This window comes from Clostridium sp. HMP27 (assembly GCF_000765165.1).
Lineage (GTDB): Bacteria > Bacillota > Clostridia > Clostridiales > Clostridiaceae > Clostridium_AK.
Genome location: NZ_JMFY01000026.1, coordinates 1 through 42675, shown reverse-complemented (window position 1 = coordinate 42675; position 42675 = coordinate 1). Strand labels below are relative to the sequence as shown.

The following is a 42675-nucleotide window of genomic DNA, read 5'->3' as shown; positions in this document are numbered from 1 at the left end:
TGCCGCCCTAAGCGACTTTTATATCTTATCAAATTCATTCAAGCTTGTCAACTAGTAATTTGTTACCAAAACTTGTTGATTTTCTTAAATGTTTTTGCTGTTTCTTGTTCGCCGCTCATCTCAGCGACGAAGACTATCTTACCACGGGTTAATGTATATACAATTATCAATAATTGTCATTAATCAAACTTATCAATATCATTCTTCCTTATTCCACGTTTTCCTTTAAGTTTCATATATTGATACGCCAGATAAGGTTTAAGCTATTTACTATGATATTTCAACCTCTTAACTAATAAATAATGTAGATAAATTCGTATAAACTCAAATCCATCTACATTATTTATGCTATATTTATATTACTTGATACTTTTTTGTGTAAAAATATTGAATGAAATTATAACCTTTTAAAAAAACACATCGCAAAAATATACAACTAAAACTGCACTCATTGCAACTTTTAATAATCCTTTTTCATAGTATGCTAAGACAAGCGCAACTATAGTACCAATTATTGAAAAATATAAGTTTGAAGTAGAATATAATATACTTGGAAAGGTCATTGCCCCTAGTACTGCAAATGGTACATAATATAAGAAAGATTTAAATAGTTTTGACTGTATTTTTTTCTTAAAGATTGCTATAGGAAAAACTCTTATAAGATATGTAACAACTGCCATTACTAGCACCGAAATTAATACTTTATTCAAGTTCATCATCCTCTCTTGGAAATAGTACTGCTCCTGCAGTTGCTGCTATAATAGTAGCAATAATAATACTCCATCCTCCAGATATTTTATTTATGTATGGCACCCATTTAAATAATGAGCTTATAAAAATTGCTACAATTATAACCACTAAAGCTGATTTTGATTTTTTTGCCGCTGGAACGATAAGTGCTAAAAACATTGCATATAATGCTATTCCCAGAGAACTTTGTAGAGATTTAGGCAGCATGGAAGTTGTTACCGCTCCTAGTACTGTACCTATTGCCCATCCAAAGTAAGGACATGTAATAAGCCCCATCATATATGGAAAGCTAATTTCTTCTTTTTCTAAAGAAGCCACTGTAAAAGTTTCATCTGTTATACCAAAAGCCATAATACATCTTTGGAGTAATGGCATCTGAGATATTATCTTCTGAGAAAGTGATAATGACATTAGCATATATCTAATGTTTATTACAAATGTGGTTAATGTAATTTCAAAAATTGAGGCATTAGCTATTATTAAAGCTGTTCCTGCAAATTGCCCAGCTGATGTGAGATTTGTTAATGATATTAAAATAGCAATCCAAATAGGCATTCCACCATTAACCGCCATCATTCCAAATGTAAATGATACAGGAATGTATCCTACTGCAATAGGTATACCCTGACTAATTCCTTTACGGAATTCATATATACTTCCCTTTTTATCATAAATAATTTCATCTTCTGTCTGCGTGTATAAATTGTTCAAAACTTCACCTTCTTGTCTTAAATTTATTTCTAACTCTTTTCTTGCTAATGCCCCTTTTAGCTTGTACATACAATAATTCATTTATTGTCATAATCACTAGAAATAATTATACCTCATCCACTTATTTTAAAACCATTTTAGCAGTTTTATGTGTGGTTGACAATGACTGGGAATCTAAAAGGGACAGCTAACAACTATTCATGCATTTTATGCTGAAAGTTGAAAACTGTCCCAATATGAGTGATTGTATAATAACTAATTCTTTTTAATTACCTTAATATATCTTCTTAAAAGAAGTTTTATATCTGTATGAAGAATCTATATCTCAAGATTAAATCTTCATAAGACCATTTATTAAGTTTACCATGTTTCATAATGAACTTTGTTATCATCATATCTATCTATAAATTTATTTTCTTCCTCTGGATATCCCACTGGAATAACTGAGTACGGAATAATGTTTTCTGGTAGATTAAATATTTCTCTAATATAATTCATCCTATCTTCAAATGGTGCAACCGCCATCCATACTCCACCTAAATCAAGTTCCACTGCTTCAAGCAAAAGATTTTCGGTGGCTGCTCCCAAATCTTGCTGCCAGCATTCTGGTACTGTCATCTTATCTTTGTTACCTAAGACAATAATTGTTACAGGTGACTTTTCAATAGATTTTGAATACTCACTCATCCCTGAAAGCTTTTTTAATGTCTCCTTATTTTCAACAACTATAAATTCCCATGCTTGTTGATTGAACGCAGAAGGCGCTTGCATAGCTGCTCTTAAAAGTTTTCTTATCTTTTCGTTTTCTACTTTTATTTCCTTGTATGTTCTAGTACTTCTTCTAATATTTATTATTTCCATAACATTAACACCTCATCTTAATTATTTTTTCTGATTTAAAACACATCTTTTACCATAAAGTTTATAACATTGATTGCATGATACACATTTAGGCACTTTGTAATCGCCCTTTACCCATATATTTATCAAATCAGGTTCACTAATTAGTGGGCGACCTAAAGCAAAGTAAGCTATACTAGTGCTTCCTAGAATCTCATCCATGACTTCCATATGTCTGTTTCCACCAGTGAGAATAATTGGAATAGACACGGCTTGTGTAAGTCGCATTGCATGTTCTCTAAAATAAGACTCCCTGTCTTTTGAAAGCACTACTTTTATCCTTGCTGGTCCTAAGTTGTTTTCAAGAACACCTGGTGCTGATTCATTACCCCCGCTAACCTCAATTCCACCAATTCCTGCCTCTTCAAGCATCTTAGATACAATAATGCTTTCTTCATTAGTCAATCCATCCTCTATAAAGTCCTCAGAATTAATTTTTATAAATACGGGAAAATCATCTCCTACTGTCTTTCTAATTTCATCATAGATTTCAAGAATGATTCTAGCACGATTTTCAATACTTCCACCATATTCATCTGTACGAGTATTGTAATGCGGACATAAAAATTGACTAAGCAAATACCCATGTGCTGCATGAAGCTCTACACCATCAAAACCTGCCTGCTTAACTCTTGCCGCTGCCTTTCCATAAGACTTAATCAAATAGGCAATATCCTCTTTACTCATCTCTACTGGTACAATCCCAGTTAGTTCATTTTTAATAGCAGAAGGTCCCCAAATAACAGGACTTGGTGGTACTAGATGAGTCATTGAACCTCCATATACAATTTGCATAATAATATTAGCTTGGTAGCTATGAGCCATATTTGTGAGTTTTTTATATTCAGGAATAAAACTATCATCATAAATGCCCATCATGCGTGGATTGGGCTGTTCATTCTTTTCAACATAGGCATATCCCGTAAATATTGTACCTACTCCACCCTTAGCAATTTCCTCATAAACTTTAAATAATTCTTCTGTCATATGTCCATCTTCTGTAGCAAGTTCTTCCCATACAGCTGCTTTAAAAAATCTATTTTTTAATTTCATATTTTTAATAGTTGTATATTCAAATAAGTTTTTCATATCATTACCTCTCCATGTTGTATTTTTTATGTCCCTATTGTATAATCAAGCAAAACAAAAAGAAAGTATGCACTTTTGGGGTAGATACTATCTAAAAGGAGAGTATTAAATGATTAATAATAATAGTAATAATATTGTAGATATTAAGCCATTTTCATACGCCATGTCATTAATCGATGGCAAGTGGAAAATGCATATTTTATTTTGGTTATGGAAATCAAATGTTTTGAGATATGGCCAATTAAAAAAAGCTTTGGGTAATATTACACATAAAATGTTAAGCAATCAGTTAAAGGAATTAGAGGCAGATGGATTAATTATTCGCAAGGAATATCCTCAAGTTCCTCCAAAGGTGGAATATAGTTTGTCAGAAAAGGGCCTATCCCTTATGCCTGTTATGCAATCACTTTGTATTTGGGGACATGACCATATTGAAGAAAATTAGTGTACCTAACTAAAATAAGCACCTGCAGTATTGCAGATGCTTTCCTACTTCCACTTGCCACTTGCCATGTGGGTGGCACTATAAAAACATACTCATTATCATATATATAACTGCAGCTAATGCCGCTGATATTGGAAGTGTAATAAACCAGGTTATTATCATTCTTTTTCCTGTATCCCATTTTACTGCTCTTACTCTGTAGGATGTACCTACTCCCATTATGGAAGATGATATAACATGGGTTGTACTAACTGGAAGACCAATTTTAGATGCTCCAAATATTACTAAAGCTGATGACAAATCTGCTGCTACACCGTTAACAGGTTTTATTTTCATAATTTGTGTTCCAACGGTTTTAATTATTCTCCACCCTCCAACGGAAGTACCCAGTGCCATTGCTGTGGCACAGGCTAACTGTACCCAAAGTGGAATATCTCCAGATTTTATCAAATTGTTGCTTACAAGTGCCATTGTTATTATTCCCATAGATTTTTGAGCATCATTTGTACCATGAGCAAAAGCCTGAATTGCTGCTGTAATGGCCTGAACCCTTCTAAATCCTATATTAGTTCTAGAAAGATTTAGGTTTTTAAATACGTTCTTAAAAATAGTAAACACAATGTAACCTACTAAGAAAGCAAGTATTGGTGATACTAAAAGCGACTTAATTATTGATGTAAATCCTTTAAAGTTTATAGAGCTTACCCCTGCTGCTGCTATAGCTGCACCTGCAATTGAGCCTATAAGTGCGTGGGATGAACTACTTGGTATTCCAAAATACCATGTAATAAGATTCCAAGCTATGGCAGAAACAAGTGCCGCAAGTATAACTACCGATCCGTTTGCTATAGAGTCCAAGTTTACTATATCCTTTGCAATGGTTTTTGCAACTCCAGTGAAAGCTATAGCTCCTATAAAATTCATTAATGATGCCATTATAATTGCACGTCTTGGACTTAATGCCTTTGTGGATACAGCTGTTGCAATTGCATTTGCAGTATCATGAAAACCATTAATAAAGTCAAAAGCTAATGCAAGAACAACGGTTAAACCGATTATAATATATGCTGTACTCATCTTATTTCTCCTTACGCATTCTTCATTACTACTGTCTCAAGGGCTTTACTAACCTTTTTGCATTCATCCGCAGTATTTTCAAGAAGTTCATATATCTCCTTATATTGAATGAGTTTAATTGCATCCTTTTCTTTTTCGAAAAGCTCTTTTATTGCCTTTCTTTCAAGAATATCACATTTGTGTTCAAATTCTTTTATTTTAACTGAATGTTGTCTAATTTCTGTAAGCTTTTTGTGTGAAAGCAATTCTACAGCGTTATGTATTTCAATTATGCATTTGTTTAATAGCTCACTAAATTCAATCATATAATCGTGTATTTGATATATGTTAAACATATAAAAGCGAGCTGCACAATGCTCAAGACCATCAAGAACTTTATCCATGTGAACTGCAAGTTCCAAAGCATCTTCACGCTCAATTGGAGTAATAAAGCTATTGTTTAACTCCTTTATTATTTCATCAACTATGTTATCACCCTTATGTTCATAGTCTTTCATTTGCTTTTGAAATTCATCCAAATGCCTTTCTTCCTTTATCTTAAAATCAACAAAATATTGTCCTCCCTCTTTTAAGTTGGCAGAACTGTCTAAAAGCATTGAAAATAGTTTATCTTTCTTTCCTTTGTTGAAATTCATGATTATTTCTCCCTTCCCTGTACTATATAAAATAATAGACCATAAGTATTTTATCACTTTTTGTCGCATTTTTAAACATCAAAATAACAAACATGTAACATTAAATTAACACCCTATTCATATTTTATCGAAATTTCTTTACTATTTCCAAGGCTGATAGCACCACTTATCTTTCTAGCTACTTATCAATTCCAATTTTAACCAGGGGTCTAACTCCAAAAATATATTGCATGTTTATCCACCCCATGTTATAATTATCACAATTTAATACGAGTAGATAGAGGTGGGCCTGACAAGAGTAAATAAGATGAGGTATAAGAGATATCGTTGATTCTTATTGAAAGGGGATGGCCCCGAAGGGTGAATTTTCTCTTAAATTCATACCTGGTTTACGTATTAACAGTACGTGGACTGTCACCTATTTGGTGGAGAGCTATCGTTTTGTGAGTGTATATTGTTTTTTTGTCGAACAAGGCGGTTGGTTATCCAATTGCCTTTTTTATTTTTAGCATTATTTAAGGAGGAAATTATGAAAAAAATTGTTGTAGTTGGAGGCGGATGGGCTGGTTGTGCAGCAGCCATTAGTGCAAGAAAAGCAGGTGCAGAGGTAACAGTTTTAGAAAGAACAGATATGCTTCTTGGCACAGGACTTGTTGGCGGTATTATGAGAAACAATGGTAGATATACTGCTACAGAAGAAATTATAGCTATGGGCGGTGGCGATTTATTTGAAATATGTGATAAATGCTCAAGGCATACTAATATAGAATTCCCTGGTCACAAACATGCAAATCTTTATGATATTGCCAAAACTCATGGGGAAGTTTTAAGACATATGATAAACCTAGGTATAAAGGTAGTATTTAAAGCAAGAATAACTAAGCTTCACATTGCTCATGAACGCATATTAGATGTTCAAGATGGAAATGGTAATGTATTTGAAGCCGATGTATTTATCGATACAACTGGTACAGCAGGACCAATGAATAACTGCTCAAAGTATGGTAATGGATGTGCAATGTGTATATTACGTTGTCCAAGCTTTGGTGGAAGAGTAAGTATCACAGGGCTTGCTAATATAAAAGAATCTATGGGTAAAAAAGCTGATGGATCCATCGGAGCTATGAGCGGTTCTTGTAAACTTTATAAAGAATCACTTTCAGAAGAAATTCAAAAGACCCTTAATGAAGAAGGCGTAGCAGTTATCCCTCTTCCTAAGGAGCTTATTGAAGATCACCTTGATGTTAAGGCTTGTCAGCAATATGCCCTTCCTCAATTTAAAGACAACATAATACTTTTAGATACTGGTCATGCAAAGCTTATGACACCATATTATGATCTTGAAACATTAAGAAAGATACCTGGTTTTGAAGATGCCAGATATGAAGATCCTTATACTGGTGGAAAAGGCAACTCTATGAGATACTTTGCAATGGCTCCAAGAGATAATTATCTAAAGGTTGAAGGAGCAGAAAATTTATTCTGCGCTGGTGAAAAAGCAGGTCTTTTAGTTGGACATACTGAAGCAATTGTAACCGGAACTCTTGCAGGCCTTAATAGTGTAAGACATTCCTTAGGAATGGAATTGCTTGAACTACCTGATTGTCTTGCTACTGGGAATGCTATTTCCTATGTTAAAGAAAAAATGTCTACACCTGAAGGAATGTCAAAGAAATATACATTCTCAGGATCAGTGTACTTTGAAAGAATGAAAGAACTTGGTATATATATAACAGATTCCGCTGAAATAGCTAAAAGAGTTGAAGAATGCGGCGTTAAAAATATATTTGCTGCTAAGTTATGCTAATAAATCGTGCAAATAATCATAAATCGGAGGAATAATTAATTATGATTTCATTGGGGCTACTTCATTATATTTATATTGCTATGGTTTTGGTAATCATCATAACCATGGGTTTTAAGAAAGATACAGTACTTCCTTGCATAATAGGGCTATTTATAATAGGATATGTTTCTTCTGGAAGCATCGTTAAGGCTGTACAAGTTATATTTAATTCTCTTATAGCTTCGGGAAAAGAATTTTGGAGCATAATCACTATTATATCTCTCGTTGTTGCAATGTCTAGGGCTCTTCGCGATATAGGGGCAGATGAACTTATGATGAGTCCTATAAAAAAACTCATGATAAATAAAAATGTTGCCTTTTGGAGTTTAGGTGTTGTAATGACAGTTGTTTCTTTAATTATATGGCCTTCACCTGCTGTGGCGCTGGTTGGTGCGATAATGCTTCCAGCTGCTCTAAAGGTTGGACTTCCTGCAGTTTGGGCCGCTTCTGCCATGAATTTATTTGGCCATGGCATTGCATTATCTGGGGACTATTTTATTCAAGGAGCACCTTCTATAACTGCAAAGGCAGCAGGCCTTAAAAATGCCAGTTCAGTAATTAGTGCAAGTATACCTCTTTGGATAACCATGAGTATAGTAACAACATTAACTGCATTTTTTATGATGAGAAGAGACTTAAAAAACTGTCCAGAAATAGCTGCTACTCTTGAAGTTACTACAAATAAAACTTTAGATGCTTCTTTTGGTACAACTTTTGTGGCATTTGCTACTCCATTAGCTTTCTTACTAGATGCATATTTAATGTTTAAGTACGAGCTTCGTGGAGGGGACTCTACTGCGCTTATTGGTGGTACTGCAGTTATTATAATGTCAGTGGTTGCTGTAATTGAACATAAATTCTCAGATTCCTTTGAAAAAGTTACTGATTACATAAGAGATGGTTTTACATTTGGAATAAAAATATTTGCTCCAGTAGTGGTAATAGGGGCTTTCTTCTTTCTTGGAAGTGAAGGAATGGCAAAGGAAGTTTTAGGACCTAATGCTACAGGTCTTTTAACAGATATAGGATCATATCTTGCTCAGAAAGCACCACTTTCAAAGTTTCCTGTGGTGTTAATACAAGCATTTGTCGGTGCAATCATTGGTCTTGATGGTTCAGGTTTTGCTGGTCTTCCACTGGTAGGTTCTTTAGCGCAGACTTTTTCTCAAGCTATAAGCATAAATAAAGAAGGTCTTGCAGCTCTTGGACAAATATCTACTGTATGGGTAGGCGGAGGAACAATAATCCCTTGGGGAGTTATTCCTGTAGCTGCAATATGCGGTGTTGAACCTCTAGATTTAGTGAGAAAAAATATGATACCTGTAATGGTAGGATTTGCTGCAACTATTATTGTTGCAATGATTATATTATAGATACTAAGTAAAATATGATAATCTCCTAAAAAGTAAGCATGTGCTATAAAGCCATGCTTATTTTTATAATTATATATTTCACTTGCCACTTGCCATGTGGGTGGCACTTTCTAGTATCTCTAGAAACTTTTTTGAAGCTGGAGAAAGAGATGCATTTTTTGAAAAACAAACACCTATACTTCTTTTAGGTATTTCTTCAACTGTTTCAACTTCATATAAAATACCACTTTTTAAATATTCCTGTGAAAACTCTTTAATAACACAAGCTAAGCCTAAATTTATTTTTGCAAACTCTAATAATAAATCATGAGATCCAAGTTCAATTTCCGAGGAAATTTCAATGCCCTTTGATAGGATATACTTTTCCACATATCTTCTTGAATTTGATTTATTGTCAAGTAATATCAATGGTAATTTTGATAACTCCTCAAAACTTAAAGGCATGGATAGTGTATCCTTGAACTTATCCCCGCAAACAAAAACGTCCTGTACATCCATGCATTTTTTTGTTACTAAAGAATGGTCTTCAATTGGGAAATTACATATTGCAATATCAATTTCTCCTGACTTGAGCATTGCACAAAGTTCTAAAGTTGTTCTATTTACAATCTTTAGCTTTATGCTTGGATAGTCACTATGAAATTTATCTAAAAAGGTTGGCAGGAAATATCGTGAAATAGCATCCCCCACCCCTATTTTTAACTCCCCCAGCATTATATTTTTTGATTCTAATAGTTTTTCTTCCCCTATATTAATTAAATTTATAGCAGAATTTGCATACTCAAATAGAAGCTTTCCCTCATTAGTAAGAACTACCCCTTTAGGTGTTCTAGTAAAAAGTCGCACCTCAAGGCCTTCTTCCAGTTGCATAATGGCTTGGCTCACAGCAGGTTGAGTCATATACAGTGCTTTTGCACCTTTAGAAAAACTTTCATGCTTTGCCACTTCACAAAAGACCTTATATAAATCTAATTTACTGATCATATAACCGCTCCTTATATACCACATTATATATATTTATTTTACTTATACCACAAATGTGTTGTATAGTACAAGTATGAGTGTTAAATAATAATTTTTACATAAATACACAAAATTTAAGGAGAAATGAAAATGGAAAGAATTGTTGGAACTGTAGTTAGAGGCCTTCGTGCCCCAATCATCAAAACAGGAGACGATATTGCAGAAATAGTTGTAAACACTGTATTAAAGGCTTCAGAAGTAGAAGGCTACTCTATTAATGATAAGGATATTGTTACTGTAACAGAATCAATAGTAGCTCGTGCTCAAGGGAACTATGCAACTATAGATAACATTGCTCAGGATGTAAAAGCAAAGTTTGGTGACGACACAATAGGTGTAATATTCCCAATTTTAAGCCGTAACCGTTTTGCTATCTGCCTTCGTGGTATTGCAAAGGGAGCTAAGAAAATCGTTTTAATGCTTAGCTATCCATCTGATGAAGTAGGTAATCACTTAGTAGATATAGACGAGCTTGATGAAAAAGGAGTTAATCCTTGGACAGATGTTTTAACTGAAGAAGAATTCCGTGGTCATTTCGGATATAAGAAACATACTTTTACTGGTGTTGATTATATTGATTATTATAAATCTTTAATTGAAGAGTACGGTACTGAATGTGAAGTTATCTTCTCAAACAACCCAAAAACTATTTTAAATTACACAAAAAATGTTCTTACTTGTGATATTCACTCAAGATTTAGAACTAAAAAGATATTAAAAGCAAATGGTGGAGATAAGATTTACAGCCTAGACAATATTTTATCAGCATCAATAGATGGCAGTGGTTATAACGATGCTTATGGTCTTTTAGGTTCAAATAAATCAACAGAAGAAAGCGTTAAGCTTTTCCCACGTAATTGTCAGCCTATAGTTGATAAAATACAAGCAGTTCTTAAAGAAAAGACAGGTAAAACTGTAGAAGTTATGGTTTATGGTGATGGAGCTTTCAAAGATCCAGTAGGTAAGATTTGGGAACTTGCTGACCCAGTTGTATCACCAGCTTATACATCAGGACTTGAAGGTACACCTAGCGAAGTTAAATTAAAATACCTTGCTGATAATAACTTTGCTCACTTAGAAGGAGAAGAACTTAAAAAAGCTATTTCAGAATACATTATAAATAAAGAATCAGACCTTGTTGGTAACATGGTATCCCAGGGTACTACACCAAGACAACTTACTGATCTTATAGGATCACTTTCTGACTTGACTTCAGGAAGCGGAGATAAAGGTACTCCTATAATATTCATTCAAGGTTACTTTGATAATTATACAAAATAATATAAAGTGCCACCCACGTGGCAAGTGGCAAGTAGGTAACACTTGCCACTTGCCATGTGGGTGGCACTTAATTTTTCACTGGTAATCTAACCTCAAATATAGTTGTACTATCATCACTGTAAGCAGATATACTCCCTTGATGCAGCTCTATAATATTTTTTGTTATGGCTAGACCTAGCCCAGATCCCCCTATATCTCTATTTCTTGATTTTTCTACTCTATAAAATCTATCAAATATATATGGTAAGTCTATTGATGATATTGATTGCCCATAGTTTATAACTTGAACTACTGCTATTTTCCCTTGAAGTTTTGTTGTTATATCCACATAATGACCATCTTGACCATACTTAATTGCGTTTGACAGCAAGTTTTCAAATGCTCTAACTAATTTTCTTCCATCTGCATTCACTATTAGCTTATCCTCTGAAAAATTAATTCTAGATTTCATATTGGCATTTTTAAATTGATACTCAAAATAAGCAACCACCTGACCTAACAATTCAACCAAATTAATATCAGACTTATCTAAATTAATAGTGTTATTTTGCATTTTAGTAAGTTCAAACAAATCATTTATAAGCAAATTTAAATCCTTTGCCTTTTGATATGCAATATTTGCATAATACCTTAGCCTTAGTTCATCTTTATATTGATCTGTATCAATGATTTCTAGATATCCTATTATCGAAGTTAATGGAGTTCTTAAATCATGTGAGACATTGGTTATTAAATCATTTTTAGTTTGCTGGGCTCTTCTTTCTTCAATTGTTATGTCTTTGAGCTGCTTTGATATATCATTTATATTATTCATTAAATTTTTGATGTCGCCTCTTGCCGTAACTTTTATTAACCTATCTAAATCTCCTTTAGCCATTATTTCAGTTTGGTCCATGATAGCTGCAAGGCTTTTAGTTTTTCTATAGGTTATAAGTAAGTAAAACACAATAAAAAAGGATATTATAATAATTGTATAAATCCTGCCTCCAAAGATTTCATCTCTAAGGATACGCCAGAACTTAAAAAAATAATTAATGAGTTGAATCTTAGTGTTTATATATAAATAAACTAATATCTTACTACCTACAATCAGTGTGATATAGGTTAACAATAAAGCCAATGTTATATCCCATAATGATAATATCCAATGTTTATACAATCTTTTATTTTTCAATTTTATATCCAACTCCCCATACAGTGTGAATTATCTTATTTCCTTTCATATGCTGCTCAATTTTATCTCTAATTCTGCTCATATGCACCATAACAGTATTATTGGATTGATAGTATCTTTCTTTCCATACCTTTTCAAAAATTTCTTCTGCACTAAAAACCCTTCCTCTGTTTGTAGCTAATAAATATAAAATATCAAATTCTCTTGCTGTTAAATCTACTTCATTATCATCTACTGTTACCTTGTGTTTACTCTTATCTATAACCATCGACTCAATTCTTAATACGTCATCTGAAACCTGCATTTTAGTATTTAAAAAATACGCCCTTCTAAGTAATGCTCTTATTCTAACTGTAAGTTCTAATTGGTTAAAGGGCTTGCATACATAATCATCTGCCCCAGTCATAATGCCCTGTATCTTATCCATGTCCTCTGCTTTTGCACTTAACATAAGAATTGGAATGCTGTACTTTTCTCTTGCCCTTCTACAAACTTCCAGTCCATCCATACCTGGCATCATTATATCTAAAACTATTAAATGAATTTCTTCTCTATCTAATATCTCTAAAGCTTCTTCTCCACAGCTTGCCTTAAAAACAGTATATCCTTCGTTTATAAGGTTTATTTCTAATAAGTTTCTTATTTCCTTTTCATCATCCACCACAAGAATATTGTTGTTCATTTACTCCTCCAAATATATAATTATTTGCCTAAGTATTCCTCTAATGTAATTCCATTATCATGAATATACTTGGCCGCTTCTTTTCCAACATATCTAATATGCCAAGGTTCATATTCTATACCTGTTATATTTTTCTTTCCATAAGGATATCTTATAATAAAACCAAATCTATAGCAATTTTCTGCAAGCCAATCTGCTTCCTTTGTTCCTTTTACAAAGTATTTACCTTCATTGGTAATATCAATACATAACCCTGTTTGATGTTCACTAAATCCAGGCTTTGCTACATATGCATCTGCAAGCTTCTTTCCTTCTGATTTCACTCTACTAGTATAAGTATTATTTTGTGATTTATATGATCTATAGCCTGAATTCCCAAGTAATATTACCCCTTCTTCTTTAGCTGTACTAACTAAATCTTCTAGAGGCTTTACAATAATTCCTGCTACATGCCTTTCTTCCTTACTTACTCCACTAGCAAATGATATATTTGGTATAGTTAACTTTTTAGGTTTGTAATCTTTATCTAAACCATATTGTCCATTTACCAGTATCATTTGTGTATTTATATTAGTATTATTTACATTGCTTAATTTATCTTTTTCATTGAAAAAATCATATTTTTTATCTAGGTTACTTTCGCTTGCTTTAAAATTCATTCGGCTTAATTCTATCCCTGCATCCTCTGCCATATACCAAAATCCACAAGCTATCATAATAATAAATATCAAAATCTTTCTTAGTCCATTTTTCATATTTTTTACTTCCCTTCTAATGTGATAATTTCATTTTAGAAGGGAAACTTTACGACACTTATAAAAATTTCTTAAGAAATCTTAAGTTTTATAAAACCTTAGATAATGTAAATGGATTCATTAAATTATTTTATATGCTTTCTATCCATTATCATTGTAATACCATATAACACCAATATCGGTGTTAGCAATAATGAAGTACTTGCTATACCAATACTTACAGAAATTTTTGTAGCTATTACTCCTATAATTGGTCCACCTAAAATTTGCCCTAAAGCATTTATTTGTCCGTTTATAGAAAGCACAGTTGCTCTTGCTCTGTCATCTATATGACCATTTAACCATGCATTAAATATAGGTTCGTTTATAGTTCTAAACATATTTGTTGTTAAATAAGCTATTAGCATTAAACTAAAGTTTCTTGTAAGTGCAAATACTAACATAAAGGATATATAAAATATATTCGTAGCTAATAATACTTTTCCACTTTGAAGCTTGTTTCTTTCTTCTAGATTCTTTGCTATAAACTGCATTACTACAGCACTTAATATCATTCCCGCAATTCCAAAAATACCAAACCAAGTTACTGGTTGAAGACTTCCAATCTTAGGAAGGGTAGTATCTTGAAGAAAATGTGCACTGGAAAGCCTATCATAACCCTCACTGGATAAACCGTAAAATAAAGTTACAGAAAGTAAAATCATTATTATAAGTTTACTTTTTATAAACTTAAGACCAGATTTAAATGTGTACCCCATCTTTTTAAAGGTATTTAAATCTTCAGGAGCAGATGGATTAAAATTGTTTTCTGGCATATACACCGCTAAGAACAATGCGAAAATTATAAATAGACATCCACTAAATATAATGGGCAGTCTAATAGATAAATTTCCTATTATTGTACTTAGTATTATTCCTATAACTGTACCAATTTGTCCTGCCTGCGCTCCTCTTATATATATTTGATCTAAGTCTTTAGTTTTTTCTTCTTCAGCAATCCATGCCTCAACAGCTCCGCTAACAAAGGTAGATCCTAATCCCCATACTATTTGTGCTGCAAGTACAAATATGAAACTAGAAATAGAACCTTCTAAAATAAATCCTAACCCTGTCAAAGCTGTGCCAATAATAATAGATAATTTACGGCTGTATATATCCGCAACTATGCCTGTAGGAATCTCAAATAAAAAGCATGCCGCTTCTAAAGTAGTTCCCACAAGTATAAGTTGAAGCGGATTCAAATGCACCTTTTCAATGTGGTACAATATCATAACTGTAGCTGCCATTGAAAAGCACATTGCTGTAATAGCGGAAAATAATAAATAAATTTTATATGCTGAAAATTTTTTAATCATTAATTATTCACCATCCTTGTATTTATGAAAAATTTTAGTTGTATCTTTTAATGTAAATATTTTAAATATATAAACCATCATAGTAATCTCCTCAAATAAAAAAGGCCGTAAATGAACATAAATTCACTTACAGCCTCTTAATTATATAACCCAAATATAAACATAGACTTAAAACTTTAATTTATACAGATTATTACTAGGATATATAAATTAAAATTTCATATCATATCTATAAATGCAGCAAAAATAGGCGTAAAAATACCGTGTTTAGAACACGGCTTTCCTATTATGCAAATAAGGTGTAACATGCTCATTATAATAATGATTATTTTAGAAGTACACAAATAAACATGGCAGCAATCAATATTTTAATAATTACTTCCACTACAAATAAACCTTGAATAATTCAAGACTTTTTCAATGTACTTTCTAAAATTAATCCCTATTCAGTTAGTTTAATTAAAAACTACCTCTTTTTGCATATTTACAACACCTTTACATTTATATTTTTTCATGTTTATATTTGAGTCTATTTATATTATACATAAATTTGGAATTTTTTCAACACATTAAACCTGTAGATAAACTTTTCACAGGCTTACTAAGTATTTTACCAAAACCATGCTCAGTTGTTAACAACCCTTTTAGGCGAGATATTAAATGCTATTTTCCACAGCACAAAATTCACTATAAATGATAAAAATAAATATACGTACACTCCATAAGTTATGTTTGCTATTTTATAATGAATTACTCCCAAAATACCAAGTACTATGGTTAGCATCAAATTTATAAATCCATTTGTTTGCTGTGCTGATCCAAAAGCCTGCGAAAATGGCAAGGATCTTTTAGATGCCATAAAACATAACGTATTAAATATCATCATATTTAGAAATGCTACTAATATATCAGGTACTATTCTAACTCCAAATATAGCAATAAAAATTATAGATTGAAATAAAAATATAGGAAAAAATAGCTTTACTATAAAGGCCTTTATCGTTCCTTTGAATACATTTGAAACATTATCAATTGGTAAAGCCTTATAAATCCATGCTCCTTTATATCTTTCAGAATATCTAATCATAAGCATAATAGTAGATAACATCATGCCAGAAAAGTATATAAAAAAGTATGACTTGCCTTGAGAAACTTCTTTTATACTAGATATTGCAAACTGCTGAAACAAAAATATAAAAGGAAACACTATAGAAAATCCTAATGAGGGATATACTTTAAGCTTAAATTCTCTTTCGTTTTTCATCATATCATAAGCAAACCTAAAAAATATTCTTTCCTCTTTACTTCTGCATAACATTTTTGAAAGCAATTCACCTGGTTTTCTTTTATCTTTTTTATTATTTTCATAGTTATTATTCAACTTTTGAAGATTCTTTTCAAAAACACTCATTAGCTTTGTATAAACTACAATTGATATAATAGGAATTACAATAGCCATAATGGTGAATGTTACATAATAGCTATTTACTTCTGATTTCTTAATTATTTGAAATGGCGCTGAAAACCAGATTGGCGCTATAAAATACTGCCACCACTTTGGGGTGAATTGAATTTTCAAGTCCACTATACTAAATAATCTTCCTAGTAATTGATATCCTATTGAAATTACTATTGTTAAAATTATTTGGATGTAATTTATTATATCTTTAAGCTTTTCTCCATCAAAAAATCTTAGAATTAAAAAATAAACCAATGATGTTAGCACTATAATAAACATATTCAGTAGTATTATAGAGATAAGAAAAAGAATAAAGAATTCTATCCCTTGAGAATATAAACTCACTAAAAGTGCTGGTCCTACTAAAGCAGCTGTTAAATAAAACATATATATAGAAATATGAATAGTCTTTGCAAGTCTTAAAGATTTTGGATCTACGGGTTTTGTCCCTATTATATTTTTATCTCTGATGTCTAAAAGTACAGAAGAAAAATCTGAAATCAAAGATGTCATAACAAAAAACATAATTATAACAAATACAATGCTCATTTGATATATATAATTATTTTTCATAATTACAAATGGAATTAATATCAATCCCATTAAAATATATATCCATAAAGATTTTAAAAATTTATTACCATCATCATCTTTATTCTTATTATTACCAGCAAAAACTGTTGGAGCTCTTCTTCCATCCATTAATAATTTCATTTGAAGAATTTTTCTCATTATCCTATAGTCAACGCCTATCTTTTCAAATACAGGCTTTAACTTATCTAGAAATCTCAAAATCTTAAAATCTTTCATCAAACTACACCTCTTCAACTATTGATACAAATTCTTCTGCTATAGCCTCGTATTGGCTAAACCCTGTAATTTGATTAAATATTTGTTCCAAAGATCCTTCTTTTGAGCTTTCTTTAAGCTCTTGAAAGCTGCCATCTGCCACAACTTCTCCGTTATTCAATAACACTATCCTATTACTTATTTTTTCAACTACGTCCATTATATGAGATGAATAAAATATGGTTTTACCCTGCTTTGCCAGCTGAGCAAGAATTTCCTTTACAACCATTACACTATTTGCATCCAATCCGCTCAAAGGTTCATCCCAGAACAATATATCTGGGTTATGAAGTAAACTTGATATAATTAAAACCTTTTGCTTCATCCCTTTAGAATAAGAGCTGATTCTTGAATTATAAGAATCTCCTATACCAAATATGCCCATAAGTTTTTCAGCTTTTTCATCTACAATTTCACTGCTCATTCCATACAGTTCTCCTATAAAAGTAAGATACTCTCTTGCAGTGAGATTGTCGTATATTTCAGCAACCTCAGGTACATATCCAATTTTTCTTTTATATTCTAATTTATCGTTGGATATATCCTGCCCTAGAACCTTAACCTCTCCTGTGTACCCTTCAACAATACCTAATATTATTTTAATTGTTGTACTCTTACCAGCTCCATTAGTACCTATATAGCCTATAACCTCACCTTTATGCACTTCCAAATTTATTCCCTTTAAAACTTCCTTATCTCCATAACTCATGCGAAGGTCTTTTATTTCAACAGTCACATCATTTTCCATATAACTCTCCCCCTTAACTGAAAAACTCTCAAATATTTCTTTAAAATAATAAATGCTTACCAAAAAGCAATCCCATCTATTATACCATAACTATGTAAAAATATAAAAATTGTTCCAAATAAGTATCTCCTATGGAAAACAGAAAATAGCAGCCTTCTAAATAAATAGTTAGCTGCTATTTTCAGATATCTAGTTACTTCATTGATACTATAATGCTGTCAGCAAGAGCATCCATTGAATCCTCATCACTTTCTTTCAATGCTGAGGTCACTGTCATCTCATTATCTAAAATAGTCATTTCTTTCATCTCATCTATAAGTTCATGCATTAATTTACCTGATTGAGGAGCCCATGAACCATTTTCTATAAGGGCAAAAGTACGTTTTTGAAGATTTAATGCCTTCATATCCATAATGTAATTAAGCATTGGTGGATAAATCTTCAAATTATAGGTTACAGAAGCAAGAACTATATGGCTATATTTAAATGATTCCGAAATCAAATATGACACATGAGTTTTTGAAACATCATACATAACTACATTTGTCATTCCTTTTTCAACTAACCTTGTTGCTAAATCAGTGGCAGCAGCTTCTGTATTTCCATACATTGTTGCATAAACAATCATTATACCCTTTTCTTCAGGTTCATAGCTGCTCCACTTGCTGTACTTATCTAAAAAGTACCCCAAATCATTACGCCATACTGGTCCATGCAGAGGGCATATAATCTTAATGTCAATAGTACTAGCTTTCTTTAAAAGAGCCTGAACATGAGGTCCATATTTCCCTACAATATTTGTGTAATACCTTCTAGCATCATCAATCCAATCGCGGTCAAAGTTCATCTCATCATTAAAGAGCTTCCCATCTAAAGCACCAAAGGAACCAAAGGCATCAGCTGAAAACAATACACCATCGGTAGTATCATAGGTTACCATAGCTTCTGGCCAATGTACCATTGGAGCTGATACAAATACAACATTATGCTTTCCAAAAGACATAGTGTCTCCTTCTTTAACTTGTGTTATGTCATTATCAATTTGAAAACCAAACTGATGCATGAACATAAAAGCTTTTTCAGTACATATAATCTTTACATCTGGATAACGAAGAACAATTTCTTCAATGCAAGCTGCGTGATCTGGCTCCATATGATTGATTACCATATAATCTAAAGTTCGATTCCCTAAGACTCCTTTAATATTTTCAAGAAACTGACGGCAAATTGACCAGTCCACTGTATCAAACAGCACTGTTTTCTCATCTAAAAGTAAATATGAATTATATGAAACCCCTCTTGGAATGGGGTGGACATTTTCAAATAAAGCAAGGCGATGATCATTACCACCAACCCAATAAAGATCCTCAGTTATTTTTCTAACACAATACATTATTAATCCTCCTTTACACCAAAACATATTATCGTGTTTACTTATAGGAGCTACACTTCTATAAACATATTCTTTTCTTCACCGCAAGCAGGACAAGTCCAATCTTCTGGTATATTTTCGAATAGAGTTCCTGTAGCTATTTCTCCCTCTGGATCACCAACACCAGGATCGTATTCATAACCACATCCATTACATACATAATGCTTCCAAGTTGGAACAACTTTCTTAGGAATAGCTCTCTTCATCTTCTTCATTGGTGGAGCTTCCTTCTTTGTTTCTCCATTATCTAAAGCCTTAGTAAGCACCGGCAATACTTCCATTAAATCGCCAACAATACCGTAGTCTGCGTTTTTAAATATCTTAGCATTTGGGTCAATATTTATAGCAACAATTGTAGTAGCATCCTTTATACCCTTCAAATGCTGACCTGCACCAGAAATACCGCATGCAATATAAAGATTTCCATTAAATTTTTGACCTGACATACCAACATAGCGATTAAGTGGTACATATTTAAGAGTCTCAGCTACTGGACGTGAAGAACCTATAGCAGCACCAGCTTGTACTGCTAAATCTTCAATTAGCTTCATATTTTCCTTTTCTCCTATGCCTAGACCTGCACTTACTACCCTTTCTGCCTTGGTTATAGGAGTATCTAAAGGAATTCCAACTGTGAAATCATAGCCATCTGTCTTAAGTGCTTCCACAAGAGAATTAACTCTTTCTTCAAGAGTTCCATCCTTATAAACTACTTTCTTACGATACCCTGTAGAAGGTTCACGGGAAGTCTTTCCTGCATACTCAGTCTTAGGCATCTTGCCAATGATGTTGGCAGCAATAACAACACGTTGAATTTCGTTAGTTCCTTCATAAATTGTACAAATCTTAGCATCTCTATATGCACGTTCAACTTCCATACCTTTAAGATAACCACTTCCGCCAAATATCTGAACAGCGTCGTTAACAATCTCAAGGCAAACATCGGAAGCATATTGTTTTGCCATAGCAGCTTCCATAGCATAATGCTCGTGATTTTGCTTAAGTTCTGCTGCACTATAAATAAGCATCCTAGCTGCTCTAAGCTTTGTAGCCATATCAGCTAACTTAAAAGCAATGACTTGCTGCTGGCATATAGGTTTGCCAAATTGAACTCTTTCTTTTGAATATTCCAATGCATTCTCATAAGCACCTTGTGCTATACCTAGAGCTTGAGCTGCAATACCAATACGTCCGCCATCCAACGTGGACATAGCAATCTTAAAGCCTTCACCTTCCTTACCTAATAAATTTTCCTTAGGTACCTTTACATTATTAAAAATCAACTCAGCAGTTGCAGAAGAACGAATACCCATCTTATCGTAGTGCTTACCAAAGCTAAAGCCTTCCCAGCCTTTTTCTACGATAAACGCACTAATGCCGCGAGTGCCTATATTTGGCGTAGTAACTGCAAAGACAATATAAATATCAGCCTCTCCACCGTTGGTAATGAAGATCTTTTCACCATTTAAAATATAATAATCACCTTCTAGAACAGCAGTAGTTTCAGTACCACCAGCGTCACTACCGGCATTCTCCTCGGTAAGTCCAAATGCACCAAGCTTTTCCCCCTTTGCAAGTGGGATTAAATACTTTTGTTTTTGTTCTTCTGTTCCATAGGCAGCAATTGGATATGTCCCTAGTGATGTATGCGCAGAAAGAATTACACCTGTACCTCCATCCACTCTTGACAATTCTTCAACGGCAATTGCATAACTTATAACATCTAAACCTGCCCCACCGTACTCTTTTGCATATGGGATTCCCATTACGCCCATATCAGCTAATCCGCTAACAACTTCTGAAGGAAATTTATTTTCCTGATCCAACATAAATGCAATTGGCTTGACTTGCTCTTCAGCAAATTGCCTAATTTTTAATCTAAAATCTTCGTGTTGTTCTGTAGTCTTAAAAAACATACATATACCTCCTCATAATTAAAACAATTTCATATAATGTAATTCTTTAATTAACTGCAGCAATTAAAATTTACCTAATTACTGCCCTTTCTATTGTCTACCATATCTAGAATAATATTTATCATTTACATATAATAACTATATAATTTATTGTACTACTTAATAATAATTATTACAAATCACTCAAGTGATTTTACATTATTAATTTATACCATTTCGGGTGATTATCCACCATATTCTACTTAAAACAATAATTTACTTCGTTTTTCTGTAGGTAAATTTTCAGTATTATTTTGCATATTATCCTAGATAGTCTTTTTAGCCCTAGCATTATTTATGAATTTCTTCTAAAATTTATGCATAGAAAAAATCCCCGGCACTTCTGCCAAGGACTTCATTACTCAAGGTAATCTATTCAAATATTTACACAGATAATTTATTTTAAAACTAACACAAATTTCACAAAATACATATATTACAATATAGAACTAAATCTGGAGGATTAAGAATTGGCAATCTTCAAATCTTTTTCTGGCACTATTACTATGATTGAAGACTTTTGGACAGCAACTGATGAAAGAACAGGATGTTATAAGTTAATGTCTGTAGAAAATAAAGATGGAAATATAGTTAATTTTGTGGTATCACCAGGTACTTACTTTGTTGACCACGTAACAGTCGTTCTAGGAGACAGGGTAACTGGATTTTATGATGCAAATGCACCCGTACCTTTAATTTACCCACCACAGCTTCGTGCAATTGTTATGGCAAAAGATACAGTACTTCAAAATGTAAAAGTATCCTATTTTAACTCAGCGCTTGTAAGTAGTGACGGTACCTTAAAATTAAATATTTCACCATACACTAAGATAGTACTTAGAAATGATCAACTTTTTACTGAAAGCCCTGCAAATAGAAATCTAATTGTTGTCTATGGTGCTACCACAAGAAGTATACCAGCCCAAACTACACCATATAAAATTATTGTTATTTGCTAGAAATTAAAAATAAAAAGGAACTGAAATAAAAATAGCATTATTAATATATGCGAGATATTAATAATGCTATTAACCTACTTCTATCTAATTAAAAAGTATAAAAGCACAATGATTCCAAGAACAATTCTATACCATCCAAATACTTTAAAGTCGTGTTTTTTTATGTACTGCATTAAAAACTTTATTACTATAACTGATACTATAAAAGCAGTAACCATTCCTGTTGTTAAAATCAAAAGTTCCATTTGATTAAAGGCTAGTCCAAATTTCACAAGTTTAAGCAAGCTTGCTCCAAACATTACCGGTATTGCCATAAAAAAAGTAAACTCTGCTGCAATAGTTCTACTCATGTTAATTAGTATACCACCAAGTATAGTTGATCCTGAACGTGAAGTTCCTGGAAACACTGCTGCAATTAGCTGAAACATTCCAATAATAAAAGCTGCTTTAAATGTTATTTCAGAAATTGCATTAATTTTAGTTTCTTTACCTTTATTATTATTTTCTACAATTATGAATAAAACTCCAAATAAGATAAGCATTATAGCTACAGTTTTATAATTATAAAATAGCGCTTCAATTTTATCGTCCCAAAGCAATCCAACTACTGCCGCAGGAATGCATGCCACGATAATCTTCATCCACATTACAAAAACGTCTTTTTTAATAAATTCTTTACTATTTAGAGAAAATGGCATTATTTTCTTCCAATAAGTTACTACCACAGCTAAAATAGCTCCGAGCTGTATTACAACTAAAAACATTTCTTTAAAAACCGCAGATACATTGAGCTTTACAAATTCGTCAAGTAAGATCATATGCCCTGTACTGCTTACTGGAAGCCACTCCGTTATCCCCTCAATAATACCAAATAAAATTGCCTTTAATATTTCTAACATATCTATTATTCCTTTCTATTGTTCATCTTATTTTTCTAAGTATAAAATACCCGTTATGACAACATTATGCTTTTGCTCCATAAACAATTATACTAAAGAGTATAAGCATATGCAAATTGCCCCGAATGTTATAATGAAAAGTGCTTCCCTTAAAGTAACAGATTTTTATTTTTTCATCTATATACCTTAAGGGAAGCATACTATTTTACTAAGAATGATATTTTTATATTTTACAGATTATCCCAAGGGCCTGGCCCCGTCTAAAATTTGGGCATTTGGATTACAGCCTTAAACAAATCTCCATCTATTTCAATATTAAATTTCCCATTTTGAATATCAATAAGACTTTTAGCTATGGATAATCCAAGTCCGCTTCCTTGGCTGCTTCTTGATTCATCTCCCCTTTTGAAACGCTCCATTAACTCATCTGCAGAGATGTTTAATTCATAAGCAGAAATATTTTTAATTACTATCCTAACTTCGCTTTCGAGGTTGTCAATGTGTACATACACCCTTGAACCTGAAAGTGCATATTTAAATATGTTAGACAATAAGTTTTCTATAACTCTCCAAAACAATTTCCCATCTGCTTTAATATAAACTTTATCTTTAGGATGATTTAACTTAAATTCTAACCCTAGTTCTTCAATTTTATCATTAAGTTCCCCAAGTCCCTGAGTTATTAAGGAGACAACATCTATCTTTTCATACTCTACTGGAATGCTTCCACTAGATGCTTTTGCAGCTTGAAATAAATCTTCTGTTAACACTTTCAGTCTTTGAGACTTTTGTTCTAGTATTTCTATATATTCCTCTGACTTTGATTTATCTGTTTCTTTTTTTAGTAAATCTACATAGGTGATAATTGAAGTTAGGGGAGTTCTGATATCGTGAGATACGTTTGTAATTAATTCAGTTTTTAAACGTTCACTTTTGACCTCATTTTCAACTGCCTTACTTAATCCTTCTGTTATGCTATTGATATTTGAGGCAAGTTTTCCGAGTTCCCCTTTACTTTCTAAGTTTATTTTATGGTTCAGCTCACCTTTTTTTACCCTCTCTACCCCATCTTTTATTAATTGAAATTCTTTTGTTTTCTTAAATGTAATCCATACTGCTGCTCCAATTGTTATTGGGAACATAAAGAAAGTTAATGCAACAAGTATTGGATAACCTATTGTTATTAAAGCAATTTTTACAGCAAAACTTCCGTTATTATATATTTCTTTTACAAATTTAAATATCCTATTGAATATCTTGTAAACTAATGTATGTTTTATAAATGTCCTATTTTTAATGTGTTTAATCAATGTCAATACAAAAATTAATCCTAATGAAGCTATAAAAGCTGTCAGTGGAATTACAATGTTATTTAAATTATGAATGTCAATACCTAGAGAGACCACCGGTGCAATCCATAAGCCTATTAAAAGAAAACATACTATTATATTTATATCATTGTATAATTTATCAAAGGAATTTAAATGAACCTCTTTATCGCCAAAGAATTTTCTACCTGTGACTATTACTAGACATATAAATGATATCAGTAATCCTAGTAAAAAACCTGATATTTCATGAAGGCTGCTATTAATAATTACTCTGCTTTGTTTCCATTCTTCAATTGCTGGATTTAAATACTCATTTGTAAATCCAACATATATAACAGAATCATGCTGATGTAATTCATTAATATTTGATAAAATCCAATGATAATTTCTATTATTCAATATTTCCTTTGGATATACCTTTTCCTGAGCCTTGTCATATATTATATAAGAAGGAAAAGACTCAAAATATCCTATGCTAGTATTGGTGCTGTTTGTAAATACATTTGTACCATCACTTGTATAATATATAACTCCCTTAACGTCCTTTAATCTTTGAATATTGGCGTTATAATCTCTTAACTCTTTCTTTATCAAATCATTCTTTATTTCAGAAATTTTATCAGCATAAACCTCTTTAAACTTATTATAATTTTCTTCATAACTTAAATTTGGATTAAAAAGTTTAGATTTAGACTCAAACTCCCAATACAAATTAGTATTGTTTACTTCATTTTGAATTCTATCTTCTGTTATAGAACCACCCTTTAAAACATTTTCCTGATTTTTGTATTTAACTGTTATTTCCGTTAATGCATCAATGACACTGCTGCTATCTTCTATAAACTTCGAACTTTGATAATAATTATCTTCAAATATTATTCCAAAATCATCATTATTAGTGCTTACTAAATTCATTAAAGTTTTTATTACACCAGTAAAGGATGCAATTACAATTATAAAAAGGATTATCTTAGCTACTAATGAATGACTATATTTTTTCCACCTTGTATCCAATTCCCCACACCACCTTTAAATATTTCGGCTCTTTCGGATTTATTTCAATCTTTTCTCTTATTTTTCTTATGTGAACTGCTACAGTATTTTCTGGATTAAAAGCAACTTCATGCCATACCTTTTCGTATATATCATCTATAGAAAATACTCTCCCTGCATTTGCAGTCAATAGCTTTAATATCTTATATTGTACTGGAGTAAGTTTAACTTCTTCTCCATCTACAGTTATAATCTTACTTTCGTCATCTATTACAAGTCCCCCAGTTTTAAAAACATTACTTTTTGTTTCAAGACTTCCAAGTGTTGTGTATCTCCTCAGCTGAGACTTAACTCTTGCAATTAACTCCAATGGATTAAATGGCTTAGTTATATAATCATCAGCTCCCATGTTTAACCCCATGATTTTATCCGTATCCTCGACCTTTGCTGATAGCATTATTACTGGTATATTATTGTTTTCTCTTATCTTCATTGTAGCTCTGAGTCCGTCCATTTTAGGCATCATGATGTCCATTATAATAAGATGTATTTCCTTTTCTTCAATTATTTCTAGTGCTTCTATTCCATTAGAAGCTTTAAATATTGTATATCCCTCATTTGTCAAATAAATTTTTATGGCATCTAATATTTCCTTATCATCATCACAAACTAATATATTCAATCCCATTCACCTCAACACGTTAATTTATCCATATTATAACACACTCCTTACTGCTATCTATAAAGTAATGGTATCAACTAAATCTTAATAAGTGCCCAACATAAATCTTAAGAATTTCTTAATGTACCCCTTTTTAGTGCCACCCAAGTGGCAAGTGGCAAGTTGAATAAATAGAGGGAGGGGTAACAACTTTTAAAAATTGTTATCCCTCCCTGCATCTTTACTTTTAAAGGATATCTCTATTACTTCATCTATTTAAGTCTTTCTTCCACCATATCTAATATAGCCTGTAGCGCTGGAGATATCCATTTATCCTTATGATATATAACTTGAGCTGAAGTATAAAATTTAGGCCCGTTGTATTTTATTTCAACTAATTGTCCGTTTTCTATTTCCTTTTCAACAGCAATACGCGGTAAAAAAGCTATGCCAAAACCACTGGCAGCATATTGTTTTATAGCCTCTATGCTTTCTAATTCAAAAATAGAGCTTGGAGCTACATCAACACTTGATAAAAACTCCTCAAAACTAGCTCTATAACTGCAACCCCTTTGAGTAAGCACTAAATTTTTTCCCTCAAATTCAGGCATCTCAACCACATCCTTTTGAGTCAAAGGTTCAGTATTGCTGGCTACTACAATTAAAGGTTCATGAAACAAAGTCCTTGATATTATATCTGGATAAACTCTTTCATTGTCCAAAACAAAGCCAATATCTATTTTATTTTTTCTAATCATATCTGGAAAGTCTTCGCAATTACCGATTTTTAGTCTAACATTCACGTCTGGATAGAGGCTGCAGTATTCTTTGAATAAATCTGGTAATCGAAATACACAAAGAGTTTCAGCAGTAGCAATAGTTAAAGATCCCATTGGAATTTTCCCACTTATGATACTATCCTTTGCCTCATCATGTAAACTTAAAATTTTTTCAGCGTAAGGTAATAATTTATTTCCTTGCTCAGTTAAACAAATATTTCTACCTAGGCGTTCAAATAATTTGCAACCAAATTCCTCTTCTAAAGATCGAATTTGATCCGATATGCTTGATTGAGCAAAATTTAAAATTTCTGCAGTCTTGCTAAAACTAAGAGTTTCGGCAGCTACTATAAAAGATTTCAATTGTTTAAGTTCCATAATAACACTCCTTATAGCATATATCGGTATATCCGATTATACTTATAAAAACAATTCGTTTGCCTGATATTACAATCCATGTTAACATAAAACTAAGCTTTTGAGTAGTAATTTAAACCATAAAATTAAGCTCTTCACTAAAATATAAATACTTATTTTTAACGAAAGGAGAACCTATTATGGATATTATCGTAAGCATGTTAGTTGCATTTTATGTATTGATTTTTTCTGCTTATAAAGGAATATTTGTAGGCTATTCATTACTACTCGCCTTATGTATTTTTTCTTTTATTTCGTGGAGAAGAGGATTCTTATTATCAGATATTATCAAAATGTCAATTAATGGAGGAAAAAAATCCTTTGTTGTCCTAAAAATATTTTTCTTGATTGGATGTATTACGGGCATATGGATGGCTTCAGGAACAGTTCCCGCAATTATATATTATGGAATAAAATACATGAATCCCAATTTCTTTATTCTATATGCTTTTATAATAAGCTGTGTTGTATCTTTTCTATTGGGTACATCATTAGGTACGGTAAGCACTGTAGGAGTAGCATTAATCTTGATGGCCAAAGCTGGAAATATTAATTTAAATATGGCTTCTGGTGCTATAATTGCAGGTGCATATTTTGGTGACAGGTGCTCGCCAATGTCCTCTAGTGCAAATTTAGTTGCAAATTTAACCCGCACAAATCTTTATACTAATATACGTAATATGTTTAAAACCTCAATACTTCCATTTATTTTATCTATAATTATTTATCTAATTTTTTCACTACAAGAGCCTCTAAGCTTTACTCAAAACAATATGAATACTGAAATATCAAATATTTTTAAGATTAATTTAATTACCCTATTACCGGCAGCAGTAATTTTAATTTTTTCGTTGTTTAAAATAGATGTTAAATTGTCCATGCTTTTTAGCATTATGTCAGCTTCCGCTATTGCTATAATACTTCAGCAATATAGTATAGTAGAAGTATTAAGATTTATAATCTTAGGCTTTCAGCTAGATTCATCTAGTCATTTACAAAATGTGCTCAAAGGCGGCGGACTTATTTCTATGTGGAAACCATCCTTAGTTATTTTTATATCTTGTGCCTTATCCGGTATATTTGAGGGAACAAATATGCTAAAAAATATAGAGCTTATCTTGTTAAAGGCCAAAACACGATATACATTATTTATTTATACAATTATCACTAGTATCATTACTGCAGCCTTTGGATGTAATCAATCCATTTCTACAGTTTTAACACACCACCTTATGAGTAAGAGCTATGAAGATAAGAATATTGATAAATATGAATTAGCTATAGATTTGGAAAATACGGGAGTAGTACTAGCTGCACTTATTCCTTGGAATGTAGCAGCTCTTGTTCCTACCATGACAATGGGAGTAAGCAGCACAGGATTTATACCTTATGCTTTTTATCTATATCTCATTCCAATAATTAATGCACTATATTTTAAAATTTTAGAGATTAAAAATAAATAATTTTATATAGAATGAGTATAATTTTAACTAAAGAAGGGAGAATTTATCATGGAAAAAGTTTATTCAAAGAAAGAAAACTGTTCAGGTTGCAGTGCATGTTTTAACGCTTGCCCTACAAAAGCAATTCATATGGAACCAGATCAAGAGGGATTTTTATATCCTGTTATAGACCAGGCACTATGTGTAGATTGCCGCAAATGCGTAAATATTTGTCCTATAATTTGTGAAGGGAATTATAAGCAACAATCCGAGCCAGAATTTTTAGTTGCTAAACATAAATCAGAAGATGTTCTTATGAGTTCTACATCTGGTGGAGCCTTTACAGCACTTTCCGATGCAGTACTTAAAGAAGGTGGGATTATTTATGGTGTTGACTATGATGACGAATTCCGTGTATTGCACAAGAGAACTGAAACTATTGAAGGCAGAAATCGAATGAGAGTATCTAAGTATGTACAGAGCAATATGGGAAATATTTTTCAGCAAATAGAAAAGGATTTACTTAATAAAAGAACAGTATTGTTTACTGGAACACCTTGTCAAACTGCAGGACTTAGAGCATATATGCGTTATTCATCACTAACTGAAAATCTATATATATGCGATTTGATTTGCCACAGTATTCCTAGTCCCTTAGTTTGGGAGGACTATAAAAAATTATTAGAAAAAGAGCATGGTGGAAAACTAACAGATATTCAATTTAGATCTAAGATAATTGACTGGAGTAGAGAAAATAGCAATAAAACATTTCTATATAAAACTTCAACCAGTGAGGAAGTCCATAACGATGAAAGGTTTTATAAGCTTTTCTTTGGGGCAAAGACCATTACACGTCCTTCTTGCTCAGAGTGTCGATTTACAGATATACATCGTACCTCAGATATTACAATTGCAGACTACTGGGGAATTGAAAAGTATGCTCCTGAATGGATGGATACAAAAGGAGTTTCTGTAATCTTAGTTAATAATGAAAAAGGTGCCAAGCTTCTTGAAAAATGCAGCGATGCCTTAAAATATGAAAAGCGTCCAAAGGAAGAATCTCTTACAGAACAACAGCGTTTAAGTGAACCTGTACAATTTCCTGAAGACCGTCATAAATTCTGGGAAGATTATAGAGAACATGGCTTTGGATATATAATAGAACAATTACCTAAATAATATTTATATAAAAGTTAAAATAACTAGAGGTCTTTTTATAAGTTCTCTAGTTATTTTATTCTTTACAACATGGATATCATCATTTATTTAACCTCTTCCATCTTAACCCAGGGACTTTGCCCCTATTTTAAAAATGCATCCAATATAGATTTCATGTCTTCAATTGTTTGTTCAACTAAATTATAACTGCCTTCATGAAGACACCAATCATAAACAGCTCCTCTACTCATCTTTACTAAAAGTTCTGTAAGTTTCTCAGCACTTGGATAATGTATTTCCCCATTATTTATTGCCTCAGTAACTTCTATTAATAATTGTCTATAAAAATATCTCTCCCTACTTAAAATATACTTTTCTTTGTTTGATAATTGATTTTTAAAATAACATGTAGTATAAATATACCCCTTACTATTAATAACGTTAAGCTGATAATCCATTAAGAATAAAATTGCCTCACACCTTGTATTAAATGTCCTACTTTGCATCAGTTCTTCAGTTTTAATATCAAATGCTCTATATGCTTCATTAATAATGTCCTCTTTAGAGCCAAAGTAATGATAAAATCCACCTACAGATACTCCTGCTGATTTACAGATATCTTTTATTTTTACATCCTCATACTCCATATTAGTAAATAACTTATCTGCACATTCAACTATTCTATTTTTTATAGCTATTGAACGAATATTTCTAAATGTTAATTCTTTCATTTTAACTCCTTTAAATACTTACTTTATATAAAATATGATATCTTATTTATATATTTATGCATCCTTTATAATTTTTATGAACAGTGTATATTCACAATGTTATCCATGAAATACAAGTATAACGAATTAAGGTAACTTACGAGGCTTAGATGAATACTTAATTCTTGTAAAAATTAGAGGCTGCTCTGCGCTATTTGCGGAGCAGCCTCTTTGATTTTTAGTTTTAGAGAGGACTATTATTAATAAATTATATTAATACTTTTAGGCTACTTGCCACTTGTCATGTGGGTGGCACTTTATATTCTTCTTGCAGCATGGAAGCCTTCATGTACAGCTTGCATGATTTTTCTTGGTCTATTTACATCTCCAACTGGGATAATTTCTATACCTTCACACTGTGATCTTAATTCACCGACTAATGCTTTTTCTGATTTTAATCCAAGTGCACATATTACTGAATCTCCAGCATATTCAATTTCTTCTCCATTAACTTGGCATTTCACATACTTTCCAGTAATTTCATCAATTTTATGGTTTATCTTAACCTTTATTCCAAGCTCAGCAAGCTTTGAATTTAAAACCCACTTTGTATATATAGGTAGATCTGGTGCTGCTTCTGCTGCCATATCAACCATAGTTACATCTTTACCATTTTCAGCTAAGAACATAGCTACCTCGCAGCCTACAAGACCTGCTCCACAGACTACTACATCCTTGCCTTCAGGAATTTTACCATCAAGTACTTCTAAAGGATCATATATAGTCTCATCCTCTGAACCTTTTATTCCAGGCTTGAAAGTTACTGCACCTGTAGCAACAATTACAGTATCAAATCCACCGTCTTTAATGTTATCCATAGTAACATTAACTCCTGTTTGAATTTTTGCTCCACATTCTTTTGTGGCATTTATAATATAATTTGTATAATCTCTATAGTCTTGCTTGAAATCTGGAAGACTTACATAATATAATGCTCCGCCAAGTTCACCATTCTTTTCAAATAATGTTACATCATGTCCTCTTTCAGCTGCAGTTATGGCTGCTTGCATTCCAGCAGGACCTCCGCCAATAATTCCAACTTTCTTCTTAGTCTTAGCAGGAATTACTTCTACAAAGCTTTCATATTCCTTTCCAGCTTCTGCATTTACAGCACATGAAATTCCACAGCTTTTCATAACTTCTCCAAGACACTCATTGCAACGTAGGCAGCGGCGAATTGTTTCTGGCTTGCCTGCAGCTATTTTTGATGCGTAGTCTGGATCTGCTATACTTTGACGACCAATTGCAATAAAGTCAGCATCTCCCTTTTCAAGAATTTCTTCTCCCATTTCTGGTGGTATACTGCATACTGCAATAACAGGTACATCTACAGCTTTTTTAATTGCTGCAGCTAAGTTAACAAGTGACCCTCTTGGAGTGTAGTTTGGAGGAACCCACATAGATGTCGCCACACCATAGCTAAGATTTTTACCCTCTGCAGATTCTTTTCCTGACATAACATCAAAATATTTATGAAGTCTTGAATCCCAAGTACCTGCTGAAACGTGGATTGCATCTGCCCCTGCTTCTACAGCCCATTTAGCAAATGTGGACGCTTCTTCTAATGTAATTCCATTTGGAACATCTTCATCACCAGATAAACGATATATTAAAGTAAAGTCCTCTCCTGCATGCTCTTTTATAGATCTTATAGTTTCTAGGGCAAAACGTGCACGATTTTCAAGACTTCCACCATATTCATCAGTTCTTCTATTTGTATATCCTGAAAGGAACTGTAATGGCATATATCCATGAGCACCATGAAGTTCAACTGCGTCAAATCCGCATTGACGAGCCTTCTGAGCTGCTAATCCATATTTATTGATAAGTTCTTTTATTTCTTCTATTGTCATTGCTCTTGGAGTATCATTAGGTAACTGAAAAGTTCCTACTCCTGAAGGTGAAACTGGTTGACATCCTGTTACACTTTCACTAGAAAAACATCCTCCATGAGCTAGTTGCAGACAAGCTTTTGCCCCACCTGAATGCACTGCATGAGGTATACGACTAAGCCCTGGCATGAACTTTCCGCTAGTTATCTCAATTTCTCCATCAATAACTCTTCCAAGTGGGTCTGGGCAGCATACCTCAGTTATTATAAGTCCAACCCCGCCATTTGCTCTACGTGCGTAGTAATTTACAATAACATCTGAAACTGTACCATCTGCAGCTGCAAGATTTGTACCCATACCTGGCATAACCATTCTGTTTTTTAATTCCATATTACCAATCTTTCCTGGTTCTAAAAGCTTCTTAAATTTCATAATATCCACTCCTTATGTATTGTTATTGAATTATCAATCTAGATATATAAATTCAATTTTCGATGGGAATTACCTTTGGCGTATAAAAAAAACAAGATGCTGTGTTTTTGTTCATTTGAACAAAGCCTTCAGCATCTTTAAATTTACTATTGTCTTAAATATCATTTTTGCATAATATCATCCATCATCAATGACATATGAAGATGAAGCCGTACCAATGGATTATTAAAATCATCCTCCAAAAGTTCACGAATTTTATTTAATCTATAATTTATCGTATTTCTATGCAAATACATTGATTTAGCAGTATCAGCAGCATTTTGATTATTTTCAAAGAAGTGCTTTAAAGTAGTTACATATTCACTGCCCTCTTTTTCATCAATTTTCTTTAGTAATAAAAGTGAATTACTTAACATATTTTCTTTTTCAGAAACTTCTCCAAGTAAATTGTAAACTGCTACTTCACTATAAATATATACAGCTTTCCTCCATATACTTTTGTTTAAAAATTCAACTGCTTCTGCTGCCTTTTGAGCTTGAATATAACTGTCCTTGATATCAATTAATTTATCTACAGGAAGCCCTACAGTGGAAATTAAGTTTTCCTCCCTCATAAACTTCTCAATTTCCTTTCGGCAAAACTTACTCCACTTCTCTCTACTATCAAAACTTACAATAAAGCAAGCATTTTGTCCGTTAAAGTTATATATACAAAATGGGAAATATACATTTAAAGTATTTTTAATAGTATCCAGCTTTGTTCCAATATATAAATTATTTTCACCTGCTTGTATAGAAATAACACTAAACCACCTTTTAGTGTTCCATCTTAATGACTTAGCTCTATTTATGGCCATCTTTTCATTTGTCATAAAACCTGAAAATAAATCTCCTATAAACTCACTTTCCATTTGCCCAAGAGCTTTTGAAATAGCGTCTTTTTCCATAAGCTTTATTCCTACTACACCTGCAACCATTTGAAGTATTTGCAAGTCACTCTTAGTTATTGGTTTATTTATTTCAACAAGAGCAATGTATCCTCTTACCTTACCTGCTGACTTTATTTGTGCAACTGCTCTTCTAACATAGGGAGAAAAATCTTGACTATCAACAAATAAGGGGCTGCCAGCACTGCTTAATCTTCCCCAAAAATCATTGTAATCCGTCATTTCTACAATAGAGGATGGACAATATTCATTACTTACTATTGTCATCCAAATAGGATCGCTGATTTCATCTATGTGAGAATATGTAATAACTTTATAGCTTTCATCCGTTATTATCATTGGATTTTGAAGAATTTTATGTGCTACCACTTCAATTTCACCTATATCTAAATTTTTGCCAAGTAAGTCCACAAGATTACCATAAATATTGAATAAAGATTCATAATCCAAATCATTTACCAAGTCATCCAATCCTTCCACCTTAATCACCCCATAAGTTATTATGTTTTAATTTAGGAACAATCAACAAACTCTTACAGATAATTCTCAATTGTTCCCATGATTTATAATTTTATCACATGATCGAACACTAGATAAATAACATATAAGGAAAAGTAGCATGTAAATAGTAATTTAAGGGTAAACATCTATGGATTAAAAAAGCAGGCACTGTTCCATAATAAAGTCCAATAGCTATATTAATAACTATTGGACTTATATACTAACTTGCCACTTGCCATGTGGGTGGCACTATATTATATATTGAATAACCAATCTAATGTTATTCTCAATAGCATCAATATGAGTTCTTTCATAATGATGCGTTGCATCTACTCCTGGTCCTATACAAGCAAAATTAACATCTACACCCTGAAGTATTGATAAGCTTGCATCGGAACCATACCTGTAATGTACGTCCACTCTATAATCAATACCGACCTCTTCAGCAAGTTCCACTAACTTCTTTTTAAATCCAAAATCATATGGTGTACGGCTATCCTTAGCACATATGGTCACACAGTGTTCATCTGAGGTATGTCCTTCCCCTACAGTTCCAATATCAAGTGCAAGCATTTCCACAGTTTTTTCAGGTATTGCTGTTACTCCATGCCCCATTTCTTCAAAATTGCTTAAAAAGAAGTGTACTGTATTCTCAGGTTTTATATTATTGTCCTTTAAGTATTTACACACACCAAACAAGACAGCAACACAGGCTTTATCATCGATATATCTTGATTTTATATAACCATTATCAGTAAAAATTGTTCTTGTATCAAATGCAACAAAGTCCCCTACTCTTATTCCAAGCTTAAGAGTGTCTTCCTTTGTATGTACATCTTCATCAATTCTTACTTCCATATTTTCTTCTGTTCTTAGAGTTTCTCGGACTTCTTCAGAGTGAACATGTATAGAAGCTTTATCAGGAAGTAAAACTCCTGTATACTCCTTACCCTTCATAGTTTTTATTATTAAATTTTCTCCTTCATAGGCAGTCCATGCATATCCACCAATGGCTGAAAGTCTTAACCTACCATTAGATTTTATCTCTTTTACCACAGCACCTAATGTATCTACATGGGCAGAAATTAGTTTATGCTCTTCATCGTTTTCTCCAGTTATTGTCCCCATAATAGCACCTTTTCTTGTGGTAATAACAGGTACACCCATGCCTTCAAATTCTTTTCTTAATCTTTCAGTTATAGTTGAAGTATCCCCCCCAGGACTTGGAATACTAAAAATCTCCTCCATAAGGTTTTTTACATATTTCATATCAATATCCAATTTTTATGCCCCCTAAATAATTTATTTGCCTGCAAAATGACAAGCAACATATCTTTCATTTCCTACATTTCTTAATTTAGGTGTACTTTCTTTACAAATATCCCGCTTACAATTGCATCTACCATAAAATCTACACCCATCTGGTGGATCTACAGGACTTGGTACATCTCCTTCAAGAATAATTTTTTCCTTTTCTACATCTACCTTAGGTATTGGTATTGCAGATAAAAGTGCTTGTGTATATGGATGCAGTGGGTTTTTAAATATGGATTTATAATCTGATAGCTCTACTATCTTTCCAAGATACATAACTGCAATTCTATCGCTTACGTGTTTAACAACACTAAGATTATGAGAAATAAATAAATAGGTAAGATTAAATTGTTTTTGCAAACTATTCATTAAATTTAATATCTGAGCTTGTATACATACATCAAGGGCAGATACAGGCTCATCAAGTACAATAAATTCCGGTTTCAGTGCCAATGCTCTTGCTATGCCTATTCTTTGTCGTCTTCCCCCATCAAGTTCATGTGGATAAGCATTTATCAATCTTTCTTCAAGCCCTACGGTTTCCATTACTTCTTTAACCCTTGCCTCTATTTCTCTATTGTTTTTATATATCTTATTTACATAAAGAGGTTCAGCAATAAGTTCTGAAACAGTTATTCTTGGATTTAAGGATGAATAGGGATCTTGGAAAACTATTTGCATTTTTCTTCTCATGTCTTTCATCTTTTTAGCACTATATTTAACTATATCCTCGTTATTATATATTACTTGTCCACTGGTTGGCTCATGAAGACGCAGTATAGCTCTTCCTGTTGTAGACTTTCCACAGCCTGATTCTCCAACTAGTCCTAAAGTTTCTCCTTTATTTATATAAAAGCTAACATTATCTATTGCATGAAGCATACCTTTTTTTGTTTTGAAATATTTCTTTAAATTGTTAATCTCCAATAACTTTTCTGCCATTTTCTATCCTCCTCTCTAACTTTCCTTACTGTCTTCATAAATAAAACAATTTACAAAATGCCCTTTTTCCACTTCAATCTTAGGCGGCTTGCTTAATGAACACTTTGCCATTGCTTTAGGACATCTTGGATGGAAAGCACATCCTGATGGAAGATTTGTAGGATCTGGTGTTAATCCCTTAATTACTGGCAACTCCTCCTGATCCCTATCCAAATCTGGTATTGAGTTAAATAAACCATTGGTATATGGATGAAGAGGATTTAAATATAAACTTCTCTTATCTGCATATTCCACAGCATTACCTGCATACATAATAGCTACTTTATCACATATTTCTGCCACGATTCCAAGATCATGAGTTATCATAATCATTGAAGTTTTGTACTGTTCTTTCAGGTTCTTCATAAGCTCAAGCACCTGTGCCTGTATTGTAACATCAAGGGCAGTTGTAGGCTCATCAGCAATTAAAAGACTTGGATTACATGCAAGTGCAATTGCTATTACAACCCTTTGCTTCATTCCACCACTAAATTGGTGAGGGTAATCCCTAGCTCTTTCTTTTCTTATTCCTACAGTTTCAAGCATTTGTTCAGCTTTTTTCATCGATTCTTCCTTTGTAACACTTTCATGGAGCTGAATCATTTCTGCTATCTGCTCCCCAACTGTTATAACTGGGTTTAAGGAAGTCATTGGATCTTGAAATATCATAGCTATTTTACTGCCTCGTATATCCTGCATTTCTCTTTCTGATTTTTCAAGTAAATTTTCTCCCGCTAAATATATCTCTCCGCTAACTATTTTACCTGGCGGATTTGGAATGAGCTGCATTATTCCAAGTGCTGTAGTAGTTTTACCCGCACCGGTTTCTCCCACAAATCCAAGGGTCTCACCATAGCCTAAAGATAAATCTAAATCATCAACAGCATAAACAATTCCATCGTCAGTTTTATAATGAATGGTTAAATGCTTTATATCTAATAAGTTTTGACCTTTATTCATCTCATCACTCTCCTCATCTCTAGAACCTAATTTTTAAGTTTTGGATCTAGAGCATCTCTTAGACCATCACCTAAAACATTAAGTGCAAATATTGTAACAACTATTGCAAGTCCAGGAAATAAAGTCATATACCAATAATCTCTTATATATCCTCTTCCACCAGAAAGCATTGAACCCCATTCAGGTGCTGGAGGCTGAATTCCAAGTCCAATAAAACTAAGTCCTGCCGCAGTTAATATTGCAAGTGCAACACCTAAGGTTGCTTGTACAATAATAGGTGCCATAACATTGGGAATAATGTGCTTAAAAATTATTCTAGTATTACTAGATCCGGCTGCCCTTGCAGCTTCTACAAATTCCTGATCCTTTATAGATAGTACAGAAGCTCTTACGATTCTAGCATAGCCAGGTATAGATGAAATACCAACTGCAATCATAAGATTAACAAGTCCTGGTCCTAAAGCTGCTACTATTGATATTGCAAGAAGTATTTGTGGTATAGCAAGAAGTATATCCATAGCCCTCATTATTAAGTTATCTAACATACCACCATAATATCCAGCTAAAGCTCCTAATACCCCACCAATAATTACAGCAATACTAACTGCAATAAATCCAACCTCTAAGGATATTCTTGATCCATAAACAATGCGGCTGAAAATGTCTCTTCCAAATTCATCTGTTCCAAAAATATGTTCTGAACTTGGGAACCTAAAAGTAGCCTCAAGGTTCTGTTTATCATATGCATAGGGTGCTATAAAGTCTGCAAAAATTGCAACTAACAATAAAATTGCGATTATTCCCAATCCTACTAACGCAAGTTTGTTCTTTCTAAGTCTTTTCCACACTTCTATTAACTGACTAGATTTTTTCTTAGTAGTCTTATTTATTACTTTATTTACATCTATATTAACTTCACTCATCTACTTGTCCCCCCTTCAATTGATTAACTATATTGAGACTTTATTCTTGGGTCTACATAGGCATATAGTAAATCAACCAGCAAGTTAACAATACTAAACATTATTGCAATAAATAAAACGCCCCCCTGAACTACAGGGAAATCCCTCATTTTAATAGAATCAACCATCAATCTTCCTATGCCTGGAATTGAAAAAATTGATTCTGTTAATACCGCACCTCCAAGTAATCCTCCAAACTGAAGGCCAATTATTGTGATAATAGGTATCAATGCATTTCTAAGTGCATGTCTTAATACAACCACTCTCTCCTTTTGTCCCTTTGCTCTAACTGTTCTTATATAATCTTGCCTTATTACTTCAAGCATACTAGAACGTGTCATACGAGTAATTATTGCAACTGATTGTGCTCCAAGTGATACCGCTGGCAAAATCATATACTTTAGGCTACTAAAGCCTGACGCCGGAAACAAATGTAGTTTAACTGCAAAAAGGAGTATTAAAAGTAATCCAAGCCAAAATACTGGCATTGATATTCCTATTAATGCAAATATCATAGAAACCGAGTCAAACCACGAATACTGCTTAACAGCCGATATTATGCCTATTGGTATACCAAGCAAAATTGCAAATACCATAGATAATGCCGCAAGTTTTAAAGTTGCAGGAAAACAATCTGCCAATTCTTTTAGTACAGGTCTTTTGGTTACATAGGAACTTCCGATATCCTGATTAACTACTAAGTTCTTCAGATAATTTCCATATTGAACTACAAAGGGCTTATTAAGTCCCATTTCTTCCCTTAACTGCTGAACAGAAGCCTCTGGTGCTGATTCTCCAAGGATTATTTTTGCAGGATCTCCTGGAGTTATATACATTAATGAAAATACAATAAAAGTTACGCCAATGATTACTGGTATAAGGAAAACAATTCTACGGGCTATATATTTTATCAATTTTATTCCTCCCCTCATAAATAGTTTTAAGGATTTAACTTAAGGGGTATATTGCTATACCCCTATCAGATCTTTTTATATTCTATTGAAAACTAACATTATAAAGTATATGGTATCCAAATGGGCTTGCTACAAAGCCTTTTACATTCTTACTAGTACCAACAACCTGCTCTCCATTTGATAAAAATACCCAAGGTGCCTGAGCTTTAACTTCTTTTTGAATTTCTTTATATACTGCTTCTCTTTCAGGTGAGTCCTTCATAACTCTACCCTTCATAATTAATTCATCAACTTTGGCATTTTTAAAGAATGAATAGTTACCACCTGTGCCGGCTTTTGATGAATGAAGAGGTGCATATACTGCTAAATCTGGGTCTGGAGTCTGGCATGTCCAGCCTATGATAAACATATCATGTTCACCCTTTGAAAGACCGTCTAAGTATGCTCCCCATTCAAGAATTTTTATTTCTGCTTCTATTCCAACTTCTTTTAATTGACTCTGCATTATTGTTGCCATATCAACTCTTTCTTTTTTCTCATTTGTCCAAATGCTTGTCTTAAATCCTTTTTCATATCCAGCTTCTTTTAATAATTCTTTAGCCTTTTCAACATTATACTCATGTGCCTGAAGGCTCTTATCTGAATATCTTACATTTGGACCTATTGGGCCAACTGCAACCTTTCCTACGCCTCTCCAAGCTGATTCTACAATTGACTTTGTATTTAATGCATAGCTAATTGCTTGACGAACTTTTATATCATTAAATGGCTTCTTCTGATTATTAAATCCTAAATATTGAGTTGAGTTATCAATTACTCTTGTAATTTGTAATTTTTCGTTTTCTTCAATTCTTTTTATATCGTTGGATGATATTTCATAAGCTATATCCACTCCGCCACTTTCAAGTTCTATTGCTCTATTTGTAGGTTCTGGAATTACTCTTATAGTCATTTTGCTAAACTTAGGCTTCTCACCATAAAAATCGTTAAATCTTTCAAGCTCAACTCTATCACCTTTTGTCCAGCTAACAAATTTAAATGGACCAGTTCCTACAGGACTCATAGCATATTTTTCTCCAGCTGCTTTAACAGCCTTTTCACTTAATATACTTCCGCCAGTATGACTTAGCCCTGAAAGAAATCCAGCTGCAGGAACCTTAGTTTTAAATGATATTGTGTAATCATCCGGCATTTTAAAGCTATTTGTATCTATATCCCCAAAAATATGTGATACAAGTGCTGATTTTGCAGCTCTTTCTAAACTGAATTTTACGTCGCTAGCCTTCATTTCTTCCCCATTGTGAAACTTAACGCCTTTTTTAAGCTTAAACTCATATGTAAGCTCATCAAGCTGACTAAATGAATCTGCAAGCATAGGCACTACCTCATTTTTTTCATTCATTCGTACAAGTGTCCCATAAATTTGAGTCATTACATTTGATGATGCAACGTCATTTACAGCATGTGGATCAAGTGATTTTGCATCATATGCTGTAGCCACCATTAAAGAGTCTTTTACTTTACTTTGACTTTGTGTAGTTTGGGATTTTCCGCATCCAGTAAATAAGGAAACACTCAAACAAAGACTTGCCATTAATGCTAGAACTCTTCTTTTCTTTTTTAACATGAACTTTCCCCCTTTGAAATTTTAATTACTTTAAGAACCTAATAGCTTTGCTAGTGACTTTTAATATTGTGCTTTATTTCTGTATTGTATTATATTATATTACACGTTTCAAAAATATTCCATATATTTTTAATTTTTCCTTAACAATTATAATTTTACTTTTAACTTGCCATCTAAATAGTCATTTGAATAGTCTTTCTGGTGCTTAAGAATACTTGAAAATTAATAAGGACGGATATTAACCCTTTATGCAAAAGGTTGATACCCGTCCTTAATTGGATTAGATGATGTTTTTTATTTTATAAAATTTACTGTATTTTCTTTTCTTGCAGGTGCATTTGTTATATTTACTCCCTTATATCCAAGAGCTACAGAATGTATTTGTTTGTATCCTTCTGGAATTCCTAATTTCTTTAAGTATTCTTTACCCTTTTCACTATTTAATAGGTAAGCTATAAATCCAACCCAGCAGGAACCAATTCCTAAAGATTCTGCTGCTAATAGCATATTTTGTGTTGCAGCTGCACAGTCTACTGCTGCACTATGGTTATTTTCATCTCCTGAAATAAGTATTACAGTTGGTGCATTATAAAATGCATGGAATTTTTCATTTTCTCCAACTCTTCTAATATATTCATTTTCTGATTTCTTTGCTAGTTCCTTAAAGTCATTATTAAGTGAATCTATAATTTTTTTATTTTGAATTACTGTAAAGTGCCAAGGTTGTTTATTGGTAGCACTTGGCGCATATATACCAGCATCTAAAATTTCCTTTACTTCTTCATCTTTTATTTGTTCACTTTTAAACATTCTTGTGCTTCTTCTTTGTCTAATTACTTCTAATACTTCGTTCATTATTATTCCTCCTAGTTATATTAAATTCATTATTATTTTCCATGATTATTTTACAATCTTACTTAACAATTCTTTATTCATCAATTAATTATTTCCCTATCAATTGATTTTATACTTCTGCTTAATTTTATATAATCATTTTAGCAGTCTTTGGTATGCTTAACAACACTCTTCTAGCCTACTTTTAATACTTCAAAAAATAAAAATAATCCTCAGCTTTTTAGCTAAGGATTATTTTATCTGGCAACGACCTACTCTCCCACCGGGCCTCCCCGGCAGTACCATTGGCGCTTTGAAGCTTAACCTTCGTGTTCGGAATGGGTACGGGTGTTACCTTCAAGCCATAATCACCAGATATATAGAAAGAACTATGTTCTTTCAAAATTGCACAGAGTACTATTA

The 42675-nt window shown here is 32.7% G+C and carries 36 protein-coding genes, 1 rRNA gene and 1 riboswitch; of the genes, 7 read left to right on the top strand and 30 right to left on the bottom strand.

Going from position 1 to position 42675, the window contains the following annotated elements; translation table 11 throughout:
* Positions 1-407: 407 nt before the first annotated feature.
* The 4 genes from DP68_RS13020 to DP68_RS13005 all read right to left on the bottom strand — a co-directional run bounded on the left by DP68_RS13020 (position 408) and on the right by DP68_RS13005 (position 3450).
* Positions 408-710, bottom strand: coding sequence for an AzlD domain-containing protein (locus DP68_RS13020; protein ID WP_186428641.1), 303 nt, complete (start codon positions 708-710; stop codon positions 408-410).
* On the bottom strand, positions 703-1542 hold the full coding sequence (locus DP68_RS13015; RefSeq protein WP_291549130.1) for an AzlC family ABC transporter permease: 840 nt from the start codon (positions 1540-1542) through the stop codon (positions 703-705). The genes DP68_RS13020 and DP68_RS13015 overlap by 8 nt, the downstream gene beginning before the upstream one ends.
* A gap of 279 nt (positions 1543-1821) precedes the next feature.
* On the bottom strand, positions 1822-2322 hold the full coding sequence (locus tag DP68_RS13010) for a nitroreductase family protein (protein ID WP_035310215.1): 501 nt from the start codon (positions 2320-2322) through the stop codon (positions 1822-1824).
* Positions 2323-2343: 21 nt separating this feature from the next.
* Positions 2344-3450, bottom strand: coding sequence for an NADH:flavin oxidoreductase (locus DP68_RS13005; protein WP_035310212.1), 1107 nt, complete (start codon positions 3448-3450; stop codon positions 2344-2346).
* A gap of 109 nt (positions 3451-3559) precedes the next feature.
* Here DP68_RS13005 and DP68_RS13000 point away from each other — a divergent pair, with 109 nt between their 5' ends.
* Positions 3560-3895: a helix-turn-helix domain-containing protein gene (locus DP68_RS13000; RefSeq protein WP_035310210.1), complete on the top strand. Its 336-nt coding sequence runs from the start codon at positions 3560-3562 to the stop codon at positions 3893-3895.
* 78 nt (positions 3896-3973) lie between these two features.
* Here the strand turns inward: DP68_RS13000 and DP68_RS12995 are convergent, their stop codons facing one another.
* Both DP68_RS12995 and DP68_RS12990 read right to left on the bottom strand, forming a co-directional pair.
* A complete protein-coding gene (locus DP68_RS12995) occupies positions 3974-4972 on the bottom strand; it encodes an inorganic phosphate transporter (RefSeq protein ID WP_035310208.1) in 999 nt (332 codons plus the stop codon).
* Positions 4973-4983: 11 nt separating this feature from the next.
* Complete coding sequence (locus DP68_RS12990; RefSeq protein ID WP_035310206.1) at positions 4984-5607, bottom strand: DUF47 domain-containing protein; 624 nt, start codon at positions 5605-5607, stop codon at positions 4984-4986.
* Positions 5608-5877: 270 nt separating this feature from the next.
* Positions 5878-6051: riboswitch (Lysine riboswitch) on the top strand.
* 85 nt (positions 6052-6136) lie between these two features.
* On the opposite strand from DP68_RS12990, the gene DP68_RS12985 reads away from it, so the two are divergent.
* Together DP68_RS12985 and DP68_RS12980 are read left to right on the top strand one after the other, a co-directional pair.
* The gene (locus DP68_RS12985) at positions 6137-7414 is read left to right on the top strand and encodes an FAD-dependent oxidoreductase (RefSeq protein WP_035310203.1); all 1278 of its coding nucleotides are present in this window, start codon (positions 6137-6139) and stop codon (positions 7412-7414) included.
* A gap of 41 nt (positions 7415-7455) precedes the next feature.
* Complete coding sequence (locus DP68_RS12980) at positions 7456-8826, top strand: hypothetical protein (RefSeq protein WP_035310202.1); 1371 nt, start codon at positions 7456-7458, stop codon at positions 8824-8826.
* A 78-nt stretch (positions 8827-8904) separates the two neighbouring features.
* On the opposite strand, the gene DP68_RS12975 is transcribed toward DP68_RS12980, so the two are convergent.
* Positions 8905-9810 (bottom strand): LysR family transcriptional regulator, encoded by a 906-nt coding sequence (locus DP68_RS12975; protein ID WP_035310201.1) that lies wholly within the window; start codon positions 9808-9810, stop codon positions 8905-8907.
* Positions 9811-9939: 129 nt separating this feature from the next.
* Here DP68_RS12975 and DP68_RS12970 point away from each other — a divergent pair, with 129 nt between their 5' ends.
* Positions 9940-11130 carry a coenzyme F420-0:L-glutamate ligase gene (locus DP68_RS12970; RefSeq protein WP_035310199.1) on the top strand — a complete coding sequence of 397 codons (1191 nt, stop codon included), beginning with the start codon at positions 9940-9942 and terminating at the stop codon, positions 11128-11130.
* A gap of 67 nt (positions 11131-11197) precedes the next feature.
* Here DP68_RS12970 and DP68_RS12965 read toward each other — a convergent pair whose 3' ends face one another.
* From DP68_RS12965 to DP68_RS19270, 8 genes are all read right to left on the bottom strand, one after another.
* A complete protein-coding gene (locus tag DP68_RS12965; RefSeq protein ID WP_035310197.1) occupies positions 11198-12304 on the bottom strand; it encodes an ATP-binding protein in 1107 nt (368 codons plus the stop codon).
* Positions 12294-12986, bottom strand: a complete 693-nt coding sequence (locus DP68_RS12960) for a response regulator transcription factor (RefSeq protein WP_035310195.1) — start codon at positions 12984-12986, stop codon at positions 12294-12296. The genes DP68_RS12965 and DP68_RS12960 overlap by 11 nt, the downstream gene beginning before the upstream one ends.
* Before the next feature lie 20 nt (positions 12987-13006).
* Complete coding sequence (locus DP68_RS12955) at positions 13007-13741, bottom strand: M15 family metallopeptidase (protein WP_035310193.1); 735 nt, start codon at positions 13739-13741, stop codon at positions 13007-13009.
* Between the two features lie 125 nt (positions 13742-13866).
* Positions 13867-15096 (bottom strand): MFS transporter, encoded by a 1230-nt coding sequence (locus tag DP68_RS12950; RefSeq protein ID WP_035310191.1) that lies wholly within the window; start codon positions 15094-15096, stop codon positions 13867-13869.
* 625 nt (positions 15097-15721) lie between these two features.
* Positions 15722-17365 carry a hypothetical protein gene (locus DP68_RS12945; RefSeq protein WP_035310190.1) on the bottom strand — a complete coding sequence of 548 codons (1644 nt, stop codon included), beginning with the start codon at positions 17363-17365 and terminating at the stop codon, positions 15722-15724.
* A gap of 4 nt (positions 17366-17369) precedes the next feature.
* On the bottom strand, positions 17370-18152 hold the full coding sequence (locus DP68_RS12940) for an ABC transporter ATP-binding protein (protein ID WP_035310189.1): 783 nt from the start codon (positions 18150-18152) through the stop codon (positions 17370-17372).
* Between the two features lie 193 nt (positions 18153-18345).
* Positions 18346-19545 carry an FprA family A-type flavoprotein gene (locus tag DP68_RS12935; RefSeq protein WP_035310187.1) on the bottom strand — a complete coding sequence of 400 codons (1200 nt, stop codon included), beginning with the start codon at positions 19543-19545 and terminating at the stop codon, positions 18346-18348.
* 50 nt (positions 19546-19595) lie between these two features.
* Positions 19596-21500, bottom strand: coding sequence for an acyl-CoA dehydrogenase family protein (locus DP68_RS19270; RefSeq protein WP_081957219.1), 1905 nt, complete (start codon positions 21498-21500; stop codon positions 19596-19598).
* A 509-nt stretch (positions 21501-22009) separates the two neighbouring features.
* Between DP68_RS19270 and DP68_RS12925 the strand changes: the two genes are divergently transcribed.
* Positions 22010-22498, top strand: coding sequence for a hypothetical protein (locus DP68_RS12925; protein WP_035310185.1), 489 nt, complete (start codon positions 22010-22012; stop codon positions 22496-22498).
* Between the two features lie 80 nt (positions 22499-22578).
* Here DP68_RS12925 and DP68_RS12920 read toward each other — a convergent pair whose 3' ends face one another.
* From DP68_RS12920 to DP68_RS12905, 4 genes are all read right to left on the bottom strand, one after another.
* Positions 22579-23403, bottom strand: a complete 825-nt coding sequence (locus DP68_RS12920; protein ID WP_035310183.1) for an undecaprenyl-diphosphate phosphatase — start codon at positions 23401-23403, stop codon at positions 22579-22581.
* 254 nt (positions 23404-23657) lie between these two features.
* Complete coding sequence (locus tag DP68_RS12915) at positions 23658-25742, bottom strand: HAMP domain-containing sensor histidine kinase (RefSeq protein ID WP_035310181.1); 2085 nt, start codon at positions 25740-25742, stop codon at positions 23658-23660.
* Entirely contained in the window at positions 25717-26403 is a 687-nt protein-coding gene (locus tag DP68_RS12910) for a response regulator transcription factor (RefSeq protein ID WP_035310179.1), read from the bottom strand. The genes DP68_RS12915 and DP68_RS12910 overlap by 26 nt, the downstream gene beginning before the upstream one ends.
* Positions 26404-26654: 251 nt before the next feature.
* Positions 26655-27539 carry a LysR family transcriptional regulator gene (locus tag DP68_RS12905; RefSeq protein ID WP_035310178.1) on the bottom strand — a complete coding sequence of 295 codons (885 nt, stop codon included), beginning with the start codon at positions 27537-27539 and terminating at the stop codon, positions 26655-26657.
* A 179-nt stretch (positions 27540-27718) separates the two neighbouring features.
* Between DP68_RS12905 and DP68_RS12900 the strand changes: the two genes are divergently transcribed.
* Both DP68_RS12900 and DP68_RS12895 read left to right on the top strand, forming a co-directional pair.
* A complete protein-coding gene (locus tag DP68_RS12900; RefSeq protein ID WP_035310177.1) occupies positions 27719-29041 on the top strand; it encodes a Na+/H+ antiporter NhaC family protein in 1323 nt (440 codons plus the stop codon).
* 48 nt (positions 29042-29089) lie between these two features.
* Positions 29090-30199: a Coenzyme F420 hydrogenase/dehydrogenase, beta subunit C-terminal domain gene (locus tag DP68_RS12895; protein ID WP_035310175.1), complete on the top strand. Its 1110-nt coding sequence runs from the start codon at positions 29090-29092 to the stop codon at positions 30197-30199.
* 122 nt (positions 30200-30321) lie between these two features.
* Here DP68_RS12895 and DP68_RS12890 read toward each other — a convergent pair whose 3' ends face one another.
* The 11 genes from DP68_RS12890 to rrf form a co-directional block, all read right to left on the bottom strand.
* The gene (locus tag DP68_RS12890) at positions 30322-30909 is read right to left on the bottom strand and encodes a TetR/AcrR family transcriptional regulator (protein ID WP_052085797.1); all 588 of its coding nucleotides are present in this window, start codon (positions 30907-30909) and stop codon (positions 30322-30324) included.
* A 296-nt stretch (positions 30910-31205) separates the two neighbouring features.
* Positions 31206-33212, bottom strand: coding sequence for an FAD-dependent oxidoreductase (locus DP68_RS12885; RefSeq protein ID WP_035310173.1), 2007 nt, complete (start codon positions 33210-33212; stop codon positions 31206-31208).
* Positions 33213-33373: 161 nt separating this feature from the next.
* On the bottom strand, positions 33374-34639 hold the full coding sequence (locus tag DP68_RS12880; protein WP_035310171.1) for a helix-turn-helix domain-containing protein: 1266 nt from the start codon (positions 34637-34639) through the stop codon (positions 33374-33376).
* A gap of 270 nt (positions 34640-34909) precedes the next feature.
* Complete coding sequence (locus tag DP68_RS12875) at positions 34910-35941, bottom strand: M42 family metallopeptidase (RefSeq protein ID WP_035310169.1); 1032 nt, start codon at positions 35939-35941, stop codon at positions 34910-34912.
* A 21-nt stretch (positions 35942-35962) separates the two neighbouring features.
* On the bottom strand, positions 35963-36916 hold the full coding sequence (locus DP68_RS12870; protein WP_035310167.1) for an oligopeptide/dipeptide ABC transporter ATP-binding protein: 954 nt from the start codon (positions 36914-36916) through the stop codon (positions 35963-35965).
* A 15-nt stretch (positions 36917-36931) separates the two neighbouring features.
* A complete protein-coding gene (locus tag DP68_RS12865; RefSeq protein ID WP_035310166.1) occupies positions 36932-37915 on the bottom strand; it encodes an ABC transporter ATP-binding protein in 984 nt (327 codons plus the stop codon).
* A gap of 26 nt (positions 37916-37941) precedes the next feature.
* Positions 37942-38838, bottom strand: a complete 897-nt coding sequence (locus DP68_RS12860) for an ABC transporter permease (protein WP_052085796.1) — start codon at positions 38836-38838, stop codon at positions 37942-37944.
* Positions 38839-38861: 23 nt separating this feature from the next.
* Positions 38862-39791, bottom strand: coding sequence for a nickel ABC transporter permease (gene nikB / locus DP68_RS12855; RefSeq protein WP_035310164.1), 930 nt, complete (start codon positions 39789-39791; stop codon positions 38862-38864).
* 82 nt (positions 39792-39873) lie between these two features.
* Positions 39874-41418: an ABC transporter substrate-binding protein gene (locus DP68_RS12850; RefSeq protein WP_035310162.1), complete on the bottom strand. Its 1545-nt coding sequence runs from the start codon at positions 41416-41418 to the stop codon at positions 39874-39876.
* A 294-nt stretch (positions 41419-41712) separates the two neighbouring features.
* On the bottom strand, positions 41713-42273 hold the full coding sequence (locus tag DP68_RS12845) for a nitroreductase (RefSeq protein ID WP_035310160.1): 561 nt from the start codon (positions 42271-42273) through the stop codon (positions 41713-41715).
* 238 nt (positions 42274-42511) lie between these two features.
* A 5S ribosomal RNA gene (gene rrf / locus DP68_RS12840) occupies positions 42512-42628 on the bottom strand.
* Positions 42629-42675 lie beyond the last annotated feature (47 nt).

Excerpts from the sequence above, each read along its gene's own strand:
- DP68_RS13005 (WP_035310212.1), bottom strand. The coding sequence starts at position 3,450 with ATGAAAAACTTATTTGAATATACAACTATTAAAAATATGAAATTAAAA.
- DP68_RS12960 (WP_035310195.1), bottom strand. The coding sequence starts at position 12,986 with ATGAACAACAATATTCTTGTGGTGGATGATGAAAAGGAAATAAGAAAC.
- DP68_RS12850 (WP_035310162.1), bottom strand. The coding sequence starts at position 41,418 with ATGTTAAAAAAGAAAAGAAGAGTTCTAGCATTAATGGCAAGTCTTTGT.
- DP68_RS12860 (WP_052085796.1), bottom strand. The coding sequence starts at position 38,838 with ATGAGTGAAGTTAATATAGATGTAAATAAAGTAATAAATAAGACTACT.
- DP68_RS12975 (WP_035310201.1), bottom strand. The coding sequence starts at position 9,810 with ATGATCAGTAAATTAGATTTATATAAGGTCTTTTGTGAAGTGGCAAAG.
- DP68_RS12865 (WP_035310166.1), bottom strand. The coding sequence starts at position 37,915 with ATGAATAAAGGTCAAAACTTATTAGATATAAAGCATTTAACCATTCAT.
- DP68_RS12970 (WP_035310199.1), top strand. The coding sequence starts at position 9,940 with ATGGAAAGAATTGTTGGAACTGTAGTTAGAGGCCTTCGTGCCCCAATC.
- DP68_RS12895 (WP_035310175.1), top strand. The coding sequence starts at position 29,090 with ATGGAAAAAGTTTATTCAAAGAAAGAAAACTGTTCAGGTTGCAGTGCA.
- DP68_RS12870 (WP_035310167.1), bottom strand. The coding sequence starts at position 36,916 with ATGGCAGAAAAGTTATTGGAGATTAACAATTTAAAGAAATATTTCAAA.
- DP68_RS12980 (WP_035310202.1), top strand. The coding sequence starts at position 7,456 with ATGATTTCATTGGGGCTACTTCATTATATTTATATTGCTATGGTTTTG.
- DP68_RS12940 (WP_035310189.1), bottom strand. The coding sequence starts at position 18,152 with ATGGAAAATGATGTGACTGTTGAAATAAAAGACCTTCGCATGAGTTAT.
- DP68_RS12985 (WP_035310203.1), top strand. The coding sequence starts at position 6,137 with ATGAAAAAAATTGTTGTAGTTGGAGGCGGATGGGCTGGTTGTGCAGCA.
- DP68_RS12885 (WP_035310173.1), bottom strand. The coding sequence starts at position 33,212 with ATGAAATTTAAGAAGCTTTTAGAACCAGGAAAGATTGGTAATATGGAA.
- DP68_RS12900 (WP_035310177.1), top strand. The coding sequence starts at position 27,719 with ATGGATATTATCGTAAGCATGTTAGTTGCATTTTATGTATTGATTTTT.
- DP68_RS12950 (WP_035310191.1), bottom strand. The coding sequence starts at position 15,096 with ATGATTAAAAAATTTTCAGCATATAAAATTTATTTATTATTTTCCGCT.
- DP68_RS12995 (WP_035310208.1), bottom strand. The coding sequence starts at position 4,972 with ATGAGTACAGCATATATTATAATCGGTTTAACCGTTGTTCTTGCATTA.
- DP68_RS19270 (WP_081957219.1), bottom strand. The coding sequence starts at position 21,500 with ATGTTTTTTAAGACTACAGAACAACACGAAGATTTTAGATTAAAAATT.
- DP68_RS12890 (WP_052085797.1), bottom strand. The coding sequence starts at position 30,909 with ATGAAAGAATTAACATTTAGAAATATTCGTTCAATAGCTATAAAAAAT.
- DP68_RS12905 (WP_035310178.1), bottom strand. The coding sequence starts at position 27,539 with ATGGAACTTAAACAATTGAAATCTTTTATAGTAGCTGCCGAAACTCTT.
- DP68_RS12935 (WP_035310187.1), bottom strand. The coding sequence starts at position 19,545 with ATGTATTGTGTTAGAAAAATAACTGAGGATCTTTATTGGGTTGGTGGT.
- DP68_RS13000 (WP_035310210.1), top strand. The coding sequence starts at position 3,560 with ATGATTAATAATAATAGTAATAATATTGTAGATATTAAGCCATTTTCA.
- DP68_RS13010 (WP_035310215.1), bottom strand. The coding sequence starts at position 2,322 with ATGGAAATAATAAATATTAGAAGAAGTACTAGAACATACAAGGAAATA.
- DP68_RS12945 (WP_035310190.1), bottom strand. The coding sequence starts at position 17,365 with ATGAAAGATTTTAAGATTTTGAGATTTCTAGATAAGTTAAAGCCTGTA.
- DP68_RS13015 (WP_291549130.1), bottom strand. The coding sequence starts at position 1,542 with ATGAATTATTGTATGTACAAGCTAAAAGGGGCATTAGCAAGAAAAGAG.
- DP68_RS12955 (WP_035310193.1), bottom strand. The coding sequence starts at position 13,741 with ATGAAAAATGGACTAAGAAAGATTTTGATATTTATTATTATGATAGCT.
- DP68_RS12845 (WP_035310160.1), bottom strand. The coding sequence starts at position 42,273 with ATGAACGAAGTATTAGAAGTAATTAGACAAAGAAGAAGCACAAGAATG.
- DP68_RS12990 (WP_035310206.1), bottom strand. The coding sequence starts at position 5,607 with ATGAATTTCAACAAAGGAAAGAAAGATAAACTATTTTCAATGCTTTTA.